Below are 46,071 nucleotides of genomic sequence, written 5' to 3'. Positions count from 1 at the left end.
CCTGATCCCATCCCGAACTCAGAAGTGAAACGCAAACGCGCCGATGGTAGTGTGGGGTCTCCCCATGTGAGAGTAGGTCATCGCCAAGCGCCTAATTATCTCATTGAGATGCAACGAAGCCAGCTAAATAAGCTGGCTTTTTTGCGTCTGCAATTTGTTAATTGGACTGATTTTCCTGCTTTTCTCTCTGTTCTTCATCCTGCCATCTTCTCTAGCATGAGCTGCAATCCTCGCTTTTAGCAGTTACAATACGTTTTTGTCGTCATTGAACAAACACATGTCTCTATCTCATAGCCTTCAATCATTTAATTCCTTTGGTTTAGCCCAGTCTTGCGCGGATCTTGTTGAGGCGCACTCAAAAGAAGCTGTTAAGGCGATCTGTCTGCCACTATGGCAACAGCAATTGCCTATGTTGGTGCTTGGTGGCGGTAGCAATCTGGTCTTTACGGAGGACTTTAACGGCACAGTTGTCAGGATTTTATCGAAAGGAATAAAAATATCTGAAGACACAGAAGCGTTTTATCTCGATGTTGAGGCGGGTGAGAATTGGCACGAGTTAATTCAGTTTACGCTCGAGCATGGTATGTTTGGGCTGGAGAATATGGCGTTAATTCCAGGGACGGTTGGTGCAGCACCTATTCAGAATATTGGCGCTTATGGTGTTGAACTATGTGATGTGTGTGATTGGGTTGAGTATCTTGATTTACCCTCTGGTGAGTTTGTGCGCATCAGCACAGCTGAGTGTCAATTTGCTTACCGTGAGTCCATTTTCAAAGACAAATTGCGCAATCTCGCTGTAGTCACAGCTGTTGGACTGCGCTTAGCTAAACGTTGGCAACCGCGTTTGGCCTATGGTCCATTACAATCGTTTGATCCTGCAACCGTTACAGCGCATGAGATTTTTGAGCGCGTATGCCAAGTACGAAGTGAAAAGCTTCCTGATCCCGCTGTGCTCGGCAATGCAGGCAGTTTCTTTAAAAACCCCATTGTAAGCGCGGCCTGTTATCTAGATTTAGCACAGCGTTTTCCGACGATAGTGGGCTACGCACAAGCGGATGCAACAGTGAAATTGGCTGCAGGCTGGTTGATTGAACAAGCGGGACTGAAAGGTTTTGTGCTCGGCAATGTGGCAGTGCATGACAAGCAAGCCTTAGTGTTAGTGAATCGAGGCGGAGCAACGGGGCATGATATTTGCCGCCTAGCACTGCATGTTATTGCGCAAGTTCGGGATAAATTTGGTGTTGTGCTAGAAGCCGAGCCTAGAATCATTGGGGCCAATGGCGAAGGAGATTTGCATGTCTGATCATTGGGGAAGAAAACGCCAGATATTAGCTTTATTATCTAGCGGGCAATTTGTTTCTGGCGAGCAGTTAGCCACTGAACTTGGGATTTCGCGTGCCGCAGTGAATAAGCACATCGATGCGCTAGAAACCTATGGTGTGGCAATTTATAGCGTCAAAGGTCGCGGCTATAAGTTAGCGAATCCTATTTCTTTGATTGATGCTTCACGTTTAGTGCAATCAATTGATAATCGTTGCTTTTACTTTGATGAGATAGCAAGCACCAACGGCTTTATGCTGGACCATACTACTGAATTGAAGAATGGTGATGTGTGTGTGGCAGAGTATCAATCCGCAGGTCGTGGTCGTCGAGGCCGAACTTGGGTGTCGCCCTATGGGCATCACTTATATTTCTCGCTGTTTTGGACTTTCCCGCAGGGAATGGCGCAGGCAATGGGATTAAGTTTAGTGGTGGCCTGTACATTGGTTGAAGTGCTTAAATCTTTTGGCGTCAAGAATATTGGTGTTAAGTGGCCCAATGACATCTATTTGGATAACAAGAAGCTTGCCGGGATCTTGATTGAGATGTCGGGTCAGGCTGATAGCCTGTGCCAGCTTATCATAGGTGTTGGTGTCAATATGGCTATGTCAGAGGAACAAGGTAAAGGTATCGATCAGCCTTGGAGTGATTTGTCAGAGTTGGTCGACATGCCTGACAAGACGGCGCTTGTTATTGCATTACAGAAGCAGCTTAAGCGTGATATTCAGTTATTTGAGTGTGAAGGATTAGCTGCATTCAAGACTCGTTGGCAAGCTGCGGACTTATTTTATGGCCGTGAAATACGTTTGCTTATGGGGGAAAAGTCTGTCGAAGGAATTTGTCGTGGCGTTGATGGGCAAGGTGCAGTTTTGCTCGAAACCGCTGATGGTGTTCAAGCATTTATCGGCGGTGAAATTAGCTTAAGGGCACGCTAAGTACGCAAGAGTCAATTTTACAAAGGCTATTTGCGCATTAGCACGTGGGACATCAAATGATCCTGACCTTTCTGCAGGATCAAATGGGCCCTCTCACGGGTCGGTTGAATGTTAAGTTGTAGGTTTGGACCATTGATTGTGTCCCAAATATTAGCGGCAATCGTATTTGCTTCATCGTCGGTTAGCGTTGAATAGTGATGAAAATAAGATTTTTTGTCACTGAATGCACCAGAGCGGAACTGCAAAAATCGTTCTTTATACCATTGTTTTAGCAAAGGTTCTTCTGCATCGACATAAATAGAAAAGTCGACAAAATCGGAGACGAAAGGACGACGGGTATCAACGGGGGAGTCGAGTCCAGTCTGTAATACATTCAAGCCTTCTAAAATTAAGATGTCTGGCTGAGAAACGGTTTGATGCTGATTCTTAACGCGGTCATAGGTGACGTGCGAATAGATAGGGGCTTTCACATGTGGCTGACCGGATTTCACGGCGGAGATAAACTCAACCAGCATTTTCATATCGTAACTTTCTGGAAATCCCTTACGCTGTAATAGTCCTTTACGTTTTAAGTCCGCCAGAGGATACAAAAAACCATCTGTTGTCACCAAATCAACTTTTGGGTGTTCAGGCCAGTGTCGTAGTAAAGCTTGCAAAATACGTGCTGTGGTGCTTTTCCCGACGGCGACACTACCAGCAATACTAATGATGTAAGGACTTTTTGATGGTTTTTGACCGAGGAATTCATCAACCACTAAGCCTCGTTGTTGCTTAGCTTTAACGATCAAATTCAGTAGCCGGCTAAGGGGAAGATAAATATCGGTCACTTCCGATAAGGAAATCTTTTCATTTATGCCTCTAAGGTTCTCCAAGTCTTGCTCACTCAGTGTCAACGGCACTGAATCTCGTAACTCAGACCATTGCAGGCGCTCGAAGGCGAGATAGAGTGCTTTTTGAATTGAATTTTTAGAAGTCATTGGCTTTCCTCAGCTTAGGAAAGGCACAGTACACTATGAGATTATTTGGAACAATACTAAATGGGTGATTGCAGTCGTGTTTCCGTTACCGTTTGATGTATTCGCTGTTTAATTGGCCGTCAAAGTTGGATAACGTGTAAAAAAACACCGTTCAAGCGCTTTTTTTACGTAAACAGGCGTTTTTTACTTGCACTTGGGAGCGCATTTACCTAATATCCCGTTCCGAAATGATAATGCCGGCATAGCTCAGTTGGTAGAGCAACTGACTTGTAATCAGTAGGTCCCGAGTTCGACTCTTGGTGCCGGCACCATTTTCTGTGGAGGGGTTCCCGAGTGGCCAAAGGGATCAGACTGTAAATCTGACGGCTCAGCCTTCGAAGGTTCGAATCCTTCTCCCTCCACCACTTTTTTCTAGGTAGTTAGGTAGCCTTAGTTAGGTTGCGCGGACATCGTATAATGGTATTACTCCAGCCTTCCAAGCTGATAACGCGGGTTCGATTCCCGCTGTCCGCTCCAAATTAGTTGCTGATATGGCTCAGTTGGTAGAGCACACCCTTGGTAAGGGTGAGGTCGGCAGTTCGAATCTGCCTATCAGCACCAGCCTCTCTAAATTTAGCTCCTACTCCTAAACATAATCGGTTCGATGTCATTTTAATGCATCGGATTTTTTCTATATGCTAGTTTTCATCACCAAGAATCTTGGACTGAGGCATTACCATGGCTAAAGCTAAATTTGAACGTATTAAGCCCCATGTAAACGTGGGCACCATTGGTCACGTTGACCATGGTAAAACCACACTGACTGCAGCTATCTCTCACGTACTGGCTAAGACCTACGGTGGCGAAGCTAAAGACTTCTCTCAAATCGATAACGCTCCAGAAGAGCGTGAGCGCGGTATTACGATCAATACCTCTCACATCGAATATGACACGCCTTCACGTCACTACGCACACGTAGACTGCCCAGGCCACGCTGACTATGTTAAAAACATGATCACTGGTGCTGCACAGATGGACGGCGCGATTCTAGTAGTTGCCTCTACAGACGGTCCAATGCCACAGACTCGTGAGCACATCCTGCTTTCTCGTCAGGTTGGCGTACCTTTCATCATCGTGTTCATGAACAAATGTGACATGGTAGATGACGAAGAGTTACTGGAATTGGTTGAAATGGAAGTGCGTGAACTTCTGTCAGAATACGATTTCCCAGGTGATGATTTACCAGTAATCCAAGGTTCAGCTCTGAAGGCCCTAGAAGGTCAACCAGAGTGGGAAGCTAAGATCCTTGAATTAGCCGCAGCACTGGATTCTTACATTCCAGAACCACAACGTGACATCGATAAGCCGTTCCTACTGCCAATCGAAGACGTATTCTCAATTTCAGGCCGTGGTACAGTAGTTACTGGTCGTGTTGAGCGTGGTATTGTTAAAGTGGGTGACGAAGTTGAAATCGTTGGTGTTCGCACAACGACTAAAACAACGTGTACTGGTGTAGAAATGTTCCGTAAACTGCTTGACGAAGGTCGTGCAGGCGAGAACTGTGGTGTGTTATTACGTGGTACTAAGCGTGATGACGTAGAACGTGGTCAAGTATTGGCTAAACCAGGTTCAATCAACCCACACACGACTTTTGAATCAGAAGTTTATGTTCTGTCAAAAGAAGAAGGCGGACGTCATACTCCATTCTTCAAAGGCTACCGTCCACAGTTCTACTTCCGTACAACTGACGTAACCGGTACTATCGAACTGCCAGAAGGCGTAGAGATGGTAATGCCTGGCGACAACATCAAAATGGTAGTGACTCTGATTTGCCCAATCGCGATGGACGAAGGTTTACGCTTCGCAATCCGTGAAGGTGGTCGTACAGTTGGTGCTGGTGTAGTAGCTAAAATCATCGCTTAATTGCGGTAGAAATTAGTTTGAAAAGGAAGCTTCGGCTTCCTTTTTTGTTTAAGTGGATTATTTCATAGGTTTTGTGGTTTGCATGGGATTCGCATCCTTGCTTACAAAGTCGAATAAGAATACAATCTATGGCCGATTTTTGACCCTGAGCTTATGCTATTTTGCGTTTCTAAGGGTGTTCGGAAATGCAGAGTGATGTGGGATTATGCCCGTCAATTAATGTGCTCTAAGCTCAGGCCGTATTGAGTAACGGAAAAACCGATGACAACAAATACTGAAAACCAGAACAATTCTCTGGATATCGTGAAGTGGGGTTTAGTGATTGTATTGCTAGCCGCTGCTGTTATTGGCAATCAAATGTATAGCGAAGCCAGTGCCGTCATACGTGCGCTTAGTGTTATCGTTGCATTCGCTATTGCTGGTTTTATTGCGCTTCAGACTGTAAAAGGTAAAAAAGCGTTAGCTTTTGCCCGTGAAGCGCATATCGAAGTGCGCAAGGTTGTATGGCCGACGCGTCAAGAAGCGCTAAACACCACTTTTATTGTCCTTGCAGCAACAGGTATCTTAGCTCTTATCCTTTGGGGTATGGATGCTGTGTTAATGCGAATTGTCAATTTTATCACTGGCGTATAGGCACCTCGAATGACTGAAGCTAAAGAAGCTAAAAAAAGATGGTATGTAGTGCAGGCATTCTCAGGCTATGAAGGCCGAGTTTGTAAGTCACTGATTGAATATATTAAAATGCATGGCATGGAAGCATACTTCGGTGAAGTATTGGTTCCGACTGAAGAAGTCATCGAAATGCGTGCAGGTCAGCGTCGCAAGAGCGAACGTAAGTTTTTCCCTGGCTATGTGTTAGTCCAGATGGAAATGAACGATGACAGCTGGCATTTAGTCAAAAGCATCCCGCGTGTTTTAGGCTTTATTGGCGGAACGTCTGATCGTCCTGCCCCAATTTCAGATAAAGAAGCTGATGCAATTCTGCGTCGCTTACAAGAAACGACAGCGTCACCGACTCATAGAACCATATTTGAGCCTGGTGAAGTGGTACGTGTGTGTGATGGTCCATTTGCTGACTTTAACGGTACCGTTGAAGAAGTGGATTATGACAAGAGCCGCGTGAAAGTATCAGTGATGATCTTTGGTCGTTCTACGCCTGTTGAACTTGATTTTAGTCAAGTTGAAAAAGGCTGATTAAATAAACTACAAAATCCGTTTGGCAACGGGTGCGAATTTCTATATAATTCGCACCCGTTGTTTTCGGGGGAGCATGTCAGCATGTCGCTGATGCGCGTTTGAACCCAAACTGAGGAAATGTCAGATGGCAAAGAAGATTGATGCTTATATTAAGCTACAAGTAAAATCCGGTTCTGCGAACCCATCACCACCAGTTGGTCCAGCTTTGGGTCAAAAAGGTGTGAACATCATGGAATTCTGTAAAGCGTTTAACGCCCGTACAGAAAAAATGGAAAAAGGCATGCCTATTCCAGTCGTGATCACTGTTTACAGTGACCGTTCATTCACTTTTGAAACTAAGACTTCTCCAGCGTCTTACTTACTGAAGACTGCTGCAGGCCTGAAATCAGGTTCTCCACGTCCAAACACTCAGAAAGTGGGTACTATCGCTCGCGCTAAAGTTCAAGAAATTGCTGAACTGAAAGCTGCCGATATGACTGGTGCTGACATTGAAGCGATGACTCGCTCAATCGAAGGTACTGCGCGTTCAATGGGTTTGGTTGTAGAGGATTAATATAATGGCAAAGCTAACTAAACGCATGCGCGTAATTCGCGAAAAAGTTGACGGTACTAAAAGCTACGATATCAACGAAGCTGTTGCTCTGTTAAAAGAATTAGCAACTGCAAAATTCGTTGAAAGTGTAGACGTAGCAGTTAACCTGGGTATTGACCCACGTAAATCTGACCAAAACGTTCGTGGTGCAACAGTGTTGCCACACGGTACTGGTCGTGATGTTCGCGTTGCAGTATTTACACAAGGTGCAAATGCTGAAGCTGCTAAAGCTGCTGGCGCTGAGCTAGTTGGTATGGATGATCTGGCTGAGAAAATCAAAGCCGGTGAAATGAACTTTGACGTAGTTATCGCATCTCCAGATGCAATGCGCGTTGTTGGTATGTTAGGTCAAATCTTAGGCCCACGTGGTTTAATGCCTAACCCTAAAACAGGTACAGTAACGCCAAACGTTGCTGAAGCTGTTAAGAACGCCAAAGCGGGTCAAGTTCGTTACCGTAACGACAAGAACGGTATTATCCACACTACTATCGGTAAAGTGGATTTCACACCAGTTCAATTGAAAGAAAACTTGGAAGCGTTAGTGTCAGCACTGAAAAAGGCTAAGCCTGCAGTTGCTAAAGGCATTTTCGTGAAAAAGATCAGCATCTCTACCACTATGGGTGCAGGTGTTGCCGTTGATCAAGCTACGCTTGAAACAACTCTATAATTTTACAAAGCGGGTGCATTAGTCTATAATGCGCGCACTTTGTGGGTTGAAGCCTGTTTTATCTCTCGTTTAGGCGGAGTTTAACTCAGGTTTCCGTCCAAGACCGCAGGTGTTTTTTGTAAAAATAACTTAATTTCCTGCGTAGACGGTGTCAGGCCCCAGCTAAAATTTTTTACTGGATAATCTGCACCGTAAGTCACTAAATACATAAGTATTTAGTATGGTAAATACTAGGGAATACCCTAGGTAGAATCCAGGAGTAAAGCCAATGGCATTAAGACTCGAAGACAAAAAAGCGATTGTTGCTGAAGTCAACGAAGCTGCCAAAGGTGCGCTATCTGCAGTTGCCGCTGATTCTCGCGGTGTGACTGTAGGTGCTATGACCGGTCTGCGTAAAAAAGCTCGCGAAGCTGGTGTATATGTACGTGTAGTACGTAACACGCTAGCTCGTCGTGCTGTTGAAGGTACTGCTTTTGAGTGCCTAGCAGAAACGTTCACTGGCCCAACTTTGATTGCTTTTTCTTTAGAGCACCCAGGTGCTGCAGCACGTCTGTTAAAAGACTTTGCTAAAGAACAAGCTAACTTCGAAGTTAAAGGCGCAGCCTTTGAAGGGAATTTCATCCCTGCAGCTGAAATTGATCGTTTGGCGAAACTGCCAACATACGAAGAAGCACTAGCTCAGTTAATGATGACTATGAAAGAAGCATCTGCTGGCAAGTTCGTTCGTACACTGGCCGCCCTGCGCGATCAAAAACAAGAAGCCGCTTAATTTCAAGCTGGCTGCTTAATAAAATTGAATTCAGAACAATAGGAAACATTTGTTATGTCTATCACTAAAGACCAAATCTTAGAAGCCTTTGCAGCTATGTCTGTAATGGAAGTTGTTGAACTGATCGAAGCTATGGAAGAGAAGTTCGGCGTTTCTGCCGCTGCTGCTGTTGTTTCTGGCGGTGCAGAAGCAGTTGTTGTTGAAGAACAAACAGAATTCAACGTAGTTCTGACTGCTCACGGCGACAACAAAGTTGCAGTTATTAAAGCTATCCGTGGCGCAACTGGTTTAGGCCTGAAAGAAGCTAAAGCTATGTCTGAAGCTGCTCCAGTAGCAGTTAAAGAAGGCGTTTCTAAAGAAGAAGCTGAAGCTCTGAAGAAAGAACTTACTGAAGCTGGTGCTTCTGTAGAAATTAAGTAAGCTATTATTTAGCTTGCTCACCCAAGCCACTTGGGTGGAGGCTGGCGGTTTTTTAACCGTCGGCCTTTTTTGCGCTATATGCGCTGGCGATTTTTTTTCACCGTTTGTCGCCAAATTTTGCAGTCCCTAGCAGAGATTACTGGTTAGGTTCTTGCCATCAACGGTGATGGGCAAACGTGCTGAATTTTAATAACTTAAGTTATTTATTCAGTCTTGGTCACATCTCGTAAGCAGAGGAAACCCATGGTTTACTCCTATTCTGAAAAGAAGCGTATTCGCAAAGACTTTGGTAAGCGTCCAAAAGTTTTGGATATCCCTTATTTATTGTCTATCCAGCTAGACTCTTTTAAGAAGTTCACCGATCAAGATCCTACCGGTGAGCGCGGTTTAGAAGCCGCCTTCCGTAGCGTTTTTCCCATCAAGAGCTTTTCTGGTAACTCAGAACTGCAATACGTCAGCTATAAGCTTGGCGAGCCTGTTTTTGATGTGAAAGAGTGTCAGATCCGTGGTGTTACGTATTCAGCTCCACTACGCGTTAAATTACGCATGGTGTTGTATGACCGTGAAGCAGCGGCGGGCACAGTAAAAGATATTAAAGAACAAGAAGTCTACATGGGTGATATCCCATTGATGACGGATAACGGTACTTTTGTTATCAACGGTACTGAGCGTGTAATCGTATCTCAATTACACCGTTCTCCAGGCGTGTTCTTTGATCATGACCGTGGTAAAACCCACTCATCAGGTAAGGTGCTGTATAACGCACGTATTATTCCTTACCGTGGTTCATGGCTTGACTTTGAATTCGATCCTAAAGATGCACTATTTGTGCGTATTGACCGTCGCCGCAAACTGCCAGCGACCATCATGTTACGTGCATTAGAATATTCTACTCAAGAGATCCTCGATCTGTTCTTCGAACGCGTTGAGTTCAAGATCAAGAAAGATACTCTGGTCATGTCTTTGGTGCCTGAACGTCTGCGTGGCGAAACTGCCAGCTATGACATCAAGGATGCTGAAGGTTCTGTACTGGTTGAAGCGGGACGTCGTATTACTGCGCGTCACATTCGTCAGTTAGAAAAGACTAATACCACTGAGCTTGAAGTGCCAGTTGAATATATCGTGGGCAAATATGCTGCTCAAGATTATATCGATCCGGACACGGGTGAAGTTTTAGTCTCTGCCAACAGTGAAATTAGCTTAGAAGATCTGGCTAAACTATCATTGGCCGGTATTAAAGATATCAGCACGTTGTATATCAACGAGCTAGATCATGGTGCTTATATTTCAGATACGCTGCGTATCGATTCAACTACTAACCGCTTAGAAGCGCTGGTTGAGATCTATCGTATGATGCGTCCTGGCGAGCCACCAACCAAAGATGCTGCCGAAGCACTATTCCAGAACTTGTTCTTCAGTGAAGAGCGTTATGACCTGTCTAAAGTAGGTCGTATGAAGTTCAACCGTCGTCTCAGCATTCCTGATGACGAAGGTAGCGGTGTATTGTCTAAAGAAGACATCGTCGCGGTAATGAAGAACATCATTCATATCCGTAACGGTTTCGACGAAGTCGATGACATCGATCACTTAGGTAACCGTCGTATTCGTAGCGTCGGTGAAATGGCTGAAAACCAATTCCGTGTTGGTTTAGTCCGTGTTGAGCGCGCCGTGCGTGAACGTCTGTCTTTAGGCGATCTGAATGAGCTGATGCCACAAGACTTGATCAACGCTAAGCCAATTTCTGCTGCAGTGAAAGAGTTCTTCGGTTCTTCTCAGCTGTCACAATTCATGGACCAAAACAACCCGCTGTCAGAAGTAACGCATAAGCGTCGTATTTCTGCACTTGGCCCTGGTGGTTTGACTCGTGAACGTGCAGGCTTCGAAGTCCGCGACGTACATCCAACGCATTATGGTCGTTTATGTCCAATTGAGACCCCTGAAGGTCCAAACATTGGTCTAATCAACTCATTAGCAAGTTTTGCCCGTACTAACTCTTACGGCTTCCTAGAAACGCCATACCGCAAGGTTATCGACGGCGTGATTACTGACGAAGTGGAATACTTGTCAGCAATTGAAGAAGGTCGTTATGTGATTGCACAGGCGAACATCGAAGTTGACGCTAGCGGTCGTATGGCAGAAGAGCAAATTGCTTGTCGTCATAAAGGTGAATCAACCTTTATGCGCGCTGCTGACATCCAGTATATGGATGTTTCGCCACAACAGATTATTTCTGTTGCTGCGTCACTGATCCCGTTCTTAGAACACGACGATGCTAACCGTGCCTTGATGGGTGCGAACATGCAACGTCAAGCCGTACCCACACTGCGCTCTGAAAAGCCGCTAGTAGGTACTGGTATTGAGCGTACTTTGGCTGTTGACTCTGGTGTTGTGGTTGTTGCTAAACGTGGTGGTTTTGTAGACTACGTTGATGCGAGCCGCATCGTTGTTAAAGTAAATGAAGATGAGCTACGCCCAGGCGAAGCCGGTATCGACATTTATAACCTGACTAAATACACCCGTTCTAACCAAAACACTTGTATCAACCAACGCCCTTGTTGTGCTGTTGGTGAGCCAGTCGTTCGTGGTGACGTGTTAGCAGACGGTCCGTCTACTGACTTAGGTGACTTAGCCCTTGGCCAGAACATGCGTATCGCATTCATGCCTTGGAACGGTTACAACTTCGAAGACTCGATCTTAATTTCTGAGCGCGTAGCGCAAGAAGACCGTTTCACCACTATCCACATTCAGGAGCTGTCTTGTATTGCTCGTGATACCAAACTGGGTAGCGAAGAAATCACGGCTGATATTCCAAACGTAGGTGAATCTGCTCTGTCGAAACTCGACGAGTCAGGTATCGTTTACATTGGTGCAGAAGTGAAGGGCGGCGATATTCTGGTTGGTAAAGTGACGCCAAAAGGCGAAACACAGCTAACGCCAGAAGAGAAGTTACTCCGTGCTATCTTCGGTGAGAAAGCGTCTGACGTTAAAGACAGTTCACTGCGTGTTCCTAACTCTGTTAAGGGCACTATCATCGACGTACAGGTATTTACCCGTGACGGCGTTGAAAAAGACAAGCGTGCAGTTGAAATCGAAGAGATGCACATTGCCCAAGCTCGTAAAGATTTAGGCGAAGAGTTCAAGATCCTTGAAGAAGGTGTATTGAGCCGTGCGCGTAACCTGTTAATCGGTGCTGGTTTCACTGAAGCGCAAATTGCTGCGTTGCCACGTAAAGATGTATTGGTTCAAGTCATTGACGATGAAGCAAAACAAACTGAACTTGAGCAATTAGCTGAACAGCATGAAGAGCTGAAAGCTGACTTCGATAAGAAGTTTGAAATCAAACGTCGCAAGATCACCCAAGGTGATGACTTGGCGCCAGGCGTACTCAAGATCGTTAAGGTTTACTTAGCGGTTAAGCGTACTATCCAACCTGGTGACAAGATGGCGGGTCGTCACGGTAACAAGGGTGTTATCTCTAAGATTTGCCCAATCGAAGACATGCCATATGACGAACAAGGTAACCCAGTAGACATCGTATTGAACCCGCTAGGTGTTCCATCACGTATGAACATTGGTCAGGTACTTGAAGTCCATATGGGCGCCGCTGCCAAAGGCATTGGTAACAAGATCACTGCGATGCTTGAAGAACAGCGTGAGCTGGCTGAAGTTCGTGGTTACATCAAGCAAGTTTATGAATTAGGTGACGAAGTGCAGCAGCGCGTCGATATCGATTCATTCACTGATGATGAAGTATTACGTCTTGCGACTAACCTGAAAGGCGGTATCCCGATTGCAACTCCTGCATTCGACGGTGCTAAAGAGAAAGAGATCAAGCAGATGCTTGAACTTGCAGGTTTGCCAACCTCTGGTCAGTTGAAGTTGTTTGATGGTCGTACCGGTAACGAATTTGAGCGTCAAGTAACTGTCGGTTACATGTACATGCTCAAACTGAACCACTTAGTTGATGACAAGATGCACGCCCGTTCTACTGGTTCGTACAGCTTAGTGACTCAACAACCACTGGGTGGTAAAGCTCAGTTCGGTGGTCAGCGTTTCGGTGAGATGGAAGTGTGGGCACTAGAAGCATACGGTGCCGCTTATACGCTTCAAGAAATGCTCACCGTTAAATCGGATGACGTTAACGGTCGTACTCAGATGTATAAGAACATCGTCGACGGTAACCATCAGATGCAACCTGGCATGCCAGAGTCCTTCAACGTGTTACTGAAGGAGATCCGTTCACTCGGTATTAATATCGAGTTGGATCAGGCATAAGCGCAGGCCTTTAGCCGCGTTTGGCAAACAGAATGGTGCTCCGTGCAAGCGGAGCACCCGGTTTAACTCCTTCAGGAGAGAAACGTGAAAGACTTATTAAAGTTTCTGAAACAGCAAAGCAAGACTGAAGAATTTAACGGCATCAAAATTGGTCTGGCATCGCCTGATCTGATCCGTTCTTGGTCTTTTGGTGAAGTTAAGAAGCCAGAAACCATCAACTACCGTACCTTCAAGCCTGAGCGTGAAGGTCTGTTCTGTGCGCGTATCTTTGGCCCAGTCAAAGATTACGAATGTTTGTGCGGTAAGTACAAACGTTTGAAGCACCGTGGTGTTATTTGTGAAAAGTGTGGCGTTGAAGTAACCCAAACTAAAGTACGTCGTGAGCGTATGGGTCACATCGAACTGGCTAGCCCAGTTGCGCACATTTGGTTCTTAAAATCACTGCCGTCACGTATTGGCTTAATGCTGGATATGACGCTGCGTGATATCGAACGCGTACTGTATTTTGAATCATTTGTCGTGATCGAGCCTGGCATGACCAGCCTTGAACGTGGCCAAATGCTGACAGAAGAAACTTATCTGGATGCATTAGAAGAATACGGTGATGAGTTCGAAGCTAAAATGGGTGCCGAAGCAGTGCTTGAACTGTTACGTGCTATCGATTTAGCGAAAGAAATCGAACAAATGCGTGAAGAATTGCCTTCAATCAACTCTGAGACTCGTCGCAAGAAAGTGACTAAACGTCTTAAGTTGATGGAAGCATTCTACACTTCAGGCAACAAGCCTGAGTGGATGATCTTAAAAGTACTGCCTGTGTTACCACCTGACTTACGTCCGTTGGTTCCGCTCGATGGCGGCCGCTTCGCGACTTCAGATCTTAACGACCTGTATCGCCGCGTGATCAACCGTAACAACCGTTTGAAGCGTCTGTTAGATTTAGCTGCGCCAGACATTATCGTACGCAACGAAAAGCGTATGTTACAAGAGTCTGTTGATGCGCTATTAGATAACGGTCGTCGTGGTCGTGCTATTACGGGTTCTAACAAGCGTCCTCTGAAATCTTTGGCTGATATGATCAAAGGTAAGCAAGGTCGTTTCCGTCAGAACTTGTTGGGTAAGCGCGTCGACTATTCTGGTCGTTCGGTAATTACCGTAGGTCCTACTCTACGTCTGCACCAATGTGGTCTTCCTAAGAAGATGGCACTGGAACTGTTCAAGCCATTCATCTATGGCAAGCTAGAAGGTCGTGGCTTGGCTACTACTATCAAAGCGGCTAAGAAGATGGTTGAGCGTGAAGTAGCGGAAGTTTGGGACGTTTTGGATGAAGTGATCCGCGAACATCCAGTGATGCTCAACCGTGCACCAACACTGCACAGACTGGGTATCCAAGCGTTCGAACCTGTACTGATTGAAGGTAAAGCAATCCAGTTACACCCACTCGTTTGTGCGGCATACAACGCCGACTTCGACGGTGACCAAATGGCGGTACACGTACCGTTAACACTGGAAGCGCAGCTTGAAGCCCGTGCCCTGATGATGTCTACCAACAACATCCTGTCACCAGCCAACGGCGAGCCTGTTATCACCCCGTCTCAAGACGTGGTATTGGGTCTGTACTACACCAGCCGTGAGCGTATTAACGGCCGTGGTGAAGGTATGGCATTTATGTCTGTTGCTGAAGTTGAAAAAGCTTACGCAACTGGCGCTGCTGAACTGCATGCCCGCGTTAAAGTTCGTATCACTGAAACCATTATTGGTGACGATGGTGAGCGCACTGAACAACGCCGTATCGTTGATACGACTGTGGGTCGTGCTCTGCTGTCACTTATTCTGCCAGCAGGTTTGTCATTTGATCTGGTTAACCAGAACATGGGCAAAAAGCAGATCTCTAAACTGTTGAACACCTGTTATCGTCAACTGGGTCTGAAAGATACTGTTATCTTCGCTGACCAATTGATGTATACCGGTTTCCGTTTTGCAACCATCTCTGGTGCCTCTGTAGGTATCGATGACATGGTTATTCCAGACGAGAAATACACCTTAGTTGCTGATGCAGAAGCGGAAGTTCTTGAAATTCAAGAGCAGTTCCAATCTGGTCTAGTAACAGCCGGTGAGCGTTACAACAAAGTTATCGATATCTGGGCAAGTGCCAACGAAAAAGTTTCTAAAGCTATGATGGAAAACCTGTCAACTGAGACAGTGATTAACCGTGATGGTGTTGAAGAGAAACAAGCCTCGTTTAACAGCATCTATATGATGGCTGACTCAGGCGCTCGTGGTAGTGCCGCACAGATCCGTCAGTTGGCGGGTATGCGTGGTCTGATGGCTAAGCCAGACGGCTCAATCATCGAAACGCCAATTACCGCTAACTTCCGTGAAGGTCTAAACGTACTCCAGTACTTTATTTCTACTCACGGTGCGCGTAAAGGTCTAGCCGATACGGCGTTGAAGACAGCGAACTCGGGTTACCTGACTCGTCGTCTTGTAGACGTTGCACAAGATTTAGTGGTTATCGAAGACGATTGTGGTACTCACGAAGGTCTAACCATGAAACCGCTGATTGAAGGTGGTGATGTGGTTGAGCCGTTACGTGAACGCGTACTGGGTCGTGTGGTTGCGATTGATGTGTTCTATCCAGGCACTGAAGACGTATTAGCACCACGTAACACGCTACTCGACGAAGCATGGTGTGACAAGTTAGAAGAGCATTCAATCGACGAAGTGATTGTACGTTCTGTTATTTCTTGTGATACCGATTTCGGTGTGTGTGCAGCTTGTTACGGTCGTGACTTGGCTCGTGGTCATATTATTAACCACGGTGAAGCCATCGGTGTTGTGGCAGCACAATCTATCGGTGAACCAGGTACACAGTTAACGATGCGTACGTTTCACATCGGTGGTGCGGCATCTAGAGCGTCTGCAGAAAACAATGTCCAAGTGAAAAACTCGGGTTCATTGAAACTGCATAATGCTAAGCATGTGACTAACAGTGACGGCAAACTGGTTATCGTTTCTCGTTCTTCTGAACTGGCTGTTATTGACGAGCTGGGTCGTGAGAAAGAGCGTTATAAAGTGCCATACGGTACTGTGCTCGAGAAACTAGAAGAAGCGGCTGTTGAAGCGGGCGATGTTATCGCTAACTGGGATCCACATACTCACCCAATCATTTCTGAAGTGGCGGGTAGTATCAAGTTCGTAGACATGATTGACGGTGTCACTATGACACGTCAAACAGACGAACTAACGGGTCTGTCATCAATCGTGATCCTTGACGTTGGTCAGCGTGGTACTGCGGGTAAAGAAATGCGCCCAATGATCCGTCTGCTTGGCGCTAATGGTGCTGACTTGATGATCCCAGGTACTGAAGTACCAGCACAATACTTCTTACCAGGTAGTGCGATCGTTAACTTAGAAGATAACGCGCAAATCAACGTGGGTGACGCATTAGCTCGTATTCCTCAGGAATCGTCTAAAACTCGCGACATCACCGGTGGTCTGCCACGCGTTGCTGACTTGTTCGAAGCGCGTAAGCCAAAAGAGCCTGCTATTCTGGCGGAAATCTCTGGTACCATCTCGTTTGGTAAAGAGACCAAAGGTAAGCGTCGTTTGGTGATTACACCTGCTGATGGCGGCGATCATTATGAAGAGATGATCCCTAAGTGGCGTAACTTAAACGTGTTCGAAGGTGAAAAAGTCGAACGTGGTGAAGTTATCGCTGACGGTCCAGAAGCGGCACACGACATTCTGCGTCTTCGTGGTATCCACAACGTAGCAAACTACATTGTGAACGAAGTACAGGACGTTTACCGTCTGCAAGGCGTGAAGATCAACGATAAGCATATCGAAGTGATCATCCGTCAGATGCTGCGTAAGTGTCTTATCACTTCTGCCGGTGACACTGACTTCCTCGAAGGGGAACAAGCTGAAGTGTCACGCGTGAAGATCGCTAACCGCGAACTGATCGCCCAAGGTAAAGTGCCTGCGACCTTTGAACGTGAACTACTGGGTATTACTAAAGCATCTCTGGCAACAGAATCCTTTATCTCAGCAGCATCGTTCCAAGAAACCACGCGCGTACTGACCGAAGCCGCCGTAGGTGGTAAGAGCGATCAATTACGTGGTCTGAAAGAAAACGTTATCGTTGGCCGACTGATCCCAGCCGGTACTGGTTACGCTTATCACAAGACTCGTAATGAAGCGCGTGCGAAGAAAAACGAACCTGTAGTAGTGAACAAGATCACTGCAAGTGAAGCCGAACAGAACTTGGCCGATCTCTTAAACTTGGCTGGTAGCCAAGATTAAGTAATAAGTTTGTTATAAAAAGGCGCCTATGGCGCCTTTTTTCTTGTAATATGCCGCAAAAGTTGGCTATTTCTTGACAGTCAGGCATTACCTTTCTAAAATTCCGCGTCCCACCATTGTGGGATATAGATTTTTCACACCTTATCGTTGAGTTTGATTCAACTGACTCGGAGCTATACATGGCAACTGTAAACCAGTTGGTACGTAAGCCACGCGCGCCAAAAGTCGACAAGACTAACGTGCCTGCGTTGAATGCGTGCCCGCAAAAACGTGGTGTTTGTACACGTGTGTACACTACTACCCCTAAAAAACCTAACTCTGCACTACGTAAAGTAGCTCGTGTGCGTCTAACTAACGGTTTCGAAGTTACTTCGTACATCGGCGGTGAAGGCCACAACCTGCAGGAACATAGCGTGATCTTAATCCGTGGTGGTCGTGTTAAAGACTTACCAGGTGTGCGTTATCACACTATTCGTGGCGCATTAGACTGTGCAGGCGTGACTTCACGTCGCCAAAGCCGTTCTAAATACGGTGCTAAGCGTCCTAAGTCTTAACTTATCCGTTAAGTAAGGCCAAGCTAGTTTTATTTTGAGAATTCCAGTTTTGGAAATCCCTGAAGCATACGGAGAATTGTTATGCCAAGACGTCGCGTTGTAGGACAACGTAAAATCCTACCAGATCCAAAGTTTCACAGTGAGTTGCTGGCTAAGTTCATCAACGTCATTATGCAAGACGGCAAAAAGTCGACTGCAGAAAAAATTATTTACAAGGCACTAGATGTTGTCGCTGAAAAGAAAAGCGAAAACCATTTAGTTATCCTTGAAGCAGCCCTGGACAACGTTCGCCCATCAGTCGAAGTTAAATCTCGTCGCGTTGGTGGTTCTACGTACCAGGTACCATGTGAAGTTCGTCCTGTGCGTCGTAACGCACTGGCGATGCGCTGGTTAGTTGAAGCTGCTCGTAAGCGTGGTGAAAAATCTATGGCTTTACGTCTGGCAGGTGAAATGCTGGATGCGTCTGAAAACAAAGGTACTGCTGTTAAGAAGCGTGAAGACGTGCATCGCATGGCTGAAGCTAACAAAGCCTTTGCTCATTACCGTTGGTAATATGATGGTGTGGGCTTAGGCCCACACCATAGTTGTTGATATTGCCAAGACTTAGGTCTTGGTGGAGAGGGTATAATCGTGGCTCGTACAACCCCAATTGAGCGTTATCGTAATATCGGTATTTGTGCTCATGTTGACGCAGGTAAAACCACCACAACAGAACGTGTTCTGTTCTATACCGGTTTGTCTCATAAAATCGGTGAGGTGCATGACGGCGCCGCTACCACAGACTGGATGGTTCAAGAGCAAGAGCGTGGTATCACTATCACCTCGGCTGCGGTAACCACATTCTGGCGTGGTATGGATGCTCAATTCACTGAACACCGCATCAATATCATCGATACCCCTGGTCACGTTGACTTTACTATTGAAGTTGAACGGTCTCTGCGCGTACTCGACGGCGCTGTTGTCGTTTTCTGTGGTTCATCTGGTGTTGAACCTCAGTCAGAAACAGTGTGGCGTCAAGCTGATAAATACCGCGTTCCACGTTTGGTATTTATCAACAAGATGGACCGTGCAGGTGCAGACTTTGAACGTGTAGTGAAGCAAATTAGAACTCGTCTTGGAGCCACTTGTGTGCCTATTCAATTGAATATCGGTGCAGAAGAAAACTTCAAAGGCGTGATCGACTTAATCAAGATGAAAGCAATTAACTGGAATGAATCAGACCAGGGTATGACTTTCACTTATGAGGAGATCCCTGCAGAGTTAGCAGCTAAAGCGGCTGAAATGCATGAGTATCTGGTTGAAGTAGCAGCCGAATCTTCGGATGAACTGATGGATAAGTACCTTGAAGAAGGCACGCTATCAGAAGACGAAATTAAAAAGGCGCTACGTCAGCGTACTATAAATAATGAAATCGTTTTAGCGACTTGTGGTTCTGCATTTAAGAACAAAGGCGTTCAAGCGGTACTTGATGCGGTTATTGAATTCTTGCCAGCGCCAATTGATGTGCCTCCAATTAAGGGCATCGATGAGAACGACCAAGAAGTAGAACGCCCATCAGATGACAATGCGCCTTTTGCTGCATTGGCATTTAAGATTGCTACAGATCCATTCGTAGGAACTTTGACCTTTATTCGCGTGTACTCAGGCGTACTCGAATCAGGTTCGGGCGTTTACAACTCTGTCAAACAGAAGCGTGAACGCGTAGGTCGTATGGTGCAAATGCATGCAAACGATCGCACTGAACTGAAAGAAGTCCGTGCTGGTGATATCGCAGCGGCGATTGGTCTAAAAGAAGTGACTACGGGTGATACGCTTTGTGATAACGATCATAGAGTGATCTTGGAACGTATGGAGTTCCCAGAGCCAGTAATTACCATTGCCGTTGAGCCTAAGTCAAAAGCCGATCAGGACAAAATGGGTATCGCGTTGCAAAAACTTGCAGCGGAAGATCCATCATTCCGAGTTGAAACTGACGAAGAATCATCACAAACTCTGATTTCGGGTATGGGTGAGTTACACTTAGACATCATCGTAGACCGTATGCGTCGCGAATTCGGTGTTGAATGTAACGTAGGTAAGCCACAAGTGGCCTACCGCGAAACTATCCGAGCTTCAGTAGAAGCTGAAGGTAAATTTGTACGCCAATCAGGTGGTCGTGGACAATTCGGTCACGTTTGGTTAAAACTAGAGCCTAATGAAGAAGGCGCTGGTTACGAATTTGTCAATGCTGTTGTGGGAGGTGTGATTCCTCGTGAATTCATTCCTGCGGTTGATAAAGGTATCCAAGAACAGATGAAGAATGGCGTTCTCGCTGGCTTCCCTGTGTTGGACGTGAAGGTCACTCTGTTCGATGGTTCATATCATGATGTGGACTCGAACGAGATGGCGTTCAAAATTGCAGGTTCTATGGGCTTCAAAAAGGGTGCGCTTGAAGCGAATCCGGCGTTGCTCGAACCTTGCATGAAAGTAGAAGTAACTACCCCTGAAAATTATATGGGTGACGTCGTTGGTGATTTGAACCGTCGTCGTGGCTTAATTGAAGGGATGGATGATGGCTTTGGTGGCATCAAAATAGTCCATGCTGTAGTGCCTCTTTCTGAAATGTTTGGTTATGCAACTGATTTGCGCTCTGCTACACAGGGTCGCGCTTCATACTCTATGGAGTTCTTGAAGTACTCTGATGCACCGCAAAACATTGCAAAAGCGATTATTGAATCTCGTAGCTAATATCCAGTTACGACATAAATGTTATTATGGTCCAGCACTGACTGGACTATTCTGAAAAGAAAGGAATATATCGTGGCAAAAGCTAAATTTGAACGTATTAAGCCTCACGTAAACGTGGGCACCATTGGTCACGTTGACCATGGTAAAACCACACTGACTGCAGCTATCTCTCACGTACTGGCTAAGACCTACGGTGGCGAAGCTAAAGACTTCTCTCAAATCGATAACGCTCCAGAAGAGCGTGAGCGCGGTATTACGATCAATACCTCTCACATCGAATATGACACGCCTTCACGTCACTACGCACACGTAGACTGCCCAGGCCACGCTGACTATGTTAAAAACATGATCACTGGTGCTGCACAGATGGACGGCGCGATTCTAGTAGTTGCCTCTACAGACGGTCCAATGCCACAGACTCGTGAGCACATCCTGCTTTCTCGTCAGGTTGGCGTACCTTTCATCATCGTGTTCATGAACAAATGTGACATGGTAGATGACGAAGAGTTACTGGAATTGGTTGAAATGGAAGTGCGTGAACTTCTGTCAGAATACGATTTCCCAGGTGATGATTTACCAGTAATCCAAGGTTCAGCTCTGAAGGCCCTAGAAGGTCAACCAGAGTGGGAAGCTAAGATCCTTGAATTAGCCGCAGCACTGGATTCTTACATTCCAGAACCACAACGTGACATCGATAAGCCGTTCCTACTGCCAATCGAAGACGTATTCTCAATTTCAGGCCGTGGTACAGTAGTTACTGGTCGTGTTGAGCGTGGTATTGTTAAAGTGGGTGACGAAGTTGAAATCGTTGGTGTTCGCACAACGACTAAAACAACGTGTACTGGTGTAGAAATGTTCCGTAAACTGCTTGACGAAGGTCGTGCAGGCGAGAACTGTGGTGTGTTATTACGTGGTACTAAGCGTGATGACGTAGAACGTGGTCAAGTATTGGCTAAACCAGGTTCAATCAACCCACACACGACTTTTGAATCAGAAGTTTATGTTCTGTCAAAAGAAGAAGGCGGACGTCATACTCCATTCTTCAAAGGCTACCGTCCACAGTTCTACTTCCGTACAACTGACGTAACCGGTACTATCGAACTGCCAGAAGGCGTAGAGATGGTAATGCCTGGCGACAACATCAAAATGGTAGTGACTCTGATTTGCCCAATCGCGATGGACGAAGGTTTACGCTTCGCAATCCGTGAAGGTGGTCGTACAGTTGGTGCTGGTGTAGTAGCTAAAATCATCGCTTAATTGCGATAGAAATTAGTTTGAAAAGGAAGCTTCGGCTTCCTTTTTTATTTGAGGGCTGGTTTTATTCACAAATTTGTGTAAAATGCTCGCCACTCTGAAGTTAAATAGTTATTTGATGACTATTTACACAGCGGGCTTGATATCCGGATTTAGATAGGTATAATGGCCCCCTCGTCGACTTAGGTTGACGAATTAAATGATTAGTCGCTGAAGTTAATCATTATCATAGCGGCTCCGATTGGGAGTCGAACGGTTAAATCATCTCGCTCTGCTTTTCTATATTGAAGAAGCTAGAGGGTGATTTTTTATATGTCCATTTTAGGAGCTCTGGTCAATGCAGAACCAAAGAATCCGTATCCGCTTAAAGGGATTTGATCATCGCTTAATTGATCAGTCTACAGCGGAAATCGTTGAAACTGCTAAGCGTACAGGCGCGCAGGTTCGTGGTCCAATTCCACTACCTACTCGCAAAGAGCGTTATACCATTTTGATCTCTCCGCACGTTAATAAAGATGCTCGTGACCAGTACGAATTACGTACACACAAGCGCCTGGTTGACATCGTAGAGCCAACTGAAAAGACTGTTGACGCGTTAATGCGTTTAGATCTTGCGGCTGGTGTCGACGTACAGATTAGCTTGGGTTAATTGAGATCCTAGTAAGAAGAGGTTTGAGAGATGGCTATCGGTCTTATTGGTCGTAAAGTTGGTATGACTCGCATCTTCACTGAAGATGGTGTTTCAATACCAGTTACTGTAATTGAAGTTGCAGGCAACCGTGTTACTCAAGTGAAAACTTTAGAAACTGACGGCTACCGTGCACTTCAAGTTACAACTGGCACCAAAAAAGCCAATCGCATCACTAAACCAGAAGCAGGTCACTTTGCCAAGAGCGGCGTTGAAGCCGGTCGTGGTTTGTGGGAAATGCGTTTGGTAGACGGTGAAGGCGAGGGCATTGAAGTTGGTGCTGAGCTAAATGTTGATATTTTCGCAGACGTAGCGAAAGTTGATGTTACTGGTCAATCAAAAGGTAAAGGCTTCCAAGGCGGCGTTAAGCGTTGGAACTTCCGTACTCAAGATATGACTCACGGTAACTCTTTGTCGCACCGCTCGAATGGTTCTATCGGTCAGAACCAAACGCCTGGTCGCGTATTCAAAGGCAAAAAAATGTCAGGCCATATGGGTGCCGAGCGTGTTACTACTCAAAATCTAGTTGTTGTTCGTGTAGATGTTGAGCGTAACCTGCTACTAGTCCGTGGCGCTGTTCCTGGCGCTACCAATGGCGACTTGATTATCAAGCCTGCCGTTAAAGCTTAAGGTCTGAGGAGATAGTAATGGAATTGGTATTGAAAGACGCGCAAAGCGCTCTTGAAGTTTCCGAAACTACCTTCGGCCGTGACTTTAACGAGGCACTGGTTCATCAGGTAGTTGTAGCATACGCTGCAAACGCGCGTCAGGGCACTCGTGCTCAAAAGACTCGTGCGGAAGTAACTGGCTCAGGCAAAAAGCCTTGGCGCCAAAAAGGAACTGGCCGTGCTCGTGCTGGTTCTGTTAAAGGCCCAATCTGGCGTGGCGGTGGCGTAACATTCGCTGCTAAAACCCAAGATCACAGCCAAAAAGTTAACAAAAAGATGTACCGCGGAGCGCTGAGAAGCATTCTGTCTGAATTGGTACGTCAAGAGCGTTTGGTTATTGTTGAATCTTTCGGTGTTGAAGCTCCTAAAACTAAAGAGCTGAAAGCTAAATTGAAAGCAATGAACCTTGAAGACGTTCTGATTGTGACTGCAGAAGTTGATGAGAACTTATTCTTAGCAGCTCGTAACCTGTACAAGGTTGACGTTCGTGATGTAGCGGGTCTAGACCCAGTGAGTCTGATCGCCTTCAACACTGTGCTTGTGACTGCTGACGCAGTGAAGCAAATCGAGGAGATGCTAGCATGATGATCCGCGAAGAACGTTTGCTAAAAGTTATTCTCGCTCCACATATCTCTGAAAAGAGCACTGTGAACGCTGAGAAGCACAACACTGTTGTTTTCCGCGTAGCTATCGATGCAACTAAAGCTGAAATTAAAGCTGCTGTTGCTAAGCTATTTGAAGTTGAAGTTGATTCAGTTCGCACTTTAGTGAGCAAAGGCAAAACTAAACGCACTGGTGGCCGTACTGGTCGTCGTAGCGATTGGAAAAAAGCCTATGTGACTCTAGCTGCTGGTGCTGACATCGATTTCGTCGGCGGCGCTGAGTAAGCAAAGGAGAATTATCATGGCAGTTATTAAGTGTAAGCCAACCTCTCCAGGTCGTCGCCACGTAGTTAAAGTGGTGAACACTGACCTGCACAAGGGTAAACCTTTTGCTGGCTTGTTGGCGAAAAAATCTAAAAGTGGTGGCCGTAACAATACTGGCCGTATCACTGTCCGTCACGTAGGTGGTGGTCATAAGCAGCATTATCGTCTAATCGACTTCAAACGCGATAAAGATGGTATCCCTGCAAAGATTGAGCGTCTGGAATACGATCCAAACCGTACTGCTAACATCGCGTTAGTATTGTATGCGGATGGTGAGCGTCGTTATATTCTTGCTGCCAAAGGCATGCAAGCTGGCGATAAGATCCAGTCTGGTGTTGCTGCCGAGATCAAAACCGGTAACGCTATGCCACTGCGCAACATCCCAGTAGGTTCTGTAGTTCACGCAGTTGAAATGAAGCCTGGTAAAGGTGCTCAGATCGCTCGTTCTGCAGGTGCTTATGTACAAGTTGTTGCTCGTGATGGCGCATATGCCACTCTACGTCTTCGCTCTGGCGAAATGCGTAAAGTGCCAGTTGATTGCCGCGCGACATTTGGTGAAGTTGGTAATGCCGAACACATGCTACGCCAGTTAGGTAAAGCAGGTGCTAAGCGCTGGAGAGGCATACGTCCTACAGTGCGTGGTGTTGCAATGAACCCAGTAGACCATCCACACGGTGGTGGTGAAGGCCGTACTTCTGGTGGTCGTCACCCAGTGACTCCATGGGGTGTGCCAACTAAGGGTTATAAAACTCGTAGTAACAAGCGCACTGACAAGTACATCGTACGTCGTCGTAATAAATAGTAAGAGGATTCGCCATGCCACGTTCTCTCAAGAAAGGTCCCTTCATTGACCTGCACTTGCTGAAGAAGGTAGAGAAAGCGATGGAAGCCGGTGACAAAAAGCCTATTAAGACTTGGTCACGTCGTTCTATGATCATTCCAAATATGATTGGTTTGACCATCGCTGTCCATAATGGTCGTCAGCACGTTCCTGTGTTCGTAACTGACGAAATGATCGGCCACAAACTTGGTGAATTTTCACCAACTCGCACTTATCGCGGCCATGCTGCAGATAAGAAAGCGAAGAAGCGTTAATACGGGAGGAATAAGATGGAAGTTTTAGCTAAACATCGTTTTGCCCGTACGTCTGCGCAGAAGGCCCGTCTGGTTGCTGATCAAATTCGTGGATTGCCTGTTGCTAAGGCCCTCGAAATTTTGACTTTCAGCCCCAAGAAAGCCGCCGTACTGGTTAAAAAAGTACTTGACTCAGCTATCGCAAACGCCGAACACAACGAAGGCGCGGATATTGATGAGCTTAAAGTCGGAGCCGTCTTCGTAGATGAAGGCCCAACTATGAAGCGTATCATGCCACGTGCTAAAGGCCGCGCTGATCGTATCATGAAGCGTACCAGCCACATTACTGTGGTTGTATCAGATCGCTAGGAGAGAGCAATGGGACAGAAAGTACATCCTAATGGTATCCGTCTGGGTATCACCAAGCCTTGGATCTCTACCTGGTACGCAGATAAATCAGATTACGCAAGTAACCTGAACAGCGACTGGGAAGTGCGTAAGTTTCTTGTAGAGAAATTACAAGCTGCTTCAGTATCTAAGATTGTTATCGAGCGTCCAGCGAAAAGCATCCGCGTTACCATTCACACTGCCCGTCCAGGTGTTGTGATCGGTAAGAAAGGTGAAGACGTTGAAGTATTGCGTGCTGCAGTGTCAAAACTTGCTGGCACTCCTGCTCAAATTAACATCGCTGAGATCCGTAAACCTGAGCTAGATGCCAAGTTAGTTGCTGACTCAATTGCACAGCAATTAGAGCGTCGCGTAATGTTCCGTCGTGCTATGAAGCGCGCAGTTCAAAACGCAATGCGTATTGGTGCTCAAGGTATCAAAGTACAAGTTAGTGGCCGTTTAGGCGGAGCTGAGATTGCGCGCGATGAGTGGTATCGTGAAGGTCGTGTACCTTTACATACTTTGCGTGCTGATATCGACTATTCTACATCTGAAAGTCACACCCAATACGGTGTGATTGGCGTTAAAGTTTGGATCTTCAAAGGTGAAGTTCTAGACGGAATGCTGCCACAGATTGAAGAGCCGAAGCAGCAGCAACCTAAGCGCAAGCCTCGTGGTAAATAGGAGAGCCGGCAATGCTGCAACCTAAACGTATGAAGTTTCGCAAGATGTTCAAAGGCCGCAACCGCGGTCTAGCGAACGGTACCGAAGTTAGCTTTGGTACTTTTGGTCTGAAAGCAGTCGGCCGTGGCCGTTTAACTGCACGTCAGATCGAATCTGCACGTCGTGCCATGACACGTCACATTAAGCGTCAGGGACAAATTTGGATTCGAGTTTTCCCGGACAAGCCGATTACCTCTAAGCCTCTTGAAGTGCGTATGGGTAAAGGTAAAGGTAACGTTGAATACTGGGTATGTCAGATTCAACCTGGTAAGGTTCTTTATGAGATGAATGGTGTTTCTGAAGTGATCGCTCGTGAAGCGTTTGCTTTGGCTGCTGCCAAGCTTCCAATTAAGACTACCTTCGTAACTAAGACGGTGATGTAATGAAAGCGAGCGAACTGAGAGAAAAGAGCGTTGAAGAACTGAACGCTGAACTACTTGGTCTGCTGCGTGAGCAGTTCAACCTGCGTATGCAACACGCCACTGGTCAGTTGACTCAGACTAATCAACTGAAATTGGTGCGCCGTAACATTGCGCGCGTTAAGACCATTATTACTTCTAAGGCGGGTGCATAATGTCTGATAAAATCCGTACTTTGCAGGGTCGTGTAACTAGCAACAAAATGGACAAGTCCATTACTGTTGCTATCGAACGCCAAGTGAAACACCCAATTTATGGGAAATACATTAAGCGTACGACAAAGATCCATGCACATGACGAAACGAATCAGTGCAATGAAGGCGATTTAGTAGCGATTCGCGAATGTCGTCCTTTGTCTAAGACTAAGTCTTGGACCCTGGTTGAAGTAGTATCAAAGGCCTAAGTTAATTAGGTATTTAGGTAAACGGCTCCAGAATGTGGGGCCGTTTGTTTTTTAATACTATACATTCCACTTTTATGGTGTTATATTTGCGCGCCATTTTTGACTAAATTAATAGCAAAAATGAGTGTTTTTATTGTCCCATAGTGGGAATTGTGTAGTAACGATAGCGGAGCACTTAAAATGATCCAAATGCAATCGACTCTTGACGTTGCTTGTAACAGCGGCGCACGCAGAGTTCAGTGTATTAAGGTCTTGGGTGGCTCTCATCGTCGTTATGCCGGTATCGGCGACATCATCAAAGTTTCTGTTAAAGAAGCGATTCCTCGCGCTAAAGCGAAGAAAGGCGATGTGTATAACGCGGTGGTAGTCCGTACTAAGAAAGGCGTACGTCGTCCAGACGGTTCTGTCATTCGCTTCGATCGGAATGCAGCTGTTCTTTTGAACAACAACCTGCAGCCGATTGGTACTCGTATCTTTGGACCAGTGACACGTGAATTGCGTAATGAGCAATTTATGAAAATTGTCTCGCTGGCACCAGAAGTACTGTAAGGAGCTTCAAAATGGCAGCTAAAATACGTCGTGAAGACGAAGTGATTGTATTAGCAGGTAAAGACAAGGGTAAACGTGCAAAAGTTTCTCAAGTCCTTCCTACTGGTAAATTGATTGTTGAAGGCATCAATCTTGTCAAAAAACACCAAAAGCCAAACCCACAATTGGGCGTAGCTGGCGGTATTGTTGAGAAAGAAGCACCGATACAAGCATCAAATGTAGCGATTTTCAACTCTGCCACTGGCAAAGCTGATCGCGTTGGTTTCCGCTTTGAAGACGGCAAAAAAGTTCGTTTCTTCAAATCGAACAGTGAACTCGTTAAGTAATTGGAGTAAACGATGGCGAAACTGCATGATAAATACCAAGAGACTGTTGTCGCTGAACTTGCTAAAAAGTTCGGTTATACCAGTGTCATGCAAGTCCCTCGGATTGAGAAAATCACCCTGAATATGGGTGTTGGCGAAGCTGTTGCAGACAAGAAAATCATGGACCATGCTGTCCGTGATATGACTGCAATCGCTGGTCAAAAGCCAGTTGTGACTGTAGCTCGTAAGTCAGTTGCTGGTTTTAAAATCCGTGAAGGCTACCCTATTGGCTGTAAAGTGACCCTACGCGGTGAGCGTATGTGGGAATTCTTAGAGCGTTTAGTCGATATCGCAATCCCACGTATTCGTGACTTCCGTGGCTTAAGCGCTAAAGCGTTTGACGGCCGTGGTAACTACGCAATGGGCGTGCGTGAGCAGATCATCTTCCCAGAAATCGATTACGATAAAATCGATAAGATTCGTGGTATGGATATTGTTATCACTACTACTGCGAAGAATGATGAAGAAGGTCGTGCTTTGTTAGACGCTTTTAACTTCCCATTCAAGAAATAAGGGTAGCGTAATGGCAAAAACATCAATGAAAGCACGTGAAGCTAAACGTGCACAGCTCGTGGCCAAGTACGCTGAAAAGCGTGCGGCTCTTAAGACTATCATTGCAAGTCCAGCTTCTTCTGACGAAGATCGTTGGGATGCGGTTCTTAAGCTGCAAGCTCTACCACGTGATTCCAGCGCTGCGCGTCAACGCAATCGTTGTAATCAAACTGGTCGCCCTCATGGCTTCTTACGTAAATTCGGCTTGAGCCGTATCAAATTACGTGAAGCAACCATGCGTGGTGAAGTTCCTGGCCTGCGTAAGGCCAGCTGGTAAGCACTTGTCACGGAGTAAGCTAATATGAGCATGCAAGATCCTATTGCGGATATGTTAACCCGTATTCGTAACGGCCAAGCTGCTAACCACGTATCAGTGAAGATGCCTTCAGCTAAGTTGAAAGTCGCAATTGCGAAACTACTTAAAGATGAAGGTTATATTGCTGATTACGCCGTAGCAGATGAAGCCAAGCCTGAACTGGAAGTTACTTTAAAGTATTTCCAAGGCCAACCAGTCGTTGAGACTATCCAGCGTGTAAGTCGTCCTGGTCTTCGTATTTACAAAGGTAAAAACGAACTTCCAAAGGTGATGGGCGGTCTGGGTGTCGCAATTGTGTCCACTTCTAAAGGCTTGATGACTGATCGTGCCGCCCGCCTTGCAGGCATGGGTGGCGAGGTTATCTGCTACGTAGCTTAAGGAGCTAGGAATGTCTCGTGTAGCAAAAGCACCAGTATCTATTCCAGCTGGCGTAGAGGTGACCTTGAACGAACAGACCCTTACCGTCAAAGGCGGAAAAGGTAGTCTGACTCGAGTGATCAACAATGCGGTCAATGTTGTTATTGAAGCCGGCGTAGTTAAGTTCCTCCCTGTTGAAGGCGTTGTTAACGCTTGGGCACAGGCTGGTACAACTCGTGCATTAGTAAACAACATGGTTGTTGGTGTATCTCAAGGTTTTGAGCGTAAGTTAAAGTTAGTTGGCGTTGGTTACCGTGCGAAACTCGTCGGTGCTGATATTGACCTTACTTTAGGTTTCTCTCATCCGTTAGTACACAAACTGCCCGCAGGCGTTACTGCAGAGTGCCCTAGCCAAACTGACATCGTCCTACGTGGCGTTGATAAACAGTTAATTGGCCAAGTCGCTGCTGAGATTCGCGGATACCGTCCACCAGAGCCATACAAAGGCAAAGGTGTTCGCTATGACGACGAAGTAGTACGCCGTAAAGAGGCTAAGAAGAAGTAGGTAACGCGATATGGATAAGAAAACATCTCGCTTACGTCGCGCTACTCGCGCTCGTAAGAAGATCCAAGAGCTGGGCGTGAACCGTCTGGTTGTACATCGTACACCGCGTCACATTTATGCTCAGGTGATCAATCCTGAAGCTCAGGTGTTGGCAGCTGCTTCAACCGTAGAAAAAGCGGTTAAAGAGCTACTGAAGAGTACCGGTAACGTAGACGCAGCGAAAGCAGTAGGTAAATTTGTTGCTGAGCGCGCGATCGAAAAAGGCGTAACTTCAGTTGCGTTCGATCGTTCTGGTTTCAAGTATCACGGTCGTGTAGCTGCTTTAGCAGATGCAGCTCGTGAAGCTGGCCTGAAGTTCTAAGGGGTTATAAAATGGCTAAATTAGAAGCTCAGCAAAAAGACGATCTGCAAGAGAAATTAATTGCAGTTAATCGTGTTTCTAAAGTAGTTAAGGGCGGTCGTATCTTTAGCTTCACAGCACTGACAGTAGTGGGTGACGGTAACGGTAAGATTGGCTATGGCTATGGCAAAGCACGTGAAGTTCCAGCCGCGATTCAAAAAGCGATGGAAAAAGCTCGTCGTAACATTGTGACCGTTGAGTTGAATGCAGGTACTCTGCATCACCCAGTTAAAGGTCGTCATACTGGTTCACTTGTGTACATGCAACCTGCATCACAAGGTACTGGTATTATTGCCGGTGGCGCAATGCGTGCCGTATTGGAAGTAGCAGGCGTGCATAACGTTCTGTCAAAAGCATACGGTTCTACTAACCCGATCAACATCGTTCGCGCGACTGTCGATGCATTGGTGCACATGAAGTCACCTTCGCAAATCGCAGCTAAGCGTGGCCTGAATGTTGACGAAATTCGGGGGTAATGCACCATGGCAACTAAAACTGTAAAAGTTACTCAAACTAAAAGCGGTATCGGTCGTTTACCGAAACACCGTGCAACCCTAACGGGTCTTGGTTTGCGTCGCATTGGTCACACTGTTGAATTAGAAGATACTCCTTCTGTTCGCGGTATGATCAACAAGGTCTACTACATGGTTAAGGTGGAGGATTAATAGATGCGTTTAAATACTCTATCTCCAGCTGCAGGCTCTAAGCATGCACCAAAGCGTGTAGGCCGTGGTATGGGCTCAGGTCTAGGTAAAACAGCGGGTCGTGGTCATAAAGGCCAAAAGTCTCGCTCTGGTGGCGGTGTACGCCCAGGATTCGAAGGTGGTCAAATGCCACTTAAAATCCGTTTACCTAAATTTGGTTTTACCTCGCGTCGCGCTATGGTAACAGCTGAAGTTCGTGTACTCGAACTGGCAAAAGTTAACGGTGATGTTATCGACTTAAACGCTCTGAAAGATGCGAACGTAATAACTCGCAACATCCAGTTTGCGAAAATTGTTCTTTCAGGTACCATTGAGCGCCCTGTGACTGTTAAAGGTCTGAAGGTAACCAAAGGTGCACGTGCAGCTATTGAAGCTGCCGGCGGTAAGATCGAGGAATAATACGTCGATGGCAAAACCAGGACTTGATTTAAAAAGCGCGAAAGGTGGACTTTCTGAATTGAAAGCTCGCCTCCTGTTCGTGATTGGTGCGATTATCGTCTTTAGAGCCGGTTCGTTTGTGCCAATTCCTGGTATTGACGCAGCTGTATTAGCAGAGCTGTTTGCTCAGCAAAGTGGAACCATCCTTGGCATGTTTAACATGTTCTCGGGTGGTGCCCTTGAGCGTGCCTCTATCTTTGCATTAGGTATTATGCCGTACATTTCGGCATCGATTATCATGCAACTGTTGACTGTCGTACATCCTGCACTCGCTGAATTGAAAAAGGAAGGCGAATCAGGACGTAAGAAAATCAGTCAATATACCAGATGGGGTACCTTAGTGCTGGGTACATTCCAGTCGGTCGGTATTGCAACCGGGTTACCAAACTTAGTGCCAGGCCTTGTGGTCAACATTGGATTTGGATTCTACTTTGTTGCGGTTGTGAGCTTAGTGACAGGAACTATGTTCCTTATGTGGCTAGGTGAGCAAATTACCGAACGTGGTATAGGTAATGGTATCTCGATTTTGATTTTCGCAGGTATTGTTGCTGGATTACCTTCCGCTATCGGCCAAACGGCTGAGCAGGCGCGTCAAGGTGACTTGAATGTGTTAGTATTGTTGTTGCTCGCGGTAATTGTGTTTGCAGTGACTTATTTTGTAGTGTTTGTGGAACGTGGTCAGCGTCGTATCGTCGTTAACTATGCTAAGCGTCAGCAAGGCCGTAAGGTGTTCGCTGCGCAAAGTACCCATCTACCGCTGAAAATAAACATGGCAGGTGTTATTCCGCCAATTTTTGCGTCAAGCATCATTTTGTTTCCTGGAACACTGGCTCAGTGGTTCGGTCAAAATGAATCCATGTCATGGTTGAGTGATTTTTCACTGGCTGTGTCACCTGGACAACCGCTTTACTCATTATTATATGCAACAGCGATTATCTTTTTCTGTTTCTTCTATACTGCGTTGGTGTTTAACCCACGTGAAACAGCAGATAACTTGAAGAAGAGTGGTGCATTCATCCCTGGGATCCGTCCTGGAGAACAGACTTCGCGTTACATTGATAAAGTTATGACCCGTTTGACATTGGCAGGCGCGTTATACATAACCTTTATCTGCTTAATTCCGGAGTTCATGTTAATTGCGTGGAAAGTACAGTTCTATTTCGGCGGTACTTCACTACTAATTATGGTAGTCGTAATCATGGACTTCATGGCTCAGGTTCAGACGCATATGATGTCTCATCAGTATGAGTCTGTGATGAAGAAAGCTAACCTAGTTAACAAAGCGAATTTAGATCGCTTTGGTCGCTAAGTAGCTTTACGGAGTGATGAAATGAAAGTTCGAGCTTCCGTGAAGAAGATCTGCCGTAACTGCAAGATCGTCAAGCGTAGTGGCGTTGTACGCGTTATCTGTGTTGAACCAAAACACAAACAGCGTCAAGGCTAAAAAGTAATTTGTTCAGCCCATGAATTGGGCTGAACAAAATTTTGTTTGCAAATCTGTCGACTGTCGAGTATCCTTTCGGGCTTTTCGCAGTTGGCCTTTAACTTTAAGGAGTGCATAGTGGCCCGTATCGCTGGCATTAACATTCCTGATCAAAAGCATACAGTCATCGCATTGACTGCAATTTTCGGCATCGGCCGTACTCGCGCTAGAGCAATCTGCGCGGCTACAGCAATCGCTGAAACTGCTAAGATCAAGGAATTGAGCGAAGCTCAAATAGACACACTACGCGAAGAAGTCGCCAAATACCTAGTAGAAGGTGACTTACGTCGTGAGATTTCAATGAACATCAAGCGTCTTATGGATCTTGGTTGTTATCGTGGTCTCCGCCATCGCCGTAGCCTGCCTCTCCGTGGGCAACGTACTAAGACCAATGCGCGTACGCGTAAAGGTCCACGTAAACCTATTAGAAAGTAACGGGAAGGTAAAGCAATGGCTAAAGTTCCGTCACGTTCTCCGCGTAAGCGCGTACGTAAACAGGTTGCAGATGGCATGGCTCATATCCATGCTTCTTTCAACAACACTATTGTCACCATTACAGATCGTCAAGGTAATGCGTTGTCATGGGCTACTTCAGGTGGTTCAGGTTTCCGTGGTTCACGTAAATCTACTCCATTTGCTGCACAGGTGGCTGCTGAGCGTGCAGGTGCTGCTGCTCAAGACTACGGTTTAAAAAACCTTGAAGTGTTTGTGAAGGGTCCAGGTCCAGGTCGTGAGTCAGCCATTCGTGCGCTGAACGCTGTTGGTTATAAAATTACCAACATTACCGATGTGACGCCGATCCCTCATAATGGTTGTCGTCCTCCTAAAAAGCGTCGTGTATAACGCCGTTTCATTAGGATAGTTGGAGAAAGATCATGGCAAGATACTTGGGTCCCAAGCTCAAGCTCAGCCGCCGAGAAGGTACAGACCTTTTCTTAAAAAGCGGTGTGAGAGCAATCGATTCAAAGTGTAAACTGGAAACTGCACCTGGACAACATGGCGCTCGTAAGCCACGTTTGTCAGAGTACGGTACACAGTTACGCGAAAAACAAAAAGTTCGTCGTATTTACGGTGTGTTAGAAAAACAATTCCGTAACTATTACAAAGATGCTGCACGTACTAAAGGCAACACAGGTGAAAACCTGCTTCAGCTTTTAGAAACCCGTCTTGATAACGTTGTTTATCGTATGGGCTTCGGTGCAACTCGTGCAGAATCACGTCAGCTAGTAAGCCATAAATCTATTATGGTTAACGGTCGTGTTGTTAACATTCCATCATTCAAAGTGTCTGCGAATGATGTTGTGAGCATCCGCGAGAAGTCACGTACTCAAGCTCGTATTAAAGCGGCTTTAGAAGTGGCAGCTCAACGCGAGAAGCCTACATGGGTTGAAGTCGACAACGCGAAAATGGAAGGTGCTTTCAAGCGCGTTCCAGAACGTAGCGATTTGTCTGCGGAAATTAACGAACAGCTGATCGTCGAGCTTTACTCTAAGTAAGGCTAACAAACAAGAGAGGACACAATGCAGGGTTCTGTTACAGAATTTCTTAAACCGCGTCTCGTTGATATCGAGCAGGTTAACTCAACACGTGCCAAGGTTACATTGGAACCACTTGAGCGTGGTTTCGGCCACACTTTAGGTAACGCGTTGCGTCGCATCCTATTGTCGTCTATGCCCGGCTGCGCGGTTACCGAAGTCGAGATTGACGGTGTACTGCACGAATACAGCAGTAAGGAAGGCGTTCAAGAAGATATCCTTGAGATCTTGTTAAACCTGAAAGGGTTAGCAGTGACCATCGAGGGTAAAGACGAGGCTATGCTTACGTTGAGCAAGTCCGGCGCAGGCCCTGTCATCGCAGCAGATATCACGCATGATGGTGATGTCACTATCGTGAATCCTGATCATATTATCTGTCATCTGACAGGTAACAATGATATCAGCATGCGTATTCGCGTTGAGCGTGGTCGTGGTTATGTACCAGCATCTGCTCGTGCACAGACCGAAGACGATGATCGCCCAATCGGCCGCTTGCTGGTTGATGCTTCTTTCTCGCCAGTTGCACGTATTGCCTACAATGTAGAAGCAGCACGTGTAGAACAGCGTACTGACTTAGATAAACTCGTTATTGATATGACCACAAACGGTACTATCGATCCTGAGGAAGCTATCCGTCGTTCTGCAACTATTCTGGCTGAACAGCTAGATGCGTTTGTAGAGTTACGTGACGTGACTGAGCCAGAGCTGAAAGAAGAGAAACCGGAATTCGATCCGATTCTGCTGCGTCCTGTCGACGATTTAGAGCTAACTGTACGTTCGGCTAACTGCTTGAAAGCCGAAGCGATTCATTACATCGGAGATCTGGTACAGCGCACTGAAGTTGAGTTGCTGAAAACACCGAACTTAGGTAAGAAATCTCTTACTGAAATTAAGGATGTTTTAGCTTCTCGCGGACTGTCGTTAGGTATGCGTTTGGAAAACTGGCCTCCAGCTAGTTTAGCAGACGACCTATAAGTCTCAGGTTTGTACAGATTTAGGTTATAAGGATTAGGTCATGCGCCATCGTAAGAGTGGTCGTCAACTAAACCGTAACAGCAGTCATCGCCAAGCCATGTTTCGCAACATGGCCGGTTCACTAGTTCGTCATGAGATCATCAAGACAACTGTGGCTAAAGCGAAAGAACTGCGTCGCGTAGTTGAGCCTCTGATAACACTTGCTAAGAGTGACAGCGTTGCAAACCGTCGTTTAGCGTTTGCACGTACTCGCGACGCTGAAGTCGTTGGTAAGTTATTTACTGAGTTGGGTCCACGTTACCAGGAACGTCCTGGTGGCTATACCCGTATCCTTAAGTGCGGTTTACGTGCTGGTGATAAAGCCCCTATGGCTTACATCGAGCTAGTTGGTCGCCCAGAAGCTGCTCAAGCTGTTGATGTTGAAGCTGCTGAGTAATTAAGGTTACACTTTTAAAAAGCCGGGCATTAGCCCGGCTTTTTTATGCCTTTTTTACTATTTTACCCAAAGTGTGGTTTTCTCGATTTCTTTTGGGAGGACGATATTCCATTTAGCTAAGCCTTTCTGGCTAAACATGTATTTTCCAAGATCATCTGTTACTGGGAAAATATTTTCGGGTTTCTCGCCGCCGAGTATTTTTGTCGCCATATTCGCTGCAATCTTGCCATGATGATAGCCATCGAGAACATAGCCACCAATATTGCCTTCAGCAGAGACACTAAATCCCCAAAACCCAAAATTCGGTACCGGAGTATGTTCAGATATCCATTTTAGGAGCTGATCTGCATCTACTGAGCGATTATCTGCGTCTCTAACTGTGTGGTATAGCGCCACGACTATAGCGTTATAACCTTGTTCTTTCGCGGTCAATACATTCCGCTGCCAATCCGTTAGCTGTGACAATTGCACTAAATTAACTTCGATATCGCCTAACATGCTTGAGTGTTGTTTACTGATGTATTCAGCCGCTGAGTCAGAGGTGACTCCTTGGTCGAATAGAACTAAGATTTTTCTATGCACAGTTTGCGGTAGTAAACGTTGAATGAGCAGTAGTGAACGTCGTAGTAGTGGTCTCTCAATGACGCCTGTAAAGCGTTTGTGTTCATTGAGATGATATTCTCTAGGATTCATGTTCACCCCTAAATAGACTACTGGGATTAGGCTGTCATTTAGGCGCTGGTGTAAGAGATTAACCGCATTATCATCGGCGAGAATAACCAATTGAGGTGCTTGTTGTTGAATGTATTTCCATGCTAAGTCAGCCCGTTCAGCAAATTGCTCTTGGGGTAAGCGTTTGGTATCCATCTCGAAATAACTAACATCGTGGTGAGGGCTGAGCGTGTCATAAATCGCTTGATAGTATTCTTGGTCCCATTGATAGCTATGATGGTAGCTTTCGATAACAACAACTTTAGCAGCATTGGCTTTCTGAGAGAGGCCTACCAAGCAGATAATTAGGAAGCTTAGAATGTGTTGCAAACTAGAGTTTAGTTGTCTTATTTGAATCATATGCAGTCTTAGGTATTGGCGCTGCCTAGAGTATAGTCCACCTTTAATTGTGCATATTCAGATAATAAAAAAGCCTCACTAGTTATTAAGCTAGGAGGCTTAGTTTGTACGCTATTGCTGATCCATCAATAACCTACTTAGTATCTGGTGCCTTTTGCTGGCTATAATCTAACTTTTCGTGCTTTTGGCCCATGGCTTCTGCGACTTCTGGTGGCATGTAGTTTTCATCATGCTTGGCCAGTACTTCAGTTGCTTCTAGTTTGCCATCAGCACCCAGTACACCCTGAGCAACAATGCCTTGTCCTTCACGGAAAAGATCGGGCAATAGGTCGTCATAAGTGACCAGTACTTCACCGCCGAGGGAGTCATGTACTGCAAATTCGACATGCAAGCTTTTGGGATCTCGCACCATAGAACCTACCGTCACCATTCCGCCGACACGAATACGTTGGCCAATTTCAGGTTTTACGCCAGTGTCTGTCTTGCCGTGGACAATTTCAGACGGAGTATAGAATAAGTTCAAGTTGGAGTTCAGCGCATAGAGCAAAAGCGAAGTAATCGCAGCAACGCCACCGATTAATGCTACAGCTAATGTCAGTCTTTTTTTGCGTCTTGGGTTCACGATTTAGTACTCCTGGTTTCTTTTAGGCGTTCTTCTCTATCCATCTTCTTCGCGATATCAATTAACACCTTACGCTTTTGGCGTGCGCTGGTAATGATGAGCGTAGAGAGGCAGAAGAAGGTCACTCCGTAGGATAGCCATACATAGAATGCATAGCCGCCCATATTAAAAAAATCACTGATTGAATCGAATTGCATCATTTGACCTCCTCCGCTTTAGCTAGTTCACGGACCCAGGGGCGCATGCCATTTCTTGCTAAAATTTCTGCTCTAAAACGAACAATAGTGATGGCGCCAATCATAAGACCGAAGCCCAGTATGTTAATTAACAGTGGATAGAGCATTTCCGTCGACATTGTCGATTTCTCGGTAATGCGTATTGTCGACGGTTGATGTAATGAGCTCCACCATTCAACAGAGTATTTGATGATAGGAATATTGATCACACCGACGATCGCTAAGATCCCTGCTGCACGAGCTGCGAGCACTTTATCCTCAAATGAGGCATAGAGCGAGATCACACCTAGATATAGGAATAGTAATACCAGCTCAGAAGTTAAGCGTGCATCCCATACCCACCAAGCACCCCACATAGGTTTACCCCATGCCGCTCCAGTAAAGAGTGCGATAAAGGTGATCACTGCGCCAATGGGAGCAATAGATGCTGCAGCCCAGTCGGCAAGTTTTATCTGCCAAACTAGACCGATAAAGGCCGCTGTTGCCATACCCATATAAGCCGCCATTGACATAGACGCGGCAGGAACATGGATAAAGATAATACGGTAGCTATCACCCTGCTGGTAATCCGTCGGCGCGAAGACGAGTCCCCATGTAGTGCCAACAGCAATCAATAGACCAGCTAAGATCGCAAACCATGGAAATAACGTTCCTGATAATTTATATGCGCGTTCAGGATCCGCGTAAGGGTGTAACCATTTCCACATTTTAGTTAGTACTCACTCGCAGAGATGCACCAATTGCAAAAGGTGCTAAGGTTAACGATCCGACCAGCATAGCGCCTATTATAGCGAGCTGACCATCATAGGGTAAATTCATTCCTGCCGCGTCTATGGCACTCGTTGCAAAAATGAGTACTGGGATATATAGGGGCAAAATAAGTAAGCTGAGTAACACGCCGCCTTTTCTTAGACCGACGGTTAATGCCACACCGATAGCACCTAACAGCGACAATACTGGCGTGCCTAGCGCAAGCGTCGAAATTAACGCACCGTAGCTGTTGCCGTCTAGATTGAGTAATACCGCTAACAGTGGTGCGATAATAATCAGTGGCACACCAGTTAAAATCCAGTGGGCTAACACTTTAGCTAATACGAGAATGGCTAATGGCTGTGGACTTAATAGCATTTGTTCTAAGCTACCATCACTAAAGTCGGCTTTGAAAAGCCTTTCAAGTGACAACATCGATGCTAATAATGCGGCTACCCAAATAATCCCCGGTGCCACACGTGCTAACATTTGTGGCTCTGGTCCAATTCCCAGCGGAAACAAGGTAACGACCATAATAAAAAATAGCAGTGGGTTAAAAATGTCGCCGCGGTGGCGAATAGCAATTTTAAGATCTCGCTGCAGCAAGGTGAAAAATGCTTGGGTAAAACTGATGCCTCTTTTCATTGAGCCTGACCTTATATGAAGCGATAATCGAGACGAATTTTACGAAGCCTATCATCTGTGATAATGCCCATATCTTGGTGAGTTGTGAGGATCACACAGCCACCATTATCCGCATGCTGAATAAATAACTGCTCCAGTTCTTCGACGCCTTTTTTATCGATTGCAGTAAAAGGTTCGTCAAGGATCCAAATTTTACAGTTGCTATGCCACAATCTTGATAGCGCTGTTCTGCGATGCTGGCCTGCGGATAAATGCCCCGCGAGAGCTTCTTCAAAGCCCGTTAAATTGACTTTGGCTAAAATCTCTGACGTATCAAAGTCATCATAACCACTGATTCTTAAATTGAAATTAAGGTTTTCTTCGGCAGTCAGCTCGCATTTCACGCCAGCTAAATGGCCTAAATACAAGAGGTCTTCATTGTATTCATCGCGGCAACGGTTTATGTCTTCATTAATGTAAAAAGTTTGTCCGGCATAGGGGCGAGAAAGGCCCGCCAATATGCGTAATAAACTGGTCTTGCCTGCGCCGTTAGGGCCTTCAATCTGAACAATGTCACCGGCATTTATATCAAAACTTAACTCATCAAAAAGGATGCGTTCTTCGCGGATACAGGTCAGCTTGCTGGCTGACACTAATGTGGTTTCTTTAGTTATATTTGTCACTGAACCCTCTATCTCAAGCCGGAAGGAAACACAAGTCATTCTAACACAAACGTTATTGGGGGTTTACTCTTGGTTTGCACTAGATGTCAGCAATATGATGTGGTTCCAATAACCGCAATATTTATCGAACTTTTTTACGACTTGCTAATATATTAACGAATTTGTCATCCTTGTCGCCTGATTCATTTTGTGTTGAGATTCTAATCACAAAAAGATGAGATTTCTTGAAGTTTGTAGTAATCTTAGTCGGCTATAATGAGTCTGCCTAAGTAAGGGCGGCGCCGAGCTTTGTACGTATTTGCATTAGGAACATTGAACATGAAAAAACTGTTAGCAATGACTGCTGTCGCTGCTTTGACTATGTCAGTTAACGCTTCAGCTCAAGATGCTGAGGCTATTTATAATAAGGCATGTACCGTATGCCACAGTATGGGTGTTGCTGGTGCTCCAAAAGTACACAACGCTGCAGAATGGGAACCACGCTTAGCTAAGGGTGTTGACGCTCTAGTGAAGAGTGTGAAAACCGGTCTGAATGCTATGCCACCAGGCGGTATGTGTACTGATTGTACTGATGATGATTACAAAGCTGCTATCAAATTTATGTCTACAGCTAAGTAATTCTTCAGATATAAAAAAACCGGCGAAAGCCGGTTTTTTTATATCTGCAATTAACTGCGATTTATTGCACTTGAGTATCAAGTACTAGGTTCGCTGTATCGCCTACGGCGACTTTACTGATCTTGCCTTGAATATCACCCGTTTGCGGTTTGATATTACCTTGTTTAGACAGTACAGCAATCACTTCCACATTGGCTGCATCGCTTAACTTCACATCACCACCCATACCGCTGCTGTCATCTAATGTCACTGTAATCGGGAAAGACTTAGCACTGACTTTGGTTGCGGCTAATGGGACTTTAGGTCCTTCAGTTGCACGGGCAAAGATGAAAATGGTGTCTTCTGGACTGGCTTTAGCCGCAAGTTCTGCAGAGATAGATATAGTGACATTGACCGATTTAGCACTCGCTTTGACTTGCTTATGTGCATCATCATTTGGTATGCCAGCGGTTTCCGACTGCATGCGTAAGTTGGCGGTTTCGATTGCATTCATAAGAGCAGCACGATCAACGTCGGCACGACCGCTATCTAAAATCGTTTGCCAAGAGGTGATGGCTTTCTTGTAGTCAGCAGTAAAGAAAGCATCCATACCCACGAGCAGTAGCGTTGAAGGATCTTGTGCATCCATTGCTAAAGACTCATTGATAAGAGCTTGGATTTGCGGTGTCATTTGTTGACCCGCTTTGTAATACATCGCCGTTGCTTTTGGACCGAGCAATTCTGCATGCTTTCCGACTAATTCGATTACTTTATCGAAAGCCGCAATCGCTTTATCGTATTGGTTTGCCGATACATAAGCATGACCTAAGCTGAACCACAGTTGGCTGTTTTCTGGCTCGGCTTTAACTTGAGCTTCCATCATCTGCACGCGTTGCATCATGATTTGAGCCGTATCCATTCCCGCATGTGGATTTGCAGGTTGTTGAGCAATATCAATATTCTCGAAGGCGCCTAAGTGTTGATAGAGATAGCCTGAGATAACAATCAAACAAACTGACATGATCGACGGCCACAGAATCGTCTTTGGCTTTATTTGGTTGACCAGTGAATCATCGCTCGCTTGTTTGATGTCTTGGAGTAGACTGATTTCCAGTTCTTTCTTCAATGCATCAAATTCGGCTTGATCGAGTAGCTCTTCACTTAATTCTTTTTCAAGAACGCCTAAGCGCTCATTGAACAATTCAAGGTTCGTTTGTTTACGAACTCCAGCTTCTTCCGTTTTCAGCAATTTTTGCTGTCTGAAGTGCGGGATCCAAATCAGCATCAGGCCGACTAACATAACAAGCGCAATAAAAATCCAAAATGTCGTCATTGTTTCTATATTCACTTTAGTTTGCAGAAAGCGGAGTAACCGCTAGGCTTGGAAGCAAGATTATACGTAAAGATTGTTCATTGAACAGTAATATAAGGTAATCCCAGTGCTGAAAGCTTATAGTTGGGCACTGGTTCACAAATTGATTCTTCTTGTAAATTTTGTATGAAACTTAAGTGTCATTTGTCGGTCACATGCAGAACTGAGCCTCTTCCGTGACTTTCATCGACCTCTAAAATTGAGAATGAGACAAGTAACCCAGTTTTGTACGAAAGAGGCAGACAGGAACAATAGCAAATACTAAAATGAGCAAAATTTCGTGCATTTGCGTGAATAGCATGTTGTGCGTTGAGATAGAGTCTTTCTAAATCAACATATTATTGAAGACTGAGGAAAACCCATGATCCCAGAACTTGGACACTTTGCGTTGATAATAGGGGTGGCTTTTGCCTTCTTATTAATCAGCGTCCCCCTAATAGGTGTTGCCAGAAAAGACCAATACCTTGTTAGGTACGCTTGGCCATTAACGTACGGAATGTTCTTTTTTATTACCTTATCTGTTGTCGTGCTGGCTTATAGTTTTGCCGTCGATGATTTCTCGGTCGCCTATGTGGCACATCATTCAAATTCTCAGTTACCTATCTTCTTTAAGATCTCGGCCGTATGGGGCGGTCATGAAGGGTCACTGTTATTTTGGGTGTTTGCTTTATCAACTTGGGCGGCTGCGGTTGCCTTGTTTAGCAAAGGTTTAGAAGAAGTGTTTACTGCCCGTGTGCTGGCAGTATTGGCTCTTATTGTGATTGGCTTTAGTTTGTTTATGCTACTCACATCTAGCCCATTTGAACGTTTATTCCCGATCCCTGCCGAAGGTCGTGACTTAAATCCAATGCTGCAGGACGTGGGATTAATCTTCCATCCTCCTATGTTGTACTTGGGTTATGTGGGCTTCTCTGTAAGCTTTGCATTTGCGATTGCTGCGCTGATGAGCGGCCGTCTCGATTCTGCTTGGGCTCGTTGGACTCGTCCATGGACATTGGCTGCTTGGACCTTCCTTACGGGCGGTATCGCACTAGGATCTTGGTGGGCTTATTATGAATTAGGCTGGGGCGGTTGGTGGTTCTGGGATCCCGTTGAGAACGCCTCTTTTATGCCTTGGTTAGTGGGTACTGCGCTTGTTCACTCTTTGATTGTGACTGAGAAACGCGGCGCCTTCCGTAACTGGACTGTATTACTGTCTATTTTTGCTTTCTCTTTAAGTTTGCTTGGTACCTTTATTGTTCGCTCAGGTGTATTAACCTCAGTGCATTCATTCGCAGCCGATCCAAGCCGCGGTATGTTCATCCTGTTGTTACTTGGTTTAGCTGTTGGCGGTTCATTAACACTGTTTGCTTTACGTGCCAGTGAAATGAGTAGTCCTGCCCGTTTCGAGCTCAAGTCTAAAGAAACAATGCTCTTAGTGTGTAACGTGCTACTGACGGTTGCCGCAGGTACGGTACTATTGGGTACATTATATCCATTGCTCATCGACGCGCTTGGCATGGGTAAAATCTCTGTTGGACCCCCATACTTTAATGCGGTGTTCGTGCCTATCGTATTAGTGCTATTTGGCTTTATGGGTATTGGTCCAATTATTCGCTGGAAAAAATCGAAAGCGGGCGAGCTTAAGCGTCAGCTATTGATCCCAGCAATGATTGCTGCTGCTATCGGTATTGTGACGCCATTTATCGTCGATGGTGTATTCAATATTTGGGTTACCTTTGGTATTGCTGCCGCAGCTTGGATTATTCTGGCTACCGCAAGAGCGGCCTATAACATGGTCAAGTCGAAAGAAGGTGATATCAGCATCAGCCGCATGGGCCGTAGTCAGCTTGGTATGATCTTCGCGCATCTCGGTATTGCCGTTTCTGTGATTGGTGCCACTATGGTGTCAAATTACTCGATTGAGAAAAGTGTTCGTATGGGACCTGGTGTAAGCCAAGAACTCGCCGGTTATACTTTTAAGTATCTCGAGACCAAAAACGTAGTGGGTCCTAACTACACTGCACAGCAGGGACAGATAGAGATCTACAAGGGCGATGAGCTACTGACATTACTAAAACCCGATCGTCGTCAATATAATGTGCGAACTATGGATATGACAGAAGCCGGTATTGACTGGGGTCTATTCCGTGACTTGTACGTAACTATGGGTGACCCTATTACCAGCACTGAATTTGCGGTTCGTTTAAACTATAAGCCGTTCGTGCGTTGGTTATGGTTTGGGGCAATTTTCATGATGATAGGTGGATTCTTCGCTGCATCGGATAAACGTTACCGTGCGAAAGTCACTGCAGCCGTCGCGCCTTTGGCCGAAAAGGCAAAATTGGCAACGGCTCAATAATTGGGGAATGTATGAAGAAGTTGGTTCTGTTTATCCCATTGGTCATATTTCTCGCCATGGGGGTGTTTCTATATAAAGGGTTATTTCTGAATCCGCAGCAATTGGATTCAGCACTGGAAGGGAAGCCTATTCCGACTTTCCAACTGGAACGCCTAGAAACACCGGCTGAGATCATAACGAATGAGCAATTAAAAGGTAAGGTATCATTACTTAACGTATGGGCGACGTGGTGTCCATCTTGTAAATATGAGCATCCTTTCTTAGTGATGCTAAAACGTAAAAATCTTCTGCCAATTTACGGGATCAACTATCGTGATGAGCGTGCTCCTGCGTTAGAAGAGTTAAAACGTCAGGGCGATCCCTACAACGTTAATATCTATGATAAAGATGGGCGTTTAGGATTAGATCTTGGCGTTTATGGTGCACCAGAGAGTTTTATTGTTGATCATAACGGTATTATCCGTTTCCGTTATGCAGGTCCAATAGACCAACGCGTATGGAGTGAAACCCTTTACCCTATGATCCAACAATTACAAGCTGAAGCAGCGAAGGATGGCGCAGCATGAGAACGCTGATAAAAATCATAGGTGGTCTAGTGCTGATGTTCAGCATGACGACCGCCGTCATGGCAACACCAGTTGATACTTACGAATTCAAGTCACCTGAAAATCAAAAGCGCGGTTTGTCTTTGGCCCATGAACTACGTTGTCCACAGTGTCAAAACCAAAATTTGATCGACTCCAATTCACCCGTTGCTCGAGATCTGCGTCTTGAGGTATTCAAGATGGTTGACGAAGGAAAAGGGGATGATGAGATCATCGAGTTTATGACCAGTCGTTACGGTGAGTTTGTTCTCTATAAACCTAAGATGGAAACCAAGACCTACATTCTCTGGTTAGGTCCTATTGGTTTATTACTTCTGGGTCTAGTGATTGGATTCATCTTCATTCGTAAGCAACGTATTGGCGGTAATGTGCCGAACGAAATTAGCGCAGAAGATCAGCGCGAGTTAGATACCTTGCTAAAGCGCAATACAAAATGAAGCATAAAGTCATAACGGCATTCATGTTGTCATCCATTCTTTCGGTATTTGTTGCTGGGGTCGCGCATGCGTACCCTGGTATGCAGCAAACGGCTAAACCGATGGAATCAACGGTTGATTTGATCAATGTACTGCCAAAGACTTTTCCTATTGAGCCTGTTGCTTTTAATGATGTCGATGGTAAAGCTATCGACTTTAGCCAATTTAAAGGCAAGATCATTATGGTTAACATGTGGGCGACTTGGTGTCCGCCATGTGTCAGAGAGTTGCCTGCAATCGAAAGGTTAGCAACTAAGTTCAAGACTGAAGATTTTGTCGTGCTGCCTATATCTATTGATGCCGAAGGTAAGCAGCAGGTTCAGCCGTTCTTAAGTTCATTGGGTATGGCGAATTTCAACTCTTACTACGATCAACCACAAAGTCTTGGGAACGTTTTTCCGCTCGACACGATTCCTGCGACCTTTATTCTTGATCAACAGGGTCAATTGATTGCCTTTGTTCGATCCTATGTTGATTGGGATGACGTAAAAGCCGTCTCGCTAATCCAAGGTTTTATCGATAAAGGCAGCAAAAAGCCCAATTAATGGGCACTTTGCATGTAAAATAATCGCCGTTGTTTAAAAGATCGCCACGCGATCTTTTTTCATTTAAAAAGCCCTTGCACAAAAAGTTTCACTGCCTATAATGCGCATCCACTGACACGGCAGACAGCGAAAGCAGGTTGACGAGTTAGGTTGGATTGAGTCGCTTTTAAGCACTTAATTCAATCGCAGCAAGAAGTTGTTAAAAACTCCTTGACGCGAAACGGGAAATGCGTAGAATACGCAGCCCTAGCCAACTGGAAGCGTTCGACGCTCAGTGTGGTACTCAAGTTCTCTT

Annotated in this window: 56 protein-coding genes, 4 tRNA genes and 1 rRNA gene; 53 read left to right on the top strand and 8 right to left on the bottom strand. The window is 45.7% G+C overall.

Annotation, left to right across the window (positions count from 1 at the left end):
• From rrf to birA, 3 genes are all read left to right on the top strand, one after another.
• Positions 1-89 (top strand): 5S ribosomal RNA (gene rrf / locus KO531_RS21980); the annotation flags it as partial.
• Between the two features lie 188 nt (positions 90-277).
• The gene (gene murB / locus KO531_RS21975) at positions 278-1,303 is read left to right on the top strand and encodes a UDP-N-acetylmuramate dehydrogenase (RefSeq protein ID WP_219252234.1); all 1,026 of its coding nucleotides are present in this window, start codon (positions 278-280) and stop codon (positions 1,301-1,303) included.
• Entirely contained in the window at positions 1,296-2,255 is a 960-nt protein-coding gene (gene birA, locus KO531_RS21970) for a bifunctional biotin--[acetyl-CoA-carboxylase] ligase/biotin operon repressor BirA (protein ID WP_219252233.1), read from the top strand. The genes murB and birA overlap by 8 nt, the downstream gene beginning before the upstream one ends.
• A gap of 26 nt (positions 2,256-2,281) precedes the next feature.
• Here birA and coaA read toward each other — a convergent pair whose 3' ends face one another.
• Positions 2,282-3,232 carry a type I pantothenate kinase gene (gene coaA / locus KO531_RS21965; protein WP_105251027.1) on the bottom strand — a complete coding sequence of 317 codons (951 nt, stop codon included), beginning with the start codon at positions 3,230-3,232 and terminating at the stop codon, positions 2,282-2,284.
• A gap of 235 nt (positions 3,233-3,467) precedes the next feature.
• On the opposite strand from coaA, the gene KO531_RS21960 reads away from it, so the two are divergent.
• From KO531_RS21960 to rplQ, 45 genes are all read left to right on the top strand, one after another.
• Positions 3,468-3,543, top strand: a tRNA-Thr gene (locus tag KO531_RS21960).
• An 8-nt stretch (positions 3,544-3,551) separates the two neighbouring features.
• A tRNA-Tyr gene (locus KO531_RS21955) sits at positions 3,552-3,636 on the top strand.
• A 38-nt stretch (positions 3,637-3,674) separates the two neighbouring features.
• Positions 3,675-3,748: transfer RNA gene (locus tag KO531_RS21950), tRNA-Gly, on the top strand.
• Positions 3,749-3,756: 8 nt separating this feature from the next.
• Positions 3,757-3,832: transfer RNA gene (locus KO531_RS21945), tRNA-Thr, on the top strand.
• A gap of 117 nt (positions 3,833-3,949) precedes the next feature.
• Positions 3,950-5,134 carry an elongation factor Tu gene (gene tuf, locus KO531_RS21940; RefSeq protein ID WP_105251028.1) on the top strand — a complete coding sequence of 395 codons (1,185 nt, stop codon included), beginning with the start codon at positions 3,950-3,952 and terminating at the stop codon, positions 5,132-5,134.
• A 261-nt stretch (positions 5,135-5,395) separates the two neighbouring features.
• Positions 5,396-5,767, top strand: a complete 372-nt coding sequence (gene secE / locus KO531_RS21935) for a preprotein translocase subunit SecE (protein ID WP_006083613.1) — start codon at positions 5,396-5,398, stop codon at positions 5,765-5,767.
• Between the two features lie 9 nt (positions 5,768-5,776).
• The gene (gene nusG, locus KO531_RS21930; RefSeq protein WP_105251029.1) at positions 5,777-6,328 is read left to right on the top strand and encodes a transcription termination/antitermination protein NusG; all 552 of its coding nucleotides are present in this window, start codon (positions 5,777-5,779) and stop codon (positions 6,326-6,328) included.
• 127 nt (positions 6,329-6,455) lie between these two features.
• Positions 6,456-6,884 (top strand): 50S ribosomal protein L11, encoded by a 429-nt coding sequence (gene rplK / locus KO531_RS21925; protein ID WP_006083611.1) that lies wholly within the window; start codon positions 6,456-6,458, stop codon positions 6,882-6,884.
• Positions 6,885-6,888: 4 nt separating this feature from the next.
• Positions 6,889-7,590 carry a 50S ribosomal protein L1 gene (gene rplA / locus KO531_RS21920; RefSeq protein ID WP_105251030.1) on the top strand — a complete coding sequence of 234 codons (702 nt, stop codon included), beginning with the start codon at positions 6,889-6,891 and terminating at the stop codon, positions 7,588-7,590.
• Positions 7,591-7,858: 268 nt separating this feature from the next.
• The gene (gene rplJ / locus KO531_RS21915; protein WP_006083609.1) at positions 7,859-8,359 is read left to right on the top strand and encodes a 50S ribosomal protein L10; all 501 of its coding nucleotides are present in this window, start codon (positions 7,859-7,861) and stop codon (positions 8,357-8,359) included.
• Positions 8,360-8,413: 54 nt separating this feature from the next.
• Positions 8,414-8,779 (top strand): 50S ribosomal protein L7/L12, encoded by a 366-nt coding sequence (gene rplL / locus KO531_RS21910; protein WP_105251031.1) that lies wholly within the window; start codon positions 8,414-8,416, stop codon positions 8,777-8,779.
• Positions 8,780-9,022: 243 nt separating this feature from the next.
• Positions 9,023-13,054 carry a DNA-directed RNA polymerase subunit beta gene (gene rpoB / locus KO531_RS21905; RefSeq protein ID WP_105251032.1) on the top strand — a complete coding sequence of 1,344 codons (4,032 nt, stop codon included), beginning with the start codon at positions 9,023-9,025 and terminating at the stop codon, positions 13,052-13,054.
• A gap of 84 nt (positions 13,055-13,138) precedes the next feature.
• A complete protein-coding gene (rpoC, locus tag KO531_RS21900; RefSeq protein ID WP_105251033.1) occupies positions 13,139-17,356 on the top strand; it encodes a DNA-directed RNA polymerase subunit beta' in 4,218 nt (1,405 codons plus the stop codon).
• A gap of 179 nt (positions 17,357-17,535) precedes the next feature.
• Positions 17,536-17,910 carry a 30S ribosomal protein S12 gene (gene rpsL, locus KO531_RS21895; RefSeq protein WP_006083605.1) on the top strand — a complete coding sequence of 125 codons (375 nt, stop codon included), beginning with the start codon at positions 17,536-17,538 and terminating at the stop codon, positions 17,908-17,910.
• Positions 17,911-17,991: 81 nt separating this feature from the next.
• The gene (gene rpsG / locus KO531_RS21890; protein ID WP_011787570.1) at positions 17,992-18,462 is read left to right on the top strand and encodes a 30S ribosomal protein S7; all 471 of its coding nucleotides are present in this window, start codon (positions 17,992-17,994) and stop codon (positions 18,460-18,462) included.
• Positions 18,463-18,540: 78 nt separating this feature from the next.
• A complete protein-coding gene (gene fusA, locus KO531_RS21885; protein ID WP_006083603.1) occupies positions 18,541-20,637 on the top strand; it encodes an elongation factor G in 2,097 nt (698 codons plus the stop codon).
• Positions 20,638-20,709: 72 nt separating this feature from the next.
• Positions 20,710-21,894 (top strand): elongation factor Tu, encoded by a 1,185-nt coding sequence (tuf, locus tag KO531_RS21880; protein WP_105251028.1) that lies wholly within the window; start codon positions 20,710-20,712, stop codon positions 21,892-21,894.
• A 334-nt stretch (positions 21,895-22,228) separates the two neighbouring features.
• Positions 22,229-22,540, top strand: coding sequence for a 30S ribosomal protein S10 (rpsJ, locus tag KO531_RS21875; RefSeq protein WP_006083601.1), 312 nt, complete (start codon positions 22,229-22,231; stop codon positions 22,538-22,540).
• A gap of 30 nt (positions 22,541-22,570) precedes the next feature.
• A complete protein-coding gene (gene rplC, locus KO531_RS21870) occupies positions 22,571-23,209 on the top strand; it encodes a 50S ribosomal protein L3 (RefSeq protein ID WP_006083600.1) in 639 nt (212 codons plus the stop codon).
• A gap of 17 nt (positions 23,210-23,226) precedes the next feature.
• Positions 23,227-23,832, top strand: a complete 606-nt coding sequence (gene rplD, locus KO531_RS21865; protein ID WP_113941598.1) for a 50S ribosomal protein L4 — start codon at positions 23,227-23,229, stop codon at positions 23,830-23,832.
• Positions 23,832-24,134, top strand: coding sequence for a 50S ribosomal protein L23 (gene rplW / locus KO531_RS21860; protein ID WP_025008843.1), 303 nt, complete (start codon positions 23,832-23,834; stop codon positions 24,132-24,134). The genes rplD and rplW overlap by 1 nt, the downstream gene beginning before the upstream one ends.
• A gap of 16 nt (positions 24,135-24,150) precedes the next feature.
• Positions 24,151-24,975, top strand: a complete 825-nt coding sequence (gene rplB, locus KO531_RS21855) for a 50S ribosomal protein L2 (RefSeq protein WP_006083597.1) — start codon at positions 24,151-24,153, stop codon at positions 24,973-24,975.
• 14 nt (positions 24,976-24,989) lie between these two features.
• Positions 24,990-25,268 carry a 30S ribosomal protein S19 gene (rpsS, locus tag KO531_RS21850; RefSeq protein ID WP_006083596.1) on the top strand — a complete coding sequence of 93 codons (279 nt, stop codon included), beginning with the start codon at positions 24,990-24,992 and terminating at the stop codon, positions 25,266-25,268.
• A gap of 15 nt (positions 25,269-25,283) precedes the next feature.
• A complete protein-coding gene (gene rplV / locus KO531_RS21845; protein ID WP_006083595.1) occupies positions 25,284-25,616 on the top strand; it encodes a 50S ribosomal protein L22 in 333 nt (110 codons plus the stop codon).
• A 9-nt stretch (positions 25,617-25,625) separates the two neighbouring features.
• Positions 25,626-26,318 carry a 30S ribosomal protein S3 gene (rpsC, locus tag KO531_RS21840; RefSeq protein ID WP_006083594.1) on the top strand — a complete coding sequence of 231 codons (693 nt, stop codon included), beginning with the start codon at positions 25,626-25,628 and terminating at the stop codon, positions 26,316-26,318.
• A gap of 11 nt (positions 26,319-26,329) precedes the next feature.
• Positions 26,330-26,740, top strand: a complete 411-nt coding sequence (gene rplP, locus KO531_RS21835) for a 50S ribosomal protein L16 (RefSeq protein WP_006083593.1) — start codon at positions 26,330-26,332, stop codon at positions 26,738-26,740.
• Positions 26,740-26,931, top strand: coding sequence for a 50S ribosomal protein L29 (rpmC, locus tag KO531_RS21830; RefSeq protein ID WP_006083592.1), 192 nt, complete (start codon positions 26,740-26,742; stop codon positions 26,929-26,931). Before rplP ends, rpmC begins: the two co-directional genes overlap by 1 nt.
• Positions 26,931-27,179, top strand: coding sequence for a 30S ribosomal protein S17 (rpsQ, locus tag KO531_RS21825; RefSeq protein WP_006083591.1), 249 nt, complete (start codon positions 26,931-26,933; stop codon positions 27,177-27,179). Before rpmC ends, rpsQ begins: the two co-directional genes overlap by 1 nt.
• Positions 27,180-27,359: 180 nt before the next feature.
• A complete protein-coding gene (gene rplN / locus KO531_RS21820) occupies positions 27,360-27,728 on the top strand; it encodes a 50S ribosomal protein L14 (RefSeq protein ID WP_006083590.1) in 369 nt (122 codons plus the stop codon).
• A gap of 11 nt (positions 27,729-27,739) precedes the next feature.
• Positions 27,740-28,054, top strand: coding sequence for a 50S ribosomal protein L24 (rplX, locus tag KO531_RS21815; RefSeq protein ID WP_006083589.1), 315 nt, complete (start codon positions 27,740-27,742; stop codon positions 28,052-28,054).
• A gap of 12 nt (positions 28,055-28,066) precedes the next feature.
• A complete protein-coding gene (rplE, locus tag KO531_RS21810) occupies positions 28,067-28,606 on the top strand; it encodes a 50S ribosomal protein L5 (protein ID WP_006083588.1) in 540 nt (179 codons plus the stop codon).
• Between the two features lie 10 nt (positions 28,607-28,616).
• Complete coding sequence (gene rpsN, locus KO531_RS21805; RefSeq protein ID WP_006083587.1) at positions 28,617-28,922, top strand: 30S ribosomal protein S14; 306 nt, start codon at positions 28,617-28,619, stop codon at positions 28,920-28,922.
• A gap of 24 nt (positions 28,923-28,946) precedes the next feature.
• Positions 28,947-29,339 (top strand): 30S ribosomal protein S8, encoded by a 393-nt coding sequence (gene rpsH / locus KO531_RS21800; RefSeq protein ID WP_006083586.1) that lies wholly within the window; start codon positions 28,947-28,949, stop codon positions 29,337-29,339.
• Between the two features lie 10 nt (positions 29,340-29,349).
• Positions 29,350-29,883 (top strand): 50S ribosomal protein L6, encoded by a 534-nt coding sequence (gene rplF / locus KO531_RS21795; protein WP_105251036.1) that lies wholly within the window; start codon positions 29,350-29,352, stop codon positions 29,881-29,883.
• A gap of 10 nt (positions 29,884-29,893) precedes the next feature.
• Positions 29,894-30,244, top strand: a complete 351-nt coding sequence (gene rplR / locus KO531_RS21790) for a 50S ribosomal protein L18 (protein WP_006083584.1) — start codon at positions 29,894-29,896, stop codon at positions 30,242-30,244.
• 11 nt (positions 30,245-30,255) lie between these two features.
• On the top strand, positions 30,256-30,759 hold the full coding sequence (gene rpsE / locus KO531_RS21785) for a 30S ribosomal protein S5 (protein WP_006083583.1): 504 nt from the start codon (positions 30,256-30,258) through the stop codon (positions 30,757-30,759).
• A 6-nt stretch (positions 30,760-30,765) separates the two neighbouring features.
• On the top strand, positions 30,766-30,948 hold the full coding sequence (rpmD, locus tag KO531_RS21780) for a 50S ribosomal protein L30 (protein WP_006083582.1): 183 nt from the start codon (positions 30,766-30,768) through the stop codon (positions 30,946-30,948).
• Between the two features lie 3 nt (positions 30,949-30,951).
• Complete coding sequence (rplO, locus tag KO531_RS21775; RefSeq protein WP_006083581.1) at positions 30,952-31,386, top strand: 50S ribosomal protein L15; 435 nt, start codon at positions 30,952-30,954, stop codon at positions 31,384-31,386.
• Between the two features lie 7 nt (positions 31,387-31,393).
• Positions 31,394-32,734, top strand: a complete 1,341-nt coding sequence (gene secY / locus KO531_RS21770) for a preprotein translocase subunit SecY (RefSeq protein ID WP_007644459.1) — start codon at positions 31,394-31,396, stop codon at positions 32,732-32,734.
• A 21-nt stretch (positions 32,735-32,755) separates the two neighbouring features.
• Entirely contained in the window at positions 32,756-32,869 is a 114-nt protein-coding gene (gene rpmJ / locus KO531_RS21765; protein ID WP_006083579.1) for a 50S ribosomal protein L36, read from the top strand.
• Between the two features lie 117 nt (positions 32,870-32,986).
• Positions 32,987-33,343 (top strand): 30S ribosomal protein S13, encoded by a 357-nt coding sequence (gene rpsM, locus KO531_RS21760; protein WP_011787581.1) that lies wholly within the window; start codon positions 32,987-32,989, stop codon positions 33,341-33,343.
• Positions 33,344-33,358: 15 nt separating this feature from the next.
• Complete coding sequence (gene rpsK / locus KO531_RS21755; protein ID WP_006083577.1) at positions 33,359-33,751, top strand: 30S ribosomal protein S11; 393 nt, start codon at positions 33,359-33,361, stop codon at positions 33,749-33,751.
• Positions 33,752-33,783: 32 nt separating this feature from the next.
• Positions 33,784-34,404 (top strand): 30S ribosomal protein S4, encoded by a 621-nt coding sequence (rpsD, locus tag KO531_RS21750; RefSeq protein WP_006083575.1) that lies wholly within the window; start codon positions 33,784-33,786, stop codon positions 34,402-34,404.
• A gap of 24 nt (positions 34,405-34,428) precedes the next feature.
• A complete protein-coding gene (gene rpoA, locus KO531_RS21745) occupies positions 34,429-35,418 on the top strand; it encodes a DNA-directed RNA polymerase subunit alpha (RefSeq protein WP_006083574.1) in 990 nt (329 codons plus the stop codon).
• Between the two features lie 40 nt (positions 35,419-35,458).
• A complete protein-coding gene (gene rplQ / locus KO531_RS21740) occupies positions 35,459-35,854 on the top strand; it encodes a 50S ribosomal protein L17 (protein WP_006083573.1) in 396 nt (131 codons plus the stop codon).
• Between the two features lie 57 nt (positions 35,855-35,911).
• Here the strand turns inward: rplQ and KO531_RS21735 are convergent, their stop codons facing one another.
• The 6 genes from KO531_RS21735 to ccmA form a co-directional block, all read right to left on the bottom strand.
• Positions 35,912-36,862: an ABC transporter substrate binding protein gene (locus KO531_RS21735; protein ID WP_251069041.1), complete on the bottom strand. Its 951-nt coding sequence runs from the start codon at positions 36,860-36,862 to the stop codon at positions 35,912-35,914.
• Between the two features lie 196 nt (positions 36,863-37,058).
• The gene (gene ccmE, locus KO531_RS21730; protein ID WP_105251038.1) at positions 37,059-37,547 is read right to left on the bottom strand and encodes a cytochrome c maturation protein CcmE; all 489 of its coding nucleotides are present in this window, start codon (positions 37,545-37,547) and stop codon (positions 37,059-37,061) included.
• Positions 37,544-37,744, bottom strand: a complete 201-nt coding sequence (gene ccmD, locus KO531_RS21725) for a heme exporter protein CcmD (protein WP_105253042.1) — start codon at positions 37,742-37,744, stop codon at positions 37,544-37,546. Before ccmD ends, ccmE begins: the two co-directional genes overlap by 4 nt.
• Positions 37,744-38,490 (bottom strand): heme ABC transporter permease, encoded by a 747-nt coding sequence (locus KO531_RS21720; protein ID WP_105251039.1) that lies wholly within the window; start codon positions 38,488-38,490, stop codon positions 37,744-37,746. Before KO531_RS21720 ends, ccmD begins: the two co-directional genes overlap by 1 nt.
• A gap of 1 nt (position 38,491) precedes the next feature.
• Positions 38,492-39,178: a heme exporter protein CcmB gene (ccmB, locus tag KO531_RS21715; protein WP_006079706.1), complete on the bottom strand. Its 687-nt coding sequence runs from the start codon at positions 39,176-39,178 to the stop codon at positions 38,492-38,494.
• An 11-nt stretch (positions 39,179-39,189) separates the two neighbouring features.
• Positions 39,190-39,840: a cytochrome c biogenesis heme-transporting ATPase CcmA gene (gene ccmA / locus KO531_RS21710; protein ID WP_131525727.1), complete on the bottom strand. Its 651-nt coding sequence runs from the start codon at positions 39,838-39,840 to the stop codon at positions 39,190-39,192.
• Positions 39,841-40,158: 318 nt separating this feature from the next.
• Here ccmA and KO531_RS21705 point away from each other — a divergent pair, with 318 nt between their 5' ends.
• Positions 40,159-40,458 carry a c-type cytochrome gene (locus KO531_RS21705; protein ID WP_105251041.1) on the top strand — a complete coding sequence of 100 codons (300 nt, stop codon included), beginning with the start codon at positions 40,159-40,161 and terminating at the stop codon, positions 40,456-40,458.
• Between the two features lie 61 nt (positions 40,459-40,519).
• On the opposite strand, the gene ccmI is transcribed toward KO531_RS21705, so the two are convergent.
• A complete protein-coding gene (gene ccmI, locus KO531_RS21700) occupies positions 40,520-41,770 on the bottom strand; it encodes a c-type cytochrome biogenesis protein CcmI (RefSeq protein WP_219252235.1) in 1,251 nt (416 codons plus the stop codon).
• Positions 41,771-42,170: 400 nt separating this feature from the next.
• On the opposite strand from ccmI, the gene KO531_RS21695 reads away from it, so the two are divergent.
• Genes KO531_RS21695 through KO531_RS21680 form a run of 4 tightly spaced genes read left to right on the top strand, consistent with a single transcriptional unit; the run spans position 42,171 to position 45,776 of the window.
• On the top strand, positions 42,171-44,150 hold the full coding sequence (locus KO531_RS21695) for a heme lyase CcmF/NrfE family subunit (protein WP_105251043.1): 1,980 nt from the start codon (positions 42,171-42,173) through the stop codon (positions 44,148-44,150).
• Between the two features lie 11 nt (positions 44,151-44,161).
• Positions 44,162-44,716: a DsbE family thiol:disulfide interchange protein gene (locus KO531_RS21690; RefSeq protein WP_219252231.1), complete on the top strand. Its 555-nt coding sequence runs from the start codon at positions 44,162-44,164 to the stop codon at positions 44,714-44,716.
• Positions 44,713-45,192, top strand: a complete 480-nt coding sequence (gene nrfF, locus KO531_RS21685) for a heme lyase NrfEFG subunit NrfF (protein WP_105251045.1) — start codon at positions 44,713-44,715, stop codon at positions 45,190-45,192. Before KO531_RS21690 ends, nrfF begins: the two co-directional genes overlap by 4 nt.
• The gene (locus KO531_RS21680; RefSeq protein WP_113941593.1) at positions 45,189-45,776 is read left to right on the top strand and encodes a TlpA disulfide reductase family protein; all 588 of its coding nucleotides are present in this window, start codon (positions 45,189-45,191) and stop codon (positions 45,774-45,776) included. The genes nrfF and KO531_RS21680 overlap by 4 nt, the downstream gene beginning before the upstream one ends.
• Positions 45,777-46,071 lie beyond the last annotated feature (295 nt).

It is taken from the genome of Shewanella sp. NKUCC06_TVS (assembly GCF_019345515.1).
Taxonomy (GTDB): domain Bacteria; phylum Pseudomonadota; class Gammaproteobacteria; order Enterobacterales; family Shewanellaceae; genus Shewanella; species Shewanella oncorhynchi.
The sequence above is the reverse complement of the archived record's forward strand: the minus strand, read 5'-3'. Positions and strand labels throughout refer to the sequence as shown.

Bases quoted from the DNA above. Each gene is read 5' to 3' on its own strand.
- murB (WP_219252234.1), top strand. From the start codon at position 278: ATGTCTCTATCTCATAGCCTTCAATCATTTAATTCCTTTGGTTTAGCC.
- birA (WP_219252233.1), top strand. From the start codon at position 1,296: ATGTCTGATCATTGGGGAAGAAAACGCCAGATATTAGCTTTATTATCT.
- coaA (WP_105251027.1), bottom strand. From the start codon at position 3,232: ATGACTTCTAAAAATTCAATTCAAAAAGCACTCTATCTCGCCTTCGAG.
- tuf (WP_105251028.1), top strand. From the start codon at position 3,950: ATGGCTAAAGCTAAATTTGAACGTATTAAGCCCCATGTAAACGTGGGC.
- secE (WP_006083613.1), top strand. From the start codon at position 5,396: ATGACAACAAATACTGAAAACCAGAACAATTCTCTGGATATCGTGAAG.
- nusG (WP_105251029.1), top strand. From the start codon at position 5,777: ATGACTGAAGCTAAAGAAGCTAAAAAAAGATGGTATGTAGTGCAGGCA.
- rplK (WP_006083611.1), top strand. From the start codon at position 6,456: ATGGCAAAGAAGATTGATGCTTATATTAAGCTACAAGTAAAATCCGGT.
- rplA (WP_105251030.1), top strand. From the start codon at position 6,889: ATGGCAAAGCTAACTAAACGCATGCGCGTAATTCGCGAAAAAGTTGAC.
- rplJ (WP_006083609.1), top strand. From the start codon at position 7,859: ATGGCATTAAGACTCGAAGACAAAAAAGCGATTGTTGCTGAAGTCAAC.
- rplL (WP_105251031.1), top strand. From the start codon at position 8,414: ATGTCTATCACTAAAGACCAAATCTTAGAAGCCTTTGCAGCTATGTCT.
- rpoB (WP_105251032.1), top strand. From the start codon at position 9,023: ATGGTTTACTCCTATTCTGAAAAGAAGCGTATTCGCAAAGACTTTGGT.
- rpsL (WP_006083605.1), top strand. From the start codon at position 17,536: ATGGCAACTGTAAACCAGTTGGTACGTAAGCCACGCGCGCCAAAAGTC.
- rpsG (WP_011787570.1), top strand. From the start codon at position 17,992: ATGCCAAGACGTCGCGTTGTAGGACAACGTAAAATCCTACCAGATCCA.
- rpsJ (WP_006083601.1), top strand. From the start codon at position 22,229: ATGCAGAACCAAAGAATCCGTATCCGCTTAAAGGGATTTGATCATCGC.
- rplC (WP_006083600.1), top strand. From the start codon at position 22,571: ATGGCTATCGGTCTTATTGGTCGTAAAGTTGGTATGACTCGCATCTTC.
- rplD (WP_113941598.1), top strand. From the start codon at position 23,227: ATGGAATTGGTATTGAAAGACGCGCAAAGCGCTCTTGAAGTTTCCGAA.
- rplW (WP_025008843.1), top strand. From the start codon at position 23,832: ATGATCCGCGAAGAACGTTTGCTAAAAGTTATTCTCGCTCCACATATC.
- rplB (WP_006083597.1), top strand. From the start codon at position 24,151: ATGGCAGTTATTAAGTGTAAGCCAACCTCTCCAGGTCGTCGCCACGTA.
- rpsS (WP_006083596.1), top strand. From the start codon at position 24,990: ATGCCACGTTCTCTCAAGAAAGGTCCCTTCATTGACCTGCACTTGCTG.
- rplV (WP_006083595.1), top strand. From the start codon at position 25,284: ATGGAAGTTTTAGCTAAACATCGTTTTGCCCGTACGTCTGCGCAGAAG.
- rpsC (WP_006083594.1), top strand. From the start codon at position 25,626: ATGGGACAGAAAGTACATCCTAATGGTATCCGTCTGGGTATCACCAAG.
- rplP (WP_006083593.1), top strand. From the start codon at position 26,330: ATGCTGCAACCTAAACGTATGAAGTTTCGCAAGATGTTCAAAGGCCGC.
- rpmC (WP_006083592.1), top strand. From the start codon at position 26,740: ATGAAAGCGAGCGAACTGAGAGAAAAGAGCGTTGAAGAACTGAACGCT.
- rpsQ (WP_006083591.1), top strand. From the start codon at position 26,931: ATGTCTGATAAAATCCGTACTTTGCAGGGTCGTGTAACTAGCAACAAA.
- rplN (WP_006083590.1), top strand. From the start codon at position 27,360: ATGATCCAAATGCAATCGACTCTTGACGTTGCTTGTAACAGCGGCGCA.
- rplX (WP_006083589.1), top strand. From the start codon at position 27,740: ATGGCAGCTAAAATACGTCGTGAAGACGAAGTGATTGTATTAGCAGGT.
- rplE (WP_006083588.1), top strand. From the start codon at position 28,067: ATGGCGAAACTGCATGATAAATACCAAGAGACTGTTGTCGCTGAACTT.
- rpsN (WP_006083587.1), top strand. From the start codon at position 28,617: ATGGCAAAAACATCAATGAAAGCACGTGAAGCTAAACGTGCACAGCTC.
- rpsH (WP_006083586.1), top strand. From the start codon at position 28,947: ATGAGCATGCAAGATCCTATTGCGGATATGTTAACCCGTATTCGTAAC.
- rplF (WP_105251036.1), top strand. From the start codon at position 29,350: ATGTCTCGTGTAGCAAAAGCACCAGTATCTATTCCAGCTGGCGTAGAG.
- rplR (WP_006083584.1), top strand. From the start codon at position 29,894: ATGGATAAGAAAACATCTCGCTTACGTCGCGCTACTCGCGCTCGTAAG.
- rpsE (WP_006083583.1), top strand. From the start codon at position 30,256: ATGGCTAAATTAGAAGCTCAGCAAAAAGACGATCTGCAAGAGAAATTA.
- rpmD (WP_006083582.1), top strand. From the start codon at position 30,766: ATGGCAACTAAAACTGTAAAAGTTACTCAAACTAAAAGCGGTATCGGT.
- rplO (WP_006083581.1), top strand. From the start codon at position 30,952: ATGCGTTTAAATACTCTATCTCCAGCTGCAGGCTCTAAGCATGCACCA.
- secY (WP_007644459.1), top strand. From the start codon at position 31,394: ATGGCAAAACCAGGACTTGATTTAAAAAGCGCGAAAGGTGGACTTTCT.
- rpmJ (WP_006083579.1), top strand. From the start codon at position 32,756: ATGAAAGTTCGAGCTTCCGTGAAGAAGATCTGCCGTAACTGCAAGATC.
- rpsK (WP_006083577.1), top strand. From the start codon at position 33,359: ATGGCTAAAGTTCCGTCACGTTCTCCGCGTAAGCGCGTACGTAAACAG.
- rpsD (WP_006083575.1), top strand. From the start codon at position 33,784: ATGGCAAGATACTTGGGTCCCAAGCTCAAGCTCAGCCGCCGAGAAGGT.
- rpoA (WP_006083574.1), top strand. From the start codon at position 34,429: ATGCAGGGTTCTGTTACAGAATTTCTTAAACCGCGTCTCGTTGATATC.
- rplQ (WP_006083573.1), top strand. From the start codon at position 35,459: ATGCGCCATCGTAAGAGTGGTCGTCAACTAAACCGTAACAGCAGTCAT.
- ccmD (WP_105253042.1), bottom strand. From the start codon at position 37,744: ATGCAATTCGATTCAATCAGTGATTTTTTTAATATGGGCGGCTATGCA.
- KO531_RS21720 (WP_105251039.1), bottom strand. From the start codon at position 38,490: ATGTGGAAATGGTTACACCCTTACGCGGATCCTGAACGCGCATATAAA.
- ccmB (WP_006079706.1), bottom strand. From the start codon at position 39,178: ATGAAAAGAGGCATCAGTTTTACCCAAGCATTTTTCACCTTGCTGCAG.
- KO531_RS21705 (WP_105251041.1), top strand. From the start codon at position 40,159: ATGAAAAAACTGTTAGCAATGACTGCTGTCGCTGCTTTGACTATGTCA.
- ccmI (WP_219252235.1), bottom strand. From the start codon at position 41,770: ATGACGACATTTTGGATTTTTATTGCGCTTGTTATGTTAGTCGGCCTG.
- KO531_RS21695 (WP_105251043.1), top strand. From the start codon at position 42,171: ATGATCCCAGAACTTGGACACTTTGCGTTGATAATAGGGGTGGCTTTT.
- KO531_RS21690 (WP_219252231.1), top strand. From the start codon at position 44,162: ATGAAGAAGTTGGTTCTGTTTATCCCATTGGTCATATTTCTCGCCATG.
- nrfF (WP_105251045.1), top strand. From the start codon at position 44,713: ATGAGAACGCTGATAAAAATCATAGGTGGTCTAGTGCTGATGTTCAGC.
- KO531_RS21680 (WP_113941593.1), top strand. From the start codon at position 45,189: ATGAAGCATAAAGTCATAACGGCATTCATGTTGTCATCCATTCTTTCG.